General features: G+C 39.7%; 60 protein-coding genes and 2 tRNA genes (2 of these 62 cut by a window edge). 28 read left to right on the top strand and 34 right to left on the bottom strand.

What is annotated here, in order from left to right; genetic code table 11:
• The 7 genes in view from atpD to EFT72_RS12630 are tightly spaced (at most 60 nt apart) and all read right to left on the bottom strand, a layout consistent with a single transcriptional unit that may run on beyond the window.
• Window positions 1–35: the start of a F0F1 ATP synthase subunit beta gene (atpD, locus tag EFT72_RS12660; protein WP_124067288.1), read on the bottom strand. 1,360 nt of this gene lie to the left of the window's left edge; the window shows 35 of its 1,395 coding nt (coding positions 1–35); its start codon is at window positions 33–35; its stop codon lies beyond the left edge, outside the window.
• Window positions 36–95: 60 nt separating this feature from the next.
• Window positions 96–995 (bottom strand): ATP synthase F1 subunit gamma, encoded by a 900-nt coding sequence (gene atpG / locus EFT72_RS12655; protein ID WP_124067287.1) that lies wholly within the window; start codon window positions 993–995, stop codon window positions 96–98.
• 3 nt (window positions 996–998) lie between these two features.
• Entirely contained in the window at window positions 999–2,516 is a 1,518-nt protein-coding gene (atpA, locus tag EFT72_RS12650) for a F0F1 ATP synthase subunit alpha (protein ID WP_124067286.1), read from the bottom strand.
• Window positions 2,513–3,016 (bottom strand): ATP synthase F1 subunit delta, encoded by a 504-nt coding sequence (gene atpH, locus EFT72_RS12645; RefSeq protein WP_124067285.1) that lies wholly within the window; start codon window positions 3,014–3,016, stop codon window positions 2,513–2,515. The genes atpA and atpH overlap by 4 nt, the downstream gene beginning before the upstream one ends.
• Window positions 2,997–3,497 (bottom strand): F0F1 ATP synthase subunit B, encoded by a 501-nt coding sequence (gene atpF, locus EFT72_RS12640; protein WP_124067284.1) that lies wholly within the window; start codon window positions 3,495–3,497, stop codon window positions 2,997–2,999. The genes atpH and atpF overlap by 20 nt, the downstream gene beginning before the upstream one ends.
• A gap of 50 nt (window positions 3,498–3,547) precedes the next feature.
• Window positions 3,548–3,766 (bottom strand): ATP synthase F0 subunit C, encoded by a 219-nt coding sequence (atpE, locus tag EFT72_RS12635; RefSeq protein WP_124067283.1) that lies wholly within the window; start codon window positions 3,764–3,766, stop codon window positions 3,548–3,550.
• A gap of 25 nt (window positions 3,767–3,791) precedes the next feature.
• A complete protein-coding gene (locus EFT72_RS12630) occupies window positions 3,792–4,487 on the bottom strand; it encodes a F0F1 ATP synthase subunit A (RefSeq protein WP_124067282.1) in 696 nt (231 codons plus the stop codon).
• Between the two features lie 648 nt (window positions 4,488–5,135).
• Between EFT72_RS12630 and EFT72_RS12625 the strand changes: the two genes are divergently transcribed.
• The 3 genes from EFT72_RS12625 (at window position 5,136) to EFT72_RS12615 (ending at window position 7,289) form a co-directional block, all read left to right on the top strand.
• On the top strand, window positions 5,136–5,609 hold the full coding sequence (locus tag EFT72_RS12625; protein ID WP_124067281.1) for a hypothetical protein: 474 nt from the start codon (window positions 5,136–5,138) through the stop codon (window positions 5,607–5,609).
• 16 nt (window positions 5,610–5,625) lie between these two features.
• Entirely contained in the window at window positions 5,626–6,420 is a 795-nt protein-coding gene (locus tag EFT72_RS12620; RefSeq protein WP_124067280.1) for a DUF1189 domain-containing protein, read from the top strand.
• A 254-nt stretch (window positions 6,421–6,674) separates the two neighbouring features.
• Complete coding sequence (locus EFT72_RS12615; protein ID WP_124067279.1) at window positions 6,675–7,289, top strand: hypothetical protein; 615 nt, start codon at window positions 6,675–6,677, stop codon at window positions 7,287–7,289.
• A gap of 239 nt (window positions 7,290–7,528) precedes the next feature.
• Here the strand turns inward: EFT72_RS12615 and EFT72_RS12610 are convergent, their stop codons facing one another.
• Both EFT72_RS12610 and EFT72_RS12605 read right to left on the bottom strand, forming a co-directional pair.
• Complete coding sequence (locus tag EFT72_RS12610; protein WP_243110009.1) at window positions 7,529–8,806, bottom strand: cytidylate kinase family protein; 1,278 nt, start codon at window positions 8,804–8,806, stop codon at window positions 7,529–7,531.
• Between the two features lie 2 nt (window positions 8,807–8,808).
• A complete protein-coding gene (locus EFT72_RS12605; protein WP_124067278.1) occupies window positions 8,809–9,219 on the bottom strand; it encodes a MarR family transcriptional regulator in 411 nt (136 codons plus the stop codon).
• Between the two features lie 190 nt (window positions 9,220–9,409).
• On the opposite strand from EFT72_RS12605, the gene EFT72_RS12600 reads away from it, so the two are divergent.
• Complete coding sequence (locus tag EFT72_RS12600) at window positions 9,410–9,835, top strand: site-specific integrase (protein ID WP_124067277.1); 426 nt, start codon at window positions 9,410–9,412, stop codon at window positions 9,833–9,835.
• 649 nt (window positions 9,836–10,484) lie between these two features.
• On the opposite strand, the gene EFT72_RS19280 is transcribed toward EFT72_RS12600, so the two are convergent.
• Window positions 10,485–10,778: a helix-turn-helix domain-containing protein gene (locus EFT72_RS19280; RefSeq protein WP_164473151.1), complete on the bottom strand. Its 294-nt coding sequence runs from the start codon at window positions 10,776–10,778 to the stop codon at window positions 10,485–10,487.
• Here EFT72_RS19280 and EFT72_RS12595 point away from each other — a divergent pair.
• From EFT72_RS12595 to EFT72_RS12585, 3 genes are all read left to right on the top strand, one after another.
• Complete coding sequence (locus EFT72_RS12595) at window positions 10,744–11,301, top strand: site-specific integrase (protein WP_347561881.1); 558 nt, start codon at window positions 10,744–10,746, stop codon at window positions 11,299–11,301. The two genes, EFT72_RS19280 and EFT72_RS12595, sit on opposite strands and share 35 nt — an antisense overlap.
• Before the next feature lie 396 nt (window positions 11,302–11,697).
• Window positions 11,698–12,453, top strand: coding sequence for an alpha/beta hydrolase (locus EFT72_RS12590; protein ID WP_124067275.1), 756 nt, complete (start codon window positions 11,698–11,700; stop codon window positions 12,451–12,453).
• 477 nt (window positions 12,454–12,930) lie between these two features.
• Complete coding sequence (locus EFT72_RS12585) at window positions 12,931–14,316, top strand: hypothetical protein (RefSeq protein ID WP_124067274.1); 1,386 nt, start codon at window positions 12,931–12,933, stop codon at window positions 14,314–14,316.
• 252 nt (window positions 14,317–14,568) lie between these two features.
• On the opposite strand, the gene EFT72_RS12580 is transcribed toward EFT72_RS12585, so the two are convergent.
• The 3 genes from EFT72_RS12580 to trmB all read right to left on the bottom strand — a co-directional run bounded on the left by EFT72_RS12580 (window position 14,569) and on the right by trmB (window position 15,618).
• Window positions 14,569–14,641 (bottom strand) — tRNA-Lys (locus EFT72_RS12580).
• A gap of 106 nt (window positions 14,642–14,747) precedes the next feature.
• Window positions 14,748–14,900, bottom strand: a complete 153-nt coding sequence (locus tag EFT72_RS19275; protein ID WP_164473149.1) for a hypothetical protein — start codon at window positions 14,898–14,900, stop codon at window positions 14,748–14,750.
• Window positions 14,901–14,982: 82 nt separating this feature from the next.
• Window positions 14,983–15,618 (bottom strand): tRNA (guanosine(46)-N7)-methyltransferase TrmB, encoded by a 636-nt coding sequence (gene trmB, locus EFT72_RS12575; RefSeq protein WP_124067273.1) that lies wholly within the window; start codon window positions 15,616–15,618, stop codon window positions 14,983–14,985.
• A gap of 230 nt (window positions 15,619–15,848) precedes the next feature.
• Here trmB and EFT72_RS12570 point away from each other — a divergent pair, with 230 nt between their 5' ends.
• From EFT72_RS12570 to EFT72_RS12525, 10 genes are all read left to right on the top strand, one after another.
• On the top strand, window positions 15,849–16,814 hold the full coding sequence (locus tag EFT72_RS12570; RefSeq protein WP_124067272.1) for an SH3 domain-containing protein: 966 nt from the start codon (window positions 15,849–15,851) through the stop codon (window positions 16,812–16,814).
• A gap of 225 nt (window positions 16,815–17,039) precedes the next feature.
• Window positions 17,040–17,351: an ATPase gene (locus tag EFT72_RS12565; RefSeq protein ID WP_124067271.1), complete on the top strand. Its 312-nt coding sequence runs from the start codon at window positions 17,040–17,042 to the stop codon at window positions 17,349–17,351.
• Window positions 17,352–17,355: 4 nt separating this feature from the next.
• The gene (locus EFT72_RS12560) at window positions 17,356–18,402 is read left to right on the top strand and encodes a V-type ATPase subunit (protein ID WP_124067270.1); all 1,047 of its coding nucleotides are present in this window, start codon (window positions 17,356–17,358) and stop codon (window positions 18,400–18,402) included.
• A 16-nt stretch (window positions 18,403–18,418) separates the two neighbouring features.
• Entirely contained in the window at window positions 18,419–20,350 is a 1,932-nt protein-coding gene (locus EFT72_RS12555) for a V-type ATPase 116kDa subunit family protein (protein WP_124067269.1), read from the top strand.
• Between the two features lie 18 nt (window positions 20,351–20,368).
• Complete coding sequence (locus EFT72_RS12550; protein ID WP_124067268.1) at window positions 20,369–20,800, top strand: ATP synthase subunit C; 432 nt, start codon at window positions 20,369–20,371, stop codon at window positions 20,798–20,800.
• A 3-nt stretch (window positions 20,801–20,803) separates the two neighbouring features.
• A complete protein-coding gene (locus EFT72_RS12545; protein ID WP_124067267.1) occupies window positions 20,804–21,112 on the top strand; it encodes a V-type ATP synthase subunit F in 309 nt (102 codons plus the stop codon).
• Window positions 21,113–21,128: 16 nt separating this feature from the next.
• Complete coding sequence (locus tag EFT72_RS12540) at window positions 21,129–21,731, top strand: V-type ATP synthase subunit E (protein ID WP_124067266.1); 603 nt, start codon at window positions 21,129–21,131, stop codon at window positions 21,729–21,731.
• Window positions 21,724–23,490, top strand: coding sequence for a V-type ATP synthase subunit A (locus EFT72_RS12535; protein ID WP_124067265.1), 1,767 nt, complete (start codon window positions 21,724–21,726; stop codon window positions 23,488–23,490). Before EFT72_RS12540 ends, EFT72_RS12535 begins: the two co-directional genes overlap by 8 nt.
• A gap of 14 nt (window positions 23,491–23,504) precedes the next feature.
• Window positions 23,505–24,908, top strand: a complete 1,404-nt coding sequence (locus tag EFT72_RS12530) for a V-type ATP synthase subunit B (RefSeq protein WP_124067264.1) — start codon at window positions 23,505–23,507, stop codon at window positions 24,906–24,908.
• A 10-nt stretch (window positions 24,909–24,918) separates the two neighbouring features.
• Window positions 24,919–25,539, top strand: a complete 621-nt coding sequence (locus EFT72_RS12525; RefSeq protein WP_124067263.1) for a V-type ATP synthase subunit D — start codon at window positions 24,919–24,921, stop codon at window positions 25,537–25,539.
• Between the two features lie 77 nt (window positions 25,540–25,616).
• On the opposite strand, the gene EFT72_RS12520 is transcribed toward EFT72_RS12525, so the two are convergent.
• On the bottom strand, window positions 25,617–27,158 hold the full coding sequence (locus EFT72_RS12520) for a sodium/proline symporter (protein ID WP_124067262.1): 1,542 nt from the start codon (window positions 27,156–27,158) through the stop codon (window positions 25,617–25,619).
• A gap of 208 nt (window positions 27,159–27,366) precedes the next feature.
• The gene (locus tag EFT72_RS12515; RefSeq protein ID WP_124067261.1) at window positions 27,367–27,966 is read right to left on the bottom strand and encodes a TetR/AcrR family transcriptional regulator; all 600 of its coding nucleotides are present in this window, start codon (window positions 27,964–27,966) and stop codon (window positions 27,367–27,369) included.
• Window positions 27,967–28,136: 170 nt separating this feature from the next.
• Between EFT72_RS12515 and EFT72_RS12510 the strand changes: the two genes are divergently transcribed.
• Window positions 28,137–29,105: a phosphotransferase gene (locus EFT72_RS12510; protein WP_124067260.1), complete on the top strand. Its 969-nt coding sequence runs from the start codon at window positions 28,137–28,139 to the stop codon at window positions 29,103–29,105.
• Here the strand turns inward: EFT72_RS12510 and EFT72_RS12505 are convergent.
• The 4 genes from EFT72_RS12505 to EFT72_RS12490 all read right to left on the bottom strand — a co-directional run bounded on the left by EFT72_RS12505 (window position 29,102) and on the right by EFT72_RS12490 (window position 34,401).
• Window positions 29,102–30,277: a YibE/F family protein gene (locus EFT72_RS12505; RefSeq protein ID WP_124067259.1), complete on the bottom strand. Its 1,176-nt coding sequence runs from the start codon at window positions 30,275–30,277 to the stop codon at window positions 29,102–29,104. The two genes, EFT72_RS12510 and EFT72_RS12505, sit on opposite strands and share 4 nt — an antisense overlap.
• A gap of 20 nt (window positions 30,278–30,297) precedes the next feature.
• On the bottom strand, window positions 30,298–31,809 hold the full coding sequence (locus tag EFT72_RS12500) for a metallophosphoesterase family protein (RefSeq protein ID WP_206426647.1): 1,512 nt from the start codon (window positions 31,807–31,809) through the stop codon (window positions 30,298–30,300).
• 143 nt (window positions 31,810–31,952) lie between these two features.
• The gene (locus EFT72_RS12495; protein ID WP_124067257.1) at window positions 31,953–33,311 is read right to left on the bottom strand and encodes a citrate/2-methylcitrate synthase; all 1,359 of its coding nucleotides are present in this window, start codon (window positions 33,309–33,311) and stop codon (window positions 31,953–31,955) included.
• A 181-nt stretch (window positions 33,312–33,492) separates the two neighbouring features.
• Window positions 33,493–34,401, bottom strand: a complete 909-nt coding sequence (locus tag EFT72_RS12490) for a LysR family transcriptional regulator (RefSeq protein WP_124067256.1) — start codon at window positions 34,399–34,401, stop codon at window positions 33,493–33,495.
• A gap of 202 nt (window positions 34,402–34,603) precedes the next feature.
• Here EFT72_RS12490 and EFT72_RS12485 point away from each other — a divergent pair, with 202 nt between their 5' ends.
• The 9 genes from EFT72_RS12485 to EFT72_RS12445 all read left to right on the top strand — a co-directional run bounded on the left by EFT72_RS12485 (window position 34,604) and on the right by EFT72_RS12445 (window position 44,082).
• Entirely contained in the window at window positions 34,604–35,557 is a 954-nt protein-coding gene (locus EFT72_RS12485) for a flavodoxin family protein (protein ID WP_124067255.1), read from the top strand.
• A gap of 17 nt (window positions 35,558–35,574) precedes the next feature.
• Entirely contained in the window at window positions 35,575–37,590 is a 2,016-nt protein-coding gene (locus EFT72_RS12480) for an FAD-dependent oxidoreductase (protein ID WP_124067254.1), read from the top strand.
• Window positions 37,591–37,603: 13 nt separating this feature from the next.
• A complete protein-coding gene (locus EFT72_RS12475; RefSeq protein WP_124067253.1) occupies window positions 37,604–38,125 on the top strand; it encodes a DUF1097 domain-containing protein in 522 nt (173 codons plus the stop codon).
• A gap of 3 nt (window positions 38,126–38,128) precedes the next feature.
• Window positions 38,129–38,914, top strand: coding sequence for a phloretin hydrolase (locus EFT72_RS12470; protein WP_124067252.1), 786 nt, complete (start codon window positions 38,129–38,131; stop codon window positions 38,912–38,914).
• A gap of 353 nt (window positions 38,915–39,267) precedes the next feature.
• Entirely contained in the window at window positions 39,268–39,945 is a 678-nt protein-coding gene (locus tag EFT72_RS12465) for a trimeric intracellular cation channel family protein (protein WP_124067251.1), read from the top strand.
• Entirely contained in the window at window positions 39,938–40,633 is a 696-nt protein-coding gene (locus EFT72_RS12460) for a TIGR01906 family membrane protein (protein ID WP_124067250.1), read from the top strand. The genes EFT72_RS12465 and EFT72_RS12460 overlap by 8 nt, the downstream gene beginning before the upstream one ends.
• Before the next feature lie 87 nt (window positions 40,634–40,720).
• Window positions 40,721–42,274: a D-alanyl-D-alanine carboxypeptidase family protein gene (locus EFT72_RS12455; protein ID WP_124067249.1), complete on the top strand. Its 1,554-nt coding sequence runs from the start codon at window positions 40,721–40,723 to the stop codon at window positions 42,272–42,274.
• Entirely contained in the window at window positions 42,189–43,379 is a 1,191-nt protein-coding gene (locus tag EFT72_RS12450) for a DUF4118 domain-containing protein (RefSeq protein WP_243110008.1), read from the top strand. Before EFT72_RS12455 ends, EFT72_RS12450 begins: the two co-directional genes overlap by 86 nt.
• Window positions 43,372–44,082, top strand: coding sequence for a response regulator transcription factor (locus EFT72_RS12445; RefSeq protein WP_124067248.1), 711 nt, complete (start codon window positions 43,372–43,374; stop codon window positions 44,080–44,082). The genes EFT72_RS12450 and EFT72_RS12445 overlap by 8 nt, the downstream gene beginning before the upstream one ends.
• On the opposite strand, the gene EFT72_RS12440 is transcribed toward EFT72_RS12445, so the two are convergent.
• The 4 genes from EFT72_RS12440 to EFT72_RS19795 all read right to left on the bottom strand — a co-directional run bounded on the left by EFT72_RS12440 (window position 44,079) and on the right by EFT72_RS19795 (window position 47,510).
• Window positions 44,079–45,071 (bottom strand): 3'-5' exonuclease, encoded by a 993-nt coding sequence (locus EFT72_RS12440; RefSeq protein ID WP_124067247.1) that lies wholly within the window; start codon window positions 45,069–45,071, stop codon window positions 44,079–44,081. The two genes, EFT72_RS12445 and EFT72_RS12440, sit on opposite strands and share 4 nt — an antisense overlap.
• A 13-nt stretch (window positions 45,072–45,084) precedes the next feature.
• Complete coding sequence (locus EFT72_RS12435; protein WP_124067246.1) at window positions 45,085–45,297, bottom strand: DUF3006 domain-containing protein; 213 nt, start codon at window positions 45,295–45,297, stop codon at window positions 45,085–45,087.
• Between the two features lie 26 nt (window positions 45,298–45,323).
• Complete coding sequence (locus EFT72_RS12430; protein WP_124067245.1) at window positions 45,324–46,439, bottom strand: MBL fold metallo-hydrolase; 1,116 nt, start codon at window positions 46,437–46,439, stop codon at window positions 45,324–45,326.
• A 120-nt stretch (window positions 46,440–46,559) separates the two neighbouring features.
• Entirely contained in the window at window positions 46,560–47,510 is a 951-nt protein-coding gene (locus EFT72_RS19795; RefSeq protein WP_124067244.1) for a cell wall-binding protein, read from the bottom strand.
• A 205-nt stretch (window positions 47,511–47,715) separates the two neighbouring features.
• Between EFT72_RS19795 and EFT72_RS12420 the strand changes: the two genes are divergently transcribed.
• Window positions 47,716–49,110 (top strand): HAD hydrolase family protein, encoded by a 1,395-nt coding sequence (locus tag EFT72_RS12420; RefSeq protein WP_124067243.1) that lies wholly within the window; start codon window positions 47,716–47,718, stop codon window positions 49,108–49,110.
• 65 nt (window positions 49,111–49,175) lie between these two features.
• On the opposite strand, the gene EFT72_RS12415 is transcribed toward EFT72_RS12420, so the two are convergent.
• The 11 genes from EFT72_RS12415 to EFT72_RS12365 all read right to left on the bottom strand — a co-directional run.
• Window positions 49,176–49,994 carry an alpha/beta hydrolase gene (locus EFT72_RS12415; RefSeq protein WP_124067242.1) on the bottom strand — a complete coding sequence of 273 codons (819 nt, stop codon included), beginning with the start codon at window positions 49,992–49,994 and terminating at the stop codon, window positions 49,176–49,178.
• Between the two features lie 60 nt (window positions 49,995–50,054).
• Window positions 50,055–50,528: a hypothetical protein gene (locus tag EFT72_RS12410; RefSeq protein WP_243110007.1), complete on the bottom strand. Its 474-nt coding sequence runs from the start codon at window positions 50,526–50,528 to the stop codon at window positions 50,055–50,057.
• Complete coding sequence (locus EFT72_RS12405; protein ID WP_164473148.1) at window positions 50,473–50,700, bottom strand: winged helix-turn-helix transcriptional regulator; 228 nt, start codon at window positions 50,698–50,700, stop codon at window positions 50,473–50,475. Before EFT72_RS12405 ends, EFT72_RS12410 begins: the two co-directional genes overlap by 56 nt.
• Window positions 50,701–50,769: 69 nt before the next feature.
• A complete protein-coding gene (locus EFT72_RS12400) occupies window positions 50,770–51,258 on the bottom strand; it encodes a hypothetical protein (protein WP_124067240.1) in 489 nt (162 codons plus the stop codon).
• Window positions 51,259–51,323: 65 nt separating this feature from the next.
• Window positions 51,324–52,091 carry a sigma-70 family RNA polymerase sigma factor gene (locus EFT72_RS12395; RefSeq protein WP_124067239.1) on the bottom strand — a complete coding sequence of 256 codons (768 nt, stop codon included), beginning with the start codon at window positions 52,089–52,091 and terminating at the stop codon, window positions 51,324–51,326.
• A 268-nt stretch (window positions 52,092–52,359) separates the two neighbouring features.
• Window positions 52,360–53,796, bottom strand: coding sequence for an N-acetylglucosamine-specific PTS transporter subunit IIBC (gene nagE, locus EFT72_RS12390; RefSeq protein ID WP_124067238.1), 1,437 nt, complete (start codon window positions 53,794–53,796; stop codon window positions 52,360–52,362).
• A gap of 73 nt (window positions 53,797–53,869) precedes the next feature.
• Complete coding sequence (locus EFT72_RS12385; RefSeq protein WP_124067237.1) at window positions 53,870–54,697, bottom strand: PRD domain-containing protein; 828 nt, start codon at window positions 54,695–54,697, stop codon at window positions 53,870–53,872.
• Between the two features lie 262 nt (window positions 54,698–54,959).
• A tRNA-Arg gene (locus EFT72_RS12380) sits at window positions 54,960–55,033 on the bottom strand.
• Between the two features lie 77 nt (window positions 55,034–55,110).
• Window positions 55,111–56,001, bottom strand: a complete 891-nt coding sequence (locus EFT72_RS12375) for a DUF3881 family protein (protein ID WP_124067236.1) — start codon at window positions 55,999–56,001, stop codon at window positions 55,111–55,113.
• Between the two features lie 131 nt (window positions 56,002–56,132).
• Window positions 56,133–57,467 carry an NADP-specific glutamate dehydrogenase gene (gdhA, locus tag EFT72_RS12370; RefSeq protein WP_124067235.1) on the bottom strand — a complete coding sequence of 445 codons (1,335 nt, stop codon included), beginning with the start codon at window positions 57,465–57,467 and terminating at the stop codon, window positions 56,133–56,135.
• Between the two features lie 168 nt (window positions 57,468–57,635).
• Window positions 57,636–57,671, bottom strand: the final stretch of a protein-coding gene (locus tag EFT72_RS12365) for a doubled motif LPXTG anchor domain-containing protein (RefSeq protein ID WP_124067234.1). The gene runs 14,364 nt beyond the window's last position; only the last 36 of its 14,400 coding nucleotides appear in the window; its start codon lies off the right edge, out of view; the stop codon is at window positions 57,636–57,638.

Raw genomic sequence — 57,671 nt, 5'->3', positions numbered from 1 at the left:
GGCCCTAAGACCTGTACAATTTTGCCTATATTCATAATCTGTTACTCACAGTTGTGAGGACTCCTCCTCTCTCAATTTATTAAACGTACGATATCCTACGCTTTTTTCCTCTTCTTCTTTTTCTGAGCTTTGGCCCCGCTGATTACCTCAGTAATTTCCTGCGTAATCGCCGCCTGACGAACCCGGTTATAAGTGATCTCAAGTTCATTCAGCATATCCTGCGCGCTGTTTGTCGCTGCCTGCATCGCCATCATTCTGGAATTCTGTTCACTGGAATACGATTCTACCAGACCACCATAAACAAATCCTGCAATATAATTTGGGACAATGGCATCAATCACCGCTTTGGGTGATGGCTTCATCGTAATTTCTTCCAAATGTACATTTAAAGGGACACTCCGATCCAGTTTACACTTTGGAATCGGAAGAAGTTGAACCTGCTCTGCATCCATCTTCATTGCATTTGCCATTCTGGTGTAAATCATATGCACTTCGTCAAGCTTTCCAGACAGAAAATATTCAACGATTTGCTCCTCTATAATCCTGGCACGGCTCATATTCGGATTCTGCACCGTATATCTAAAATCCTGTTCTACCTGGATTCCTTTTTTCGTAAAATACTGCTGTCCCAGATTTCCTACTACAAAAAGTAAGGGATTTCCTCCCTTGTCGATCTGATCCTGGGCTAGTTTAAACACGTTGTGATTATACGCACCTGCAAGTCCTTTGTCTGCAGTTACCACAATGTATCCAATCTTTCTATCCTCTTTTTTTATCTCCGGTCTGGTGTCCAGATAAGGATCTTCAATGTCAGGAGTATGCCGTATAATTCTGGCTATGGTTCGCTGCAGTCCATAAAAATAAGGTTCCGTATCAGTCAAGGCTTTTCTGGCCCGCTTCAGCTTAGACGAGGAAATGGTATACATCGCATTGGTTATCTTCATGGTACTTTTGATGCTGTTCATCCTGCTTTGTATCTCTCTCGCATTTGCCATATCTTACACCCGTTTCTGTTTGAATTCAGCTGCTGCATCAACGATCTTAGCCTTCAGCTCGTCAGAAAGTGTCTTTTTCTCTTCAATTTCCTTTACAATCTCTGGATGAACGCTGTCAAAATACTCCAAAAGCTCATTCTGATACTCTTTGATCTTTGATACTTCCACATCAAGTAACAGCCGATTGTTTGCAACCACAAGACTGATGACCTGGGCATGAAGACTCATCGGGTGGGCAAGTGGCTGTTTTAACAATTCCGTTAAGCCTCTACCATACTGAATCTGCTCCTTTGTTGCCGCATCAAGATCCGAACTAAACTGAGTAAATACTTCCATCTCCCGGCACTGCGCCAAATCAATACGAATACTTCCTGCCGCCTTTTTCATGGCTTTTGTCTGGGCAGCACCACCAACTCTAGATACAGACAAACCTACATTGACAGCTGGTCGCATACCCGAGAAAAACAGATCACTCTCTAAGAAAATCTGTCCATCTGTAATGGATATAACATTCGTAGGAATATAAGCAGATACATCACCTGCCTGAGTCTCAATAATAGGAAGAGCTGTGATCGAACCTCCACCCTTTTCATCGTTTAAACGGCTGGAACGCTCCAATAGTCTGGAATGAAGATAGAATACATCCCCTGGATAAGCCTCACGTCCTGGTGAACGCTCTAAAAGCAGTGACAGAGCACGATAGGCTACTGCGTGCTTGGATAGATCATCATATACGATCAATACATCTTTTCCTTCATTCATAAAATACTCCGCAATAGAAGTACCAGAATAAGGTGCGATATACTGCAAAGGTGCTGGTTCACTTGCAGAAGAGGCTACCACTACGGTATACTCCATAGCACCGTACTGGCTTAAGTTATTTACAATTTTAGCCACGGTTGATGCTTTTTGTCCAATCGCTACATAAACGCAGACTACATCTTTCCCCTTCTGGTTTAAGATTGCATCTATGGCGATGGAAGTCTTACCCGTCTGACGATCTCCAATAATTAATTCTCTCTGTCCCCGACCGATGGGAAACATGGAATCAATTGCAAGAATACCTGTCTCCATGGGAACCGATACGCTCTTTCTATCAATAATTCCCGGAGCTTCGTTCTCAATTGGACGATATGCGTCTGATGGTATATCTCCTTTCCCATCTATGGGACCACCAAGGGCATTGACCACTCTTCCAATAAAATGATCGCCTACCGGAATCCCGGCACGTTTCTTTGTTCTCGTTACTTTACTGCCTTCTTTAACCTCACGGTCTGAACCAAAGAGAATGCATCCGATATCTTCTCTTCTAATATCCTGAACCATACCTTTAATTCCACTATCGAAAATTACAATTTCGCCGTACATCGCATGATCAATTCCATAAACGGTGGCAATGCCGTCGCCGACACTTAATACCGTTCCAACTTCCTGATCTCTGGCATGTGCGTCATAATCTTCAATTTCACTTCTCAATATAGAAATAATCTCATCTGAATTGATGGAAGCCACGTTTTTCACCTCCGCATTATTTTTTCTTCTAATTGTTTCAGACGTCCCTTTAAACTCCAGTCAGTCTCTATATCACCTACACGAAGGATAAATCCGCCGATTAATGTTTTATCTTCAATCAAACGGAATCTCACATCCTTTTTATCATATTTCTTGCAAAGCATTGCTTTAATTTCCCGAAGCTGTTCCTCTTCCGGTTCTGTTACATAAGAAAGGGATGCCATTAAGATCCCTTCCTTTTCGCAGACGAAACTATGCCATGCTTCAAATATGTGATCGACCAGATCCATATCCCGTCGATCAACCAAAACCTTTAAAAAGACTCTGATCTTTTCATCAAATATCCGGTCAATGATCCGGTGTTTGGCACTTTTTTTTATCACAGGGCTGTTAAGTGCCTGTTTTAGTTCCGGTACGGTTTTAAGTGTCAAAGCCGTTTCCTCCACTACCGTCTGGGGAATCGAACATTCATACAGCACCTGCCCATAATTAATTGCTGCCTGCGTCATGTAAATCACCTGCTTCTGCTAAAAACGAGTCATATAGGGAACGGTTTTCCATGGCATTTACTTCCTTGCCCACTACCTTCGCTGCAGCTGCCATAACTAAGCTTGCGACTTTTGCCTCTGCTTCTCGCATGGCTTTTTGTTGATCAGCTTCTGCTTTTTTTGAAGCCTGATCCATCACCCGTGCTGCCTGATCTTCTGCCTCTTTCACGATCCGGTCATACTGGTTTTTTGCCTGAACCTTTGCTTCTTCCACCAACTTAGAACCCTCTTCTTGGGAACCCGCCAGTTTCTCTTCATACTGCTTTTTCAAAACAGTCGCCTGACCTTCCATTGATTTCGCTTGATTCATGCTCTGATCAATCATTGCCTGCCGTTTGTTTATAACATTCATAACTGGCTGTATCAGGAAATGTCTCAGCAGAAGGTACAGGACGATGAGATTCACGATATTGTACACAAAGTTCATATCCAGTCTAAGCATCTGTATCGCCTGCCTTTCTAATATTTTTTTCCATGTTCTAGAAATTCTTTTTATTTAAGGAATAAAATGATAAGAATGGCTACTACGAAACCATAGATGGCAGTTGCCTCTGCAAGTGCACAACCAAGTAACAGCATCTTGCTGATCTTACCCTCTGCCTCTGGCTGTCTGGCAATTGCGTCTGTTGCCTTTGATGTTGCAATTCCGATTCCGATTCCTGCTCCTAAACCTGTAAGTACTGCGATTCCTGCTCCTATTGCTGCAAACATAATGTAATCTCCTTTTCTTTTCCTGTTATTCCAGTGCTTCTCTCATAAAAAGACTGGTTAAAAATACAAACACATACGCTTGGATTAAACCATCAAAAATATCAAAATACATAGAAAATGGAATAGGTATAATCGGAGCTACTACTAACTTAATCAGCTCCATAACTACAAATGCCCCTAATACATTTCCGAACAACCGCATACACAAAGATAGCGGCCGGATAAAAAGTTCCAGAATATTCATTGGGAGTAACATAGGCATAGGCTCTGCTAAGCTTTTTAGAAATTCCTTGCCACCTTTTTTGTGAACCCCCGAATATTCGATCAGCACAATGCTCATTATAGCAAGCGCTGCGGTGGCGTTTAAATCCTTGGTTGGCGGTTTAAAACCAATCAAGCCGATCAAATTGGCCACACCAATATAGATTGCCACAGAAATGAGATAAGGGATATAACGTCTTCCTTCCTCTCCAATCAGACCTTCAAAAAAATTGTAAAGTCCGCCAATGGCCATTTCCAACACCTGTTGCTTCCTGCCTGGATTCTCAACCTTTAGATTCCTTACCAAAATAATGGAAAGAAGAACCAGCGCTACCATGATGATCCATGTTACCACTACGGATTCCGCGACTGGAATTCCGCCAAATATGGGAATGGTAAAAACCGTTTCGCAGTTCAGTTCCTCTAATAACTTCTCTGCCAACTCCTCCGTAATGCTCACTTCCTTTCTTAGAGACTTATCATTGTATTAAAACGCATACAATGTGTTTCCTATATGGTGTATCATACTTTTATCTAAAAAATTTGTCAACTTTTTGCCCATTCTATGACATCCACTCTTTCCCCTTAATTGTTTGAACATTTGGAACAATTTTACCCTCTTAAATTCTGAAATTATTATTAAATTTTTAACCTAAAATGTAAACAAACCGTAAACTTACGCCAGAACCGCATATTTTTCTAGGTTATATGTAGAAAATTTTTGCAATAATTTGTGAATATTGCCAGTGTTTTTTTTATGTTTTTATTTTTCATCGTCATTAGTACCTAACGCTTATCTAATAATATACAATTCCCTATAAAAAAAGGCAATCAATTATAAACCTTATCAAGTTACGACTAACAAAACTCACAAATGCTGTGGTCAATTTCATTTTAATTTTAATCGCTTTTCTTCCTATTATAATAAGCTCAAACGACCAACTGGTGGGAAAATTTAAAAGATCATTTACTGGAATTAGCAAGGCATGATTCCTTATAAGGTAAGTATTACATATTCTTAGCCATATTATGCTTGTACTGTTCTCCTTTTCTTCTTTCTATGGTAAAATATCCCTGTATAAAAACATAAGAGAAGGGACACATGAGTATGAGTAAAGTATGGAAAGTAAAGGTTGATGAAAAAGAATATGAGGTTAAGCTAAAGGGGAGTAGAGTTCTTGTGAATAATGAAAAGTTTAAGCTGAGGAACCTCCTTGTTAAGCATAAGTGGTTTCAAACGACATATGGCGTAGATATTGGAACAAAAAAGGCTATGTTGATTATAAGTTCCCTAATTGGGGGCACCAAGCTGGTCATCGACGAAAAGGACTGTGCTACTGGCGAAATATACGTTCCTGTTCATATTCCTAAATGGGCCTATGTTTTTATGGCATTGCACATGATAAATCTAATAAATGGTTTACTGGGCGCGATAATTGGATTAATTGGATGTTCTGCAACCGTTTCAATTTCTTCCAACAAAAAAATCCATATAGTTGCAAGGGTGGCTCTGGATATTGTGGTGCTGGTTTTGACTTATATTATTGTTATTGGAATTGTACTTGCACTGGCACAATACTAAGGGAGGAAAGATAAAAATGAATCTATTTAAGGAACTTCTATTATCTCTTTACGATTTTAAAAGCTTCAAGGAATTTATAAAAAATAAACGCCGCAAAGTTTTTTTAGCCGGAGTTGTTCTTATGGTCCTATATTTTTTTCTGACCATGATTGTTCCATTTGCAAGATTTCAGTTCAAAACAGGTGGATTTGGGAAAATTATAGAAGATTATGTTCCTGATTTTGAGTTGAACAACGGAACGCTTTGGGTTGAGCATCCCATCGAATACGAAGACGGCGGTACGTATATTTATATCGACACCTCGCTAGATAACTATTTTTATGATGTAGATGAGATCGGGAACTATATTTCTGATTATTACCAGGTAATCTTGGTGGATTCGGAAAAAATCATTGTAAAAAGTAAAGGTGAAATTATGGGAAAACACTTTTCCGAATTTGACATAAATTACAGCAGGGAGATGCTTCAGCGATGGACTCCAAGTGTTTATCTGATTGTAGTTGCATATATGATTCTGGCATTTTTATTCATGACGGCATTGTTTTTCTTTGGAGTACTTATTGTTGCCCTGATTGGGATGATAGTTGCCTCTTGTATGAAGTACCGCCTGACCTTTGGACAGTTGTATCAGATGGGGGTTTATGCCAGAACACTGCCTTTACTGATTAAGGCAATTGTATCTTTTCTGCCGTTTTCCATACCAATGTTCGGAATCATTAATTTTGGAATTTCAGTACTCTATATTGTACTTGCTATTCAAAAGATGAAGGAGTCTGATTTACAAAAACCCATTGAATTTGTTTCAGAATAAGCAAATAATTATAAACATCTAAAACTATCAGTGATAAGCTGGTAGTTTTTTTACATTAAAAATATTTCATACTTGTAATTTTTTTCATCTATAATATAATTATAATACAGAGTTTTTACATAACGTGTCACGTGCGTTTTATAAAGTACCGAAAGAAATTTAAAAAGAAAATACTAATGTAATGGAGGTCTTTAAATGGATATTTGGACAATGTCATTAAACTATGAAATCAATTAAATTTCAGGAGGTTTTATATGACAAAAATATACTGGATTGGTGGTTCACCATGTAGCGGTAAAAGCACAATAGCAGAGATTTTATCAAACAAATATGGACTGTATTATTTTAAAGTGGATGATTATTTAGAGAAGTATACAAATAACGGAGCCTTGTTGAATTTGGAACTATGCGTAAAGCAGAATAAAATGACTCCTGAAGAAACTTGGATGAGGGAACCTATATTACAATGTAAAGAAGAATTACAGTTTTATGAGGAGATATTTGATTTTATTCTACATGATTTGGAGGCAATCTGTGGGGGGAAGGACATTCTTACAGAAGGAGCTGCGTATTTACCAAATCTAATGATTAAAAAGTACATCCCATGGAATCGATATGTAGCAATCACACCGACAAAAGACTTTCAGATTAGACATTATATGCAAAGAGAATGGGTTCGTTTTGTGTTAAATGGATGTAGTGATGTTCAAAGGGCTTTCAAAAATTGGATGGATCGAGATTTTTTGTTTGCAGAAGAAGTAATACGTCAATGTGGGGAAAACAGATATCTCTCGTTTGTTAACGATGGTCAAATAGAGATAAAAGATTTTGTTAATTTAGTTTCTGATCATTTTGGCTTGGAGGTATAGGACCGAAGAGTTCTAGGTGACACAGAAGAACGTACACATCAAGCTAAGAATTTTTATATAGCTTTAGAGTTGGCCCTAACAATTTAATTCCTGGTGAAATTATTTATATCATTTCACAATCAATCACGCTCTATACCTTTGAAAGGTTTTGTCGTTTTATGATATTAACGACAAAACCTTTACCGTCCTTTGTATTCAACACTTCTTAGACTTTCGGAGTTTTGTCGGAATTTGCTGTTTTAATATTTTACCAATTCCATAATAATTTTTGCTGTTTTTTCAACTCCGTATAAATCCGACTTCAATGATAAGTCATAAGCATTTGCCATACCCCATTCTTTTCCCATAAAATGTTTACAGTAATTTTTCCGCTCTGTCTCTGCCTTTTTTATTTTCTTCTCAGCTTCATTTTTATTTAGGCTTTCGCGTTCCATCACATGTTTAGTTTTTGAATCTATATCTGAATAGACAAATACATTAAATGTATTTTTTTGCTCTGCTAAGATAAAGTTCGCAATTCTTCCTATAATGACACAAGATTCTTTTGCTGCAATTTCTTTAATTGTTCTTACTTCTGCATGAAATAATGCATCAAACTTTCCTTCTTCCCCATTTATATAAGCATAATTTTGCGTATATAAATCATAGAGAAAACTATGTGTCAATTTTTGCTCGTTGTTTCGCACAAATTCATCTGAATAACCATTTTCTTTTGCAACTTGATATATTAGTTCATCGTCATAATAAGCAATCCCAAGTTTACTTGCTACCAGCTTACCAATTTCTCTCCCACCACTTCCGTACTCACGACCAATGGTAATAACCAAGGGATCCTGCTCTGACTTTTCCGTATTAATATTTATATCCGTTTTTACGGGGAATAAAATGTTTGTTAATAAACTTAGTTCTCTTCCAAAAAATCTTGCAATCAATCCAACTATTGCTGCTGCAATAATGGTACCTTCACGGACTCCATTAATTCTATGAAATAGAACCACGGAAACAATTCCTGCTATTGCTGTCATAGATGCATCAAAACATACTTTCGTCGTTCCAAATTCTGCCTTTATTCTCTGTGTTGCTGCTTTTACAAAGGCTTCACCCGGAAGCATTACTACATCTGCAATCACTTCTAGATATACACCAAATCCTAATATCACACATCCAATTAGAAGGGAGACAATCTTTAAGTAATATTTATCTGGTTCCAACCAAGATAGTAGATTCATGGATTCATCAATAAAATATCCAAATGCAATTGACACAGGTATTTGCAATAGCTGTACCTTTTGAAATTTTTTACCAAGTATTGCAATTTGCAATGCAATTAATGCTAGGCTAAATACGATTGTAAACTGTCCTAATGTTGGAATAAACCAAAGACTTAATACGTAAGGAATACTTGATATCGGTGATGTGCCAAGATCTGCCTTTGTAATAAAACTCACTCCGAATGAATTGATATACAATCCAATCAAAAAAACTAAATAGCGTTTTGTCAATTCTCTTTTGTTCAAAATCACACTTCCTTTAAATTCTTATTTGCGCGTTTCAAATATTCTATAAACTGCTTTTTTTCTTTGTCTGTAAAATCATTTAATACAATGCCTTCTAAGGTATCGAACGCTTTTTTCACATAATCAGCTTCGTATTTTCCTTTATCTGTTAAAAATACATATAAATATCTGCGATTATCGTTTCGTGTTTTTCGCTCAATCATGCCGTTTTTCTCCATACGGAATAACAGACTCGTTACGGTTGCCGGTTCAATTCTGCATGCCATTGCAATTTCTTTTTGCACCGATCCATCATGTTCAAATAAGTATTCTAATATCTTAGGTTGTCCCACTGAGAGATGTCGATCTCGCAATTGTTCAAATACTTTTTTGATAAACATTGATTGATTTTCCATCATTAATTTATGATACATAAGTCTCCTCTCCTTTTTAATAACACATTGAATTCTAACAATTAGAATTCAATGTGTCAAGTTTTGTTTTTTATTCAGCTTACTGTAAATATAAGTATCTTTCCATATTGGTTTATTCTGCATCTATAAGCCCTGGCAATTTGCTGTCTCCTATCTGGTCGCCGGTGGAAACCTGGAATTTCTTCGTGATATGCTTGGTCATAGTGATTACACGACTACCAGAGATTATTTAAATCACAAGTCCCGTATCGTTCCCCTGGCTCGGAATTTACGAATATACTTACGCAGTTATCTGGATTATCGTGATGTTAAACCTATGGATGCACTGATTCTTAAAACAAACGGATCAGAAGCGATCAACTATAATGTATTGAAACAGCTCTTTTTCAGGATAAGGAAATGGACGGGTGTCGAAAGGTTGCATCCGCATTTATTAAGACATACGTTTGCTGTCTCCTATCTGGTCGGTGGTGGAAACCTAGAATTTCTTCGTGATATACTTGGTCATAGTGATTACACGACTACCAGGGATTATGTGAAAATGGCAAATCAGTACCGCATGATGGATGCAGATGTGTATAAACTGGATGATATTTTCTTCCGGCAGATAAAATAAAAGTATCTCAATCAATCTTCCCGATCTCCGTAGCTTCTCTGGCCGGGAACTTGGTTGAGATACTTTTTTATACTTGTAAATTCTTCCATTTGTAATATCCTGACTTTTGCAGTTGAATTAAGTAAAAAATGCCCTCAACCACAGTATTTATAAGGAGTTGGGGGCTTGTTATTTTGTCAGAAAATCATAGTGTTTTTTTGCCTTTTTTGGTGCTTGCTAAAATTTTTTTTAATTTCTCCTAAAGACTGGATTTTTGACGAGTATAGAATGCTATAAACTTGCTCGAGCTTTTCAAGAACCTCGTCATAGTAATCACATAGATAGTAGTTCTGCTGAAGATATGTGCACTCAGCTTTACTCATACTTTCTAAAAGCTTTCCAATACTGAATTCATGATTTGTTTGCATTTGAAGTATTCGTGTAATCAGTAATGCATGTTACACCCCCTTTCCGTTGTACGGTATAGGGTGGACAACAATTACATTATATTTTCTTTTTCGTATTTCGTCTACAATTTTCGAAAAGAGGGGGCTCTGTTTTTGGGAGAACCACTATTTTGTATCTCAATTTTCCTCCCTGGTTGCCCGGAGCTGCTCCGATCAGGAATTGAGTTGAGATACATTTTACCTGTTTTTTAACCAATCTTTGATTATTTCCCCTGACTTTTACTCGCATCTAATGATTTTTCCGATTGTTTTACTTTCAATGTTCTTTTAATTGATTCTTGATCAATAAAGTCTACTTTACGGTATGCTTGAATTATATTATGCTCTTCTACTGTGAATCCATCTGATACTTCTTTCCCTAAAATTAGCCAATCTAACGATACATGTAGATATTCGGCTACTCTTACAATTTTATCACACTGTGGAGATCTTTCATCCCATCTCCTAATTGTTCCATTTTCTATGCCTAATTCTCTTTCTAAAGTCTTAATGTTCAAACCATCTTGTTTAAGTTTAATGCGTCAAACCCTTAATAAGAATAACAAATATGTAAGAATCTACATGAAAAGCAAAGAAGTTGTTGAAATGGGACTTAGAAATTTATGTATCGTTCATCTTATGCTTGATGGTGGTTTAAGAAGTGAGGAAGTCATTGGTCTAAAGTTGAAGGATATTTGCTTTGACAAAGATTACATATTAATAGAAGATTCAAAAAATCACAAGTCCCGTATTGTTCCCCTGACTTGGAACTTACGAATATACTTACGCAGTTATCTGGATTATCGTAAAGTTAAACCTATGGATTCTTTGATTCTTAAAACAAACGGATCAGAAGCGATCAACTATAATGTATTGAAACAGCTCTTTTTCAGAATAAGGAAATGGACAGGTGTCGAAGGGTTGCATCCGCATTTATTAAGACATACGTTTGCTGTCTCCTATCTGGTCGGCGGTGGAACCTGGAATTTCCTCGTGATATGCTTGGTCATAGTGATTACACGACTACCAGGGATTATGTAAAAATGGCAAATCAGTACCGCATGATGGATGCAGATGTGTATAAACTGGATGATATTTTCTTCCGGCAGATAAAATAAAAGTATCTCAATCAATCTTCCCGATCGGCTGGAGCTTCTCCGGCCGGGAACTTGGTTGAGATACACTTTCTAAAGAGCTTTAAGTTTGTAATAAATCAAATTAGTATTTACAGTATTAAAGTACATTGGAAACTTAATATTGATAGTTGGTAACTTTAGTGATATTCTATTTAAGGAGTTTTTAAATAATAAGCGTAAAGCTGGAATTTGGAAGGAGCCTTGTAAGATGGGGATTTGGATGTAACGGCAAGGCCGTTTCAAAAAATATTCGGCCTTGCTGTACTATAATAATAGAATTATAGAAAAACAGGAGGCTTATATGGCTTATTTTATTTATCAAAAACAGAAGATTTACTATCAAGAGATTGGTACAGGTACTCCTTTACTGATGCTGCATGGAAATACAGCATCATCAGTCATGTTTTCCGATATTGCATCTAAGTATGCAAAGGACTATAGAGTCATCTTAATTGATTTTCTTGGTTATGGGAAATCTGATCGTGTAACAGAATTAAAAGAAGACTTATGGTATGATGAAGGAATGCAAGTAATTTGTTTTTTGGAAGAAAAGAAATACCGGAATGTAAAACTTATTGGTACAAGTGGTGGTGCACTCGCAGCTCTAAATGTTTCGCTGGAACGCCCAGATCTTGTTAGTCACCTCATTGCTGATAGTTTTGAAGGCGAACAGGCAAATCCGGATATAACTGAGGCTCTGCGACAGGGGCGTAAGGCATCTAAAAATGATTATGGTGCAAGAATGTTTTATAAAATGATGAATGGCATAGATTGGGAACGTGTCGTAGATGCAGACACACGTGCCGTGATTGCGCATGCAAATCATATAAGGAACTTTTTCCATAAGTCGCTTTATGTATTAAAACCGAAGGTGCTGTTTACTGGAAGTCAAAAGGATCCATTATTTCCATGTGGTTTTTATGAAGCCTTATTTAAGAATATGCTTCATAAGATAGAACACGGACAACAGTATTTGTTTGAAAGCGGCGGACATCCTGCAATGCTGTCAAATCAAGAGGAGTTTATTGAAATTAGTAAAAACTTTTTAAACAAGTAACGGATAAATAAATAAATCTATAATTGCATAATGCAAAGCTAATAAATTAATCAGCAAAGAAAACTACTAACTATCATTAATTAAGTTAGTAGTTTTTTTATGCAGCAATTTAATCAAGTAAACTGAGATTTTAACAATTTATTGTGCATTGATAAAGATGAAGATGTGTATTAACTGATGATATTTTCTTCCGGCAAATAAAATAAAAGTATCTCAATCAATCTTCCCAATCGGCTGGAGCTACTCCGACCGGGAACTTGAATGAGATACATATTTATACTTGTAAAATTTTCCATTTGCAATATAATTAATACAGTAATATTTATTTTTAATAGGGTGGCATTAGTTTAATATAATAGCAATAATGTGACGTTGAAATTTAAGTTTGTAAGAGAAAACAGTCTTGATCAATAATATTTAAAAATGGTCAGAACAAGCTGATAATCCACGAGTATAGCAAGGAATAGGAGATTTTCTATGAGAGATACTGGGCATATTACTCTTTGGAATGTTGAATGTATTTTTGTTGAAGAAAACAATGATATTTCAATCATCTCAAAGGATAAAGATAAGATTAAAGACTTCCGAGCACATTTTAACGATCAGAATTTTATTCTCAACTATTGTGGAAATATAGGTTATAAGTGTACCGCATTCATCGAGCGAGTGCAGTTTGAACTGAATTATGCCGTTAAGTTGTTTCCGAAATACATAATTAAGGGCTGCCATGATGATTCCTTTGATGGATTTGAGATGATGGGGGAAGCTATTGATGATTTCTTCAGCCCTTCTCGTTACTTCTACGATCGTTCAAAAGTAGGAGTCGAAACGAGTGTGGACTTTATCTATCATAATGAAGTTGCTGAAAAGTGGGTTATTACTTTTGAGGACAAGCCTGTTACAATCACATTATCTTATGGTGATATTTGGGGTCGGGGTGTAGCAAGTGATTTAATTCTGCATCCGAAACTTAAAATCAGTTTTTCCAAGACAACAGACGTACAGTACATATATCGTATGTATTTGTTGATTATAAGGTTCTTGCAGATAATTCGTTATGACACAAAATGCGGGAATCTTCGAATCGATCTATTTAGTGAAGAAAATGGAAAAATGTCCTATAATGGTCGCTTGTATGATTTTTGTGCTAATCGATCTCAGTTTCTCAAGGGATATTATGATGTCGAATATGGAAGCTTCAAGCCCTACATACAACGATTTCTGCAGTTTACTGCAGATAATCCAAATTACTCTTTCCATCATTACCCTTCGGATGGCATCAGATTTTTTGGCAGAGACTACTCCTCAATTGACTACATGAACATCTTTGCAGCGTTCGAATCAGAGTGTCATGCTAAAAAAGATATCTATGAAAATGCAGACGCAACAAGAGTCCAATCCGTTAAAGATGCCTTGATTATCCAAGTTCATGAGTATCTAAGAGAAGGATTGGAACAAGAAGAAACGGACTTTTTGAATAATGCGAAAGACCGCATATCGCAATTAGGAACACAGTTTGGACAAAAGAGAAAGATTGTAAATGCATATAAGATTCTGCATAACGCCCTGGATAGTTCAATAGAACACATTTTTTACCAGCCGGAATTTAGATTAAAAGGTCCGTTGCAGAAGGGTGATCTTAATAAAATTGCAGGGTTCTTAGCAGCTCAAAGAGGTGCAGTTGCCCATGGCAGTTTTTTAAACACTTTTTCTGATGTAGATGCGCAAAAGATTCGTTTTCTGGAAATCCTTACATACTCTCAATTACTTAAGCGTGTTGGACTGGAAGATGCAGATATCGAGCGTGTAATTGGGGCATTATTTGGATGCAATTTTATACTGTTTCAGGAAGAGTATCACTGATAGAGACGACCAATTGGAGAATCAGTACTTCCGTCTCAAACATAGATTGAATTGCTCATTATGTTTATAATGAAGTGAATATGTAAAACAATATAAAAGAAGTACTGTCCCCGACGTTCCCACCCGTCAAAGACAGTACTTCTTTTACCCTTAAGTCCTTCCCAAAGGACAAATAGATTCACCCATTATTTCCACACAAAGGAAAAGCACCGTCCCCAACGCTCTCAGTCGTCAAAAACAGTACTTTTTTAGTGCGCCTTCAGGGATTCGAACCCTGGACAAATAGATTAAGAGTCTACTGCTCTACCAGCTGAGCTAAAGGCGCTTGTCTTTCGTTTGTTTTGTGCGGTCACAAGCACGTGTGTAATTATATAACTCAATTCAACAAAAGTCAACACCTTTTTTACAAAAAGTTTACATCTTTTTCGAATTTATTTATTATTATTATTTTTCTTTAAATTTCCTCCTAATGTTTTGTTTACTTCTACAAAAGATTTGTTTAAAACCAAAAGTTTCTTATTTAATTCCGTTTTATCACTGGTTGCCTGAAGAAGCTTATTTGTTACCTTATCTTTCATATTCATACGATCACGCCAACTGTCTTTTCTCTTATTATATGCAAAACCGGCTTCCCCGTTCAAGGAGGGAGCCGGTTCCTTTAAGGTATTATCTTCCTGCAATCAATTTATAGATTGGATTCCCTTTTAAAGAAAACTTCTCTTCATATTCGGTCATTACATTGCCCTCTCCCATCTCACTGTGGTGTAGATCATACGTATAGGATGAAATCTTCCAACCAGCTTCTGGGATTGATTCCATTGAATAATCGAATAATCCTTTATTATCTGTTTTAAATTCCACCACTCCATCTGGCATTAAGATCTGATCATAGACCTTCATGAACTCCTTTGAAGTCAGCCTGCGCTTCGAATGACGGTCTTTGGGCCATGGGTCGGAAAAATTTAGATATATTTTGCGAACCTCCCCCAGTGAAAAAATATCTGCAAGATTTTTTGCATCCACACACATAAGAAAGCTATTATTTTGTTCCATCTCTTCCCGTTTTTGCAATCCCCGAAGCAGCACACTAGGGTAGCGTTCAATTCCAACATAATTAATATCCGGATGAAGTGAGGCCAGTTCCATAATAAAGCGCCCCTTTCCCATACCAATCTCAATTTCTATGGGATTGTCATTGCCAAATACTTTATTCCAGCTTCCTTTATTACTCTCCGGATTCTGGATCACATATGGGCTTTTTGCAATTTCTTCTTCTGAGCCAGGTATGTGACGTAGCCTCATCGTATTATTCCTCCATATATCTGTTCATTTTACAAATTTTGTTCTCTCTCGCAGGTAGATTGTATCATAACCTGTCCTTCCAGTGCAAGTTGTTCCCTTGGTTCCAGAATCAGTTGTTTAATTTTCTCTTACAAATTATGTTTTAGAAAAATAACAGGTGCGCAATTTTGCTATATCTAGTATAATGTCTGTATATTGAAAGAATACCGTTTTTGCAAAGGAGGAAATATATGGGAACTACAGATAACAGTTTCTGGAGTAAAATCCAGCAGGGTTTAAGAGAGACGGAATCACTTTTAAACCAAAAACAATACAATTTGGCCACCATCAAAGCCCGACAAACACTAGAATATTTGGTTCATAATCTATGTGAAAAAGCTCTGATTATAGAAGGGGATCTTGCTGGTTGCATCGACCAGTTATATGAAGGACGCTTTATTTCCAAGACCGTCAAAGACCACTACCACAGAATCCGAGTATTAGGGAATAAAGCCGTTCACGAAGGTAATGACAGTCCTTACGATGCCAGGGAAGCCTGCTCTCTACTGGCACAGGAAGTTAATAATTATATTAAAACAATTCAAAAAAACAAACAGGGTTCTCCCTCAAGGCGTCCCCCAGTTTCCGAATTAAAAACCACCTCCCAGACCTCCAGAGGAGCCTCTAAAAGTCGAGGCCAGAGAACCGCTCCAAGTAGACAAAGAGCTCCACAGAAACCACTCCCTCACAATAGAAGCAGAAGACGATCCTCTAAAAAATCAGGAGAGCTAAAAGGCTTAGTAAAGCCCATTCTAATTTTCCTTGTCCTGTTTCTAATCGTTCTTCTCGTAGTAAAATTAATTCCTGGAAAAGACAAGAAAAATGAAACGGCACCCACAACGGCATCCACTCAGGTACCCACGGAATCTGCTTCTGTTACAGCCCCTCCCACAGAGCCCCCTGTATCAGAAACAGAAGCGCCAAAGATTTATACCACAAAGAGCAAACTTAACGTTCGGTCGGAACCGTCTACAGACAGCACCCGATTCGGAAGTCTTGCATCCGGGACAGTCGTTGATTATGTTAAAACCTATGACGACACATGGACCGTTATCGAATTTGAAGGAAAACAGGCATACGTTGCCACTGAGTTTCTAACCGTATCTCAAAAAGAACTCAGTTCCGGCGATGCGCAAGCAACCAATGAAAATCAATAATCCAATAAAAAGCGAAGGTACAAAGTTCTTCTATTTGTGTCTTTCGCTTTTTTATTTTACCGCATGCATAACCATCGTCCAAGCGGTATAACTTATATTTATGATAAAATAACATTGATATTAAGGAAATTTACGAAGATTCTATGGAAATTTTTCAAATTTGTAGTATCATTGATAATAGGAAACTTATTTTCAAGGTAAATATTACGAAAAGGAGGACTCAATATGGACGCTGTTATAGAAAAAATATCTGAAATTGAATCAACCGCCACATCTATTATGGATAACGCAAATGAACGCAAAAAAACGTTTGCCAAGGAGATGACAGAAAAAACGGCTGCATTTGATGATCAGTTAGAAAAAGAAACTCAAACAGAAATTGAAAAACTGCGGGCTGATATGGAAGTCAATATGAACAAACGTTTAAAGCAACAGCAAATTGATGCTCAAAAAGTCCTTGAACGAATGACAAAGCGTTTTGAAGATCACCATACCCAGTATGTGGAAGATTTATTTAAAACAATGATAAAGGAGTGATCTCATGGGAAGTCTGCTATCATACAGTGGCATTACAACCAAAGTCAGAGCCATGGAGAGCAATCTGATCACGGACAGTCAGTTTCGAGAAATGTCAGGAATGGAGACCGTTTTAGAAGCAGTTGAATATTTAAGACACTTACCTACCTACCATGGACTGTTTCAGGATTTGGAAGACGCAGAGCTTCACCGAGGCGCCATCGAGCAGCGGCTGATCCTGTCATTGTATCAGGATTTTGCAAAATTATATCGGTTTTCAAATTTAAGCCAGCGCAAATTTCTGGATCTATATTTTATGCACTTTGAAATTGGTATTTTAAAAAAATGTTTCCGTAACTCAATGGGGCGAAATAAGTTGTCCATTGATCTATCTGTATTTCGGGATTTTTTTGCAAAGCATTCCAAACTGGATCTTATCAAGCTTTCTTCTTCATCCGATCTACATGAATTCATTGCCAATCTGGAAGGCTCCCCTTATTACGATATTCTCTCTCATCTAGATGATCAGGAGACCCCGTCTTTGTTTGATTACGAAGTGCATCTGGATCTACTCTATTTTCGAACGATCTGGAAGGTTATGGGGAAATATCTAAGCAATACAGAAAAGGAGCTGCTAACCCGTTGCTTTGGCAGTAAACTGGATCTTTTAAATATTCAGTGGATCTACCGATCCAAAAAATACTACAATCTGCCGCCCGCGGATATCTATGCCCTGCTTATTCCTGTGAATTATCATTTAAAGAAAGAGCAGATAACAAAGATGGCAGAGACTGGAACCATGGACGAATTTTATTCTGTCTTAAAAACAACGTTTTATGGCAGAAAATCCGGATTGGAACTTTCAGAAAAGCCAAATTTAGAACGCTTGGCAGAAGATGTCCTGGATAAAATCTACCACTCCACCAGCAAGCAGAATCCATATTCCATTGCCACATTAAATTCCTATCTCTATCAAAAAGAGGAAGAAATACAAAAGATCATTACACTCATAGAGAGTATCCGTTACCGGGTAAGCGCCGAAGATATCCTCTCCTATGTGGTAAAAAAGTAAAGGAGGTTGCTTTTCTGTGATAGAAAAATTGAAGTTTTTAAGTATCACCGGACCAAAGGACGACATCGACCGGGTCATTGATACGTATCTTTCCAAGTATGAAATTCATTTGGAAAATGCTCTGTCTGAGTTAAAGACGGTTAAAGATCTAAGACCCTATGTTGAAACTAATCCTTACCGGGATACGTACCAGCGTGCTCTGGAACTATCCAAACTGCTTCCAAACCAAAGCACATCTGACTCCCCAAAAACGGTCTCCATTCACGAAGCCGTTAAGATCATTGAAGGGATCGGGACAGATGTTATGGAACTTACCAATGAAATGGATTCCATACAAAAGAACATCGATGTACTAAATCATTCCTTGGAACAAGTGGATCCTTTTATGGGACTTAATTATGATTTAAGATCCATCCTACAGTTTAAGTACATCAAATACCGATTTGGACGGATTTCCCATGAGTACTATAATAAATTCATCAACTATGTATACGATACCATTGATACGGTTGTGTATAAGTGTCGTGAGGATGAAGAGTACGTCTGGCTGGTTTATTTTACCCCTGAGACTATCTCGGATAAAATAGATGCCATATACTCTTCCATGCGATTTGAACGTTTTTTTATTCCAGATGAATACAATGGAACTCCAACTGATGCCATTCATACGTTGGAAAATAAGATTAAGATTCACACGAATCAGATGCAGCAAATTAAAGACAAGATGTCTGACATGCTGACGGTAAAAAAGGATGAACTTCTTTCCGCAGTCAATCGGTTGGAAACTTTTTCTACCAACTTTAACGTTCGGAAACTAGCCGCTTGTACCAAACAGAACATAAACACCTTTTACATTCTTTGTGGATGGATGACAAACCGGGATGCCAAAGCATTTCAGAATGAAATATCCGATGATGAAAAGACATTTTGTATCATAGAGGATGACCATAACAACATTTCAAGCAAGCCACCTACCAAGCTGTTAAATCCAAGGCTTTTTAAACCATTTGAATTGTTTATACAGATGTACGGATTGCCCTCTTATAATGAAATCGACCCCACCATGCTAATCGGAATCACATACTCTATCCTGTTTGGTTTCATGTTTGGGGATGTCGGCCAGGGATTATGTCTTTTACTCGGCGGATTTCTTCTTTTCCGATTCAAAAAGATAAACTTGGCAGCCATTATCTCCTGCTGCGGTTTCTTTTCAACCATATTCGGGTTCCTGTTTGGGAGTGTCTTTGGATTTGAAGATGTGATTCATGCCGTGTGGCTGCGGCCCATGGAGCATATGACTCATCTTCCATTTATTGGGAACCTTAATACAGTATTTGTGGCATCCATTTCCATCGGAATGGGAATTATACTGCTTACGATGATATTAAACATCATAAACAGCATCCGCGCCCATGATCCGGAACGGACGTATTTTGATAACAACGGAGTTGCCGGACTGGTCTTTTATACCGGGCTGGTTCTTACTATAGTCCTTTACATGAAATCCTATCCCATTCCAGCGGTCTTTCTACTGGTTCTCATGTTTGTGGTTCCTCTGCTTATTATATTCTTTAAGGAACCTCTTACTAATCTGGTAGAGAAAAAAGCAAAGATCATGCCCGAAGGGAAAGGCATGTTTATCACACAAGGATTTTTCGAACTATTTGAAGTATTATTAAGCTACTTTTCAAACACCCTCTCCTTTGTCCGGGTCGGAGCCTTTGCCATCAGCCATGCGGCTATGATGGAGGTCGTACTTATGCTCTCCGGTGTAGAAGCTGGATCCCCCAACTGGCTAGTTGTGGTATTAGGCAACTTATTTGTCTGTGGCATGGAGGGACTTATCGTAGGAATCCAGGTTCTTCGTTTGGAATACTACGAATTATTCAGCCGTTTTTACCGGGGAACCGGTCGTGCTTTTAAACCATACGGAAAGAAAAACCAATAACAATCAGGAGGTAGATTTATGTCAACATTAGTTAAAATTACACTTGCAGCGGCTTTATTCTTAAGCATTGCAGTCCCATTTTTTGCATATTCCATGGGGGAAAAATCAAAAGGACGTTACAAAAAAGCATTAGGAGCCAATGTCATGTTATTTTTCGGCACACTCCTTGTATCTGGTATTTTTCTATTCAACGGGCAGGCAGATGCTGCAGAAACTGCTGCCGCTAGCGCAAGCAGTGTGGCAGGTATGGGATATTTAGCTGCCGCCCTTTCCACTGGACTTGCTTGTGTCGGTGGAGGAATTGCAGTTTCGGCTTCTGCCAGTGCTGCGTTAGGTGCCATCAGTGAAGACGGTTCCATCCTTGGTAAATCACTTATCTTCGTAGGTCTTGCCGAAGGTGTATGTCTTTATGGTCTGATCATTTCCTTTATGATCCTAGGTAAATTATAATCCATGAAAATGTATTTAATCAGCGACAACGTTGACACCTGGACCGGGATGAGACTGGCAGGTGTAGAAGGTGCTGTCGTTCACGAGAAGGCAGAGTTGAAAAACCAACTAGATAAGGTTCTGGCCGATAAAGAAATCGGAATTATACTCTTGACGGAAAAGTTTGGGAAAGAATTTCCCGATATCATAAACGATGTGAAACTAAACCGAAAACTTCCTCTGATCATCGAGATTCCTGACCGACACGGTACCGGCCGCAAGCCGAACTTTATTACGGATTATGTCAACGAAGCAATTGGATTAAAACTATAAGAAAGAGGTGATCATCTTGACAACTGAGGAAAAATTGCAGCATTTCATGGAATTTTGCATGGAAGATGCCAGATCCCGCAGTGCAAAGATGCTTGATGAATATACCGCGGCCTTAGAGCAGACCTTTTTAGAACACCAGGAAGACGCCAAAAGACGTTCAAAACAACAGGTAGCTTTAGAAAGCGAACGGATCGAACGAGAGATCAATAAAAGTCTCTCTCTGGAACAGATCAGCATGAAGCGGGAATTTGGAAAAAAGCAGGATGAACTGAAAGAAAAACTATTTCTGGAATTAAAAGAAACAGTGGAACAATTTATGGAAACACCAGAATATATCAAGCTGTTGGAGAAACAGATTCTGGAAGCCAAGGAGCTGGCGGGGAAAGAATTCATCACAATCTATATTGATCCAGCTGATGAAGAAAAGATAAGTAACCTCTCCCTTCCGGGCAGTGCAGATATTCGTGTCAGTGAATACCCATTTATGGGCGGAACCCGGGCTGTAATTCCTTCCAGACATATTTTAATCGACAATTCCTTCCAGTCGAAGCTGGAGGAAGCAAAGCATGATTTCCGCTTTGATAGTAAGGATTTGACGGGAGGTACGGCAAATGAGTAATACAGGCACCATTTCGGGAATCAATGGACCCATTATTTATATAAAGGGCGATCCCGGATTCAGAATGAATGAAATGGTCTATGTGGGAAAAGACAATCTGGTGGGGGAAGTCATCGGTTTGACTGACCGCCATACCATCGTACAGGTTTACGAAGAAACAAGTGGGTTAAAACCCGGAGAAACTGTGACTGCCACCGATCGGCCTGTATCCGTTACCTTGGCTCCAGGTATCTTAAATAATATCTTTGACGGGATTGAACGGCCACTGAAAGAGATCGCCAAAACTGGAGGTCCGTATATTGACCGGGGGATTCATGTTAACTCTCTGGATACCGAAAAGCTTTGGGAAACTCACATGACGGTAAAAGAAGGGGATCATCTGTTTCCCGGTGCAATCATAGCTGAAGTACAGGAAACACCAGCGATCGTCCATAAAGTTATGCTGCCTCCTGATTTGGAGGGCTTTGTGACCCATGTAGTCAAAGATGGTTCCTATACCATCTCTGATCCCATTGTCACCTTGAATCTCCCAGATGGAACAGAGAAACAACTGACCATGACACAGCAATGGCCCATTCGTATCCCAAGACCGATTCTAAAACGGTATCCGGCTTCCCAGCCTTTGATTACCGGTCAACGAATCATTGATACGCTCTTCCCTCTTGCTAAGGGCGGTACCGCCTGCATTCCAGGTGGTTTTGGAACCGGAAAGACTATGACACAGCACCAAATCGCCAAGTGGTCCGATGCCGATATTATCATTTATATTGGATGCGGGGAACGAGGCAATGAAATGACCCAGGTCTTAGAGGAGTTTTCTGAGCTGATCGACCCCCGATCCGGCAATCCTTTGATGGACCGGACCACTCTGATCGCCAACACCTCTAATATGCCCGTAGCGGCCCGTGAGGCAAGCCTTTATTCTGGTCTTACTTTGGCTGAATATTACCGGGATATGGGGTACCATGTAGCGATCATGGCGGATTCAACCTCTCGGTGGGCGGAAGCATTAAGGGAATTATCCGGCCGTTTGGAGGAGATGCCTGCAGAAGAAGGCTTTCCCGCTTATTTGGCATCCCGCTTATCTGCGTTCTACGAACGAGCCGGCATGATGCAGAATATGAACGGAACGGAAGGTTCCGTAACGATCATTGGGGCCGTTTCTCCGCAAGGAGGCGATTTCTCCGAACCCGTTACCCAGAATACCAAACGTTTTGTCCGCTGCTTCTGGGGATTAGACCGGAATCTGGCAAACGAGCGCCATTTTCCAGCCATTCACTGGCTCAGTAGTTACTCGGAGTACTTAACCGATCTGGCCCCTTGGTATGTGGAACATGTGGATAAGAAATTTATCGATTACCGGAACCGTCTGGTGTTTTTGCTGACACAGGAGAGCAGCCTGATGGAAATCGTAAAGCTGATCGGTGGAGATATGCTTCCAGACGATCAGAAGCTAATCCTGGAGATTTCAAAAGTAATTCGAATTGGATTTTTACAACAAAACGCGTTTCACAAAGAAGACACCTGCGTTCCCATGGAAAAGCAGTTTAAGATGATGGATCTAATCCTGTATCTATATAAAAAATCAAGATCCTTAGTTTCTATGGGGATGCCCATGTCCGTCTTAAAAGAAGATCCCGTGTTTGATAAAATCATTTCAATTAAATACGATGTTCCAAACGATAAACTGGATCTGTTCGATGAATATAAAAAACAAGTGGATGAATTCTATGACTCTGTCATCGAGCGCAACGCATAGAAAGGAGGCAGGCTATGGCTATTGAATATTTAGGGTTAAGTGCAATCAACGGCCCCATGGTCGTCCTGGAAGGAGTTAAGAATGCTTCTTTCGATGAAATCGTGGAGATGACCGTTGACCGAAAAACCAAAAAGCTGGGGCGCATCATTGAAGTTTATGAAGAAAAAGCGATCATACAGGTATTTGAGGGAACAGACGGATTGGCACTAAGAAATGTCCATACTCGTCTCACCGGTCATCCCATGGAACTTGCAGTCTCAGAAGACATGTTAGGACGTACCTTTAACGGCATTGGAGTTCCCATTGACGGTCTTGGAGATATTAACTCTGAGATTTGTCTGGACATTAACGGAAAGCCCTTAAATCCAGTGACCAGAGAATACCCTAGAGATTACATCCGAACCGGCATCTCAGCCATCGATGGATTGATGACTCTGATCCGTGGGCAGAAGCTTCCCATCTTCTCTGGAAATGGACTTCCTCACGATGAACTGGCTGCTCAAATCGTGCAGCAAGCATCCCTTGGGGATGACGCAAAGACCAGTGAGAAATTTGCTGTTGTTTTTGCTGCTATGGGGGTCAAGTACGATGTGGCAGATTTCTTCCGGCGTACGTTTGAAGAAAGCGGTGTTTCCGATCATGTTGCCATGTTTATTAATCTGGCAAACGATCCTGTCGTGGAACGTCTGATCACGCCAAAAGTTGCATTGACATTAGCCGAATATCTGGCTTTTGAAAAGGGTATGCACATTCTTGTTATATTAACAGATATGACCGCCTACGCAGAAGCCCTGCGAGAAGTTTCATCCTCTAAGGGAGAAATTCCTTCCCGTAAAGGTTATCCTGGTTATCTCTACAGTGAACTGGCTTCTATCTATGAACGTGCCGGCATTGTAAAAGGCAGACATGGTTCCGTTACTCAGATTCCGATTCTTACCATGCCAAACGACGACATCACTCACCCCATCCCCGATTTAACGGGATACATTACAGAAGGACAGATCGTTCTGGACCGGAACCTTTATGGACAGTCCATTTATCCACCCATTAATGTTCTCCCTTCCTTAAGCCGTTTGATGAAGGATGGCATTGGAGAAGGATTTACACGAGCAGACCATCAGGGTGTGGCGAACCAGCTCTTCTCCTGTTATGCCAAGGTAGGGGATGCAAGAGCTCTGGCATCGGTTATCGGTGAAGATGAACTCTCTCCCATTGACAAAAAGTTTCTGGTGTTTGGGAATGAATTTGAATCCCGTTTCGTGGGACAGGGAAGTCATGCCAACCGGAATATAATAGAAACCCTTCAGATTGGATGGGAGCTTTTGGGACTTTTACCAAGAGCCGAACTAGACCGAATTGACACCAAGGTCTTAGATCAGTACTACAAGGAAACCACCCCTGGCAAATCGGAAGAATAGGAGGCCTTAGATGAATCCTAATACATTTCCAACCAAAGGTAATTTAATTCTGGCCAAAGGCTCACTGGCACTTGCCAGCCAAGGTTATGAGCTGATGGATAAAAAAAGGAATATTCTGATCAAGGAACTTATGAGTTTGATTGATGAAGCCAAGGGAATCCAGTCAGAAATCGATGTTACCTTTACATCTGCCTATAAAGCACTCCAAAAGGCGAATATTGAACTGGGAATCGATTATGTACAAGACATTGCCATGGCGGTTCCCGTTGATAATACGGTGCGGATAAAAACCCGGAGCATTATGGGAACTGAGATTCCCCTGGTCGAACATGATGATACACCGTTAAATCTGACCTATGCCTACTATAGCACCAGAGAATCCCTTGACGAGGCAAGATATCAATTTGAAAAAGTCAAAAAACTTACGGTCAAACTGTCCATGGTAGAAAATTCCGCATATCGCTTGGCAAACAGCATCAAGCGAACCCAAAAACGTGCCAATGCGCTAAAGAACATTACCATTCCAAGGTACAAGACACTCACAAAGGATATTTCCAATTCTTTGGAAGAAAAAGACCGGGAAGAATTTACAAGACTTAAAGTGATCAAACGGAATAAGAAAAGTTTCTAAAAAAAAAGGTGCAAAAACCGCTCTTCTTTGGCTGGTTTATGCATCTTTTTTATTGTTTTATTATAGGGCTCTGATTATTAAAGTTTCCCTCTGACAGAATTAAATTCTCTATATATTTTTTTATCTGGTTTGGGTGTAATCAGGGATACCAATAGGATCGCAACGCAAGCCACAACAAATGCCGGCAAAAGTTCATAAAGATCCCAGGCTCCTCCCAAAGGACGAATCTGATATTTCCAAAAGAACACCATGATTCCTCCCGATAACATCCCAGCAAATGCACCATATCGATTGCTCCGCTTCCAAAACAGGGCAGCTAACATAACAGGTCCAAAAGAGGCTCCAAATCCCGCCCAGGCAAATGAGACGATACCAAACACAGAACTATCTGGATTCCAGGCAAGGATCACTCCAATCAAAGCAATCCCCATTACGGTCAGTCTTGCAACTCGCATGGAAGCTTTGTTACTTAATTGAATCTTCAAAAAATCTCTTAATAGATTTTGAGATACACTAGATGCCGCTGTTAAAAGCTGAGAATCCGCCGTAGACATCGTGCAGGCAAGGATACCCGCCAATACAATACCTGCAATCACAGAATAAAACACACCATTGCTGCCAAGTAGACCTGCCAGTCGGATGACAACCGTCTCTGACTGGGAACTGGTGAGAAATTGTGGGACATAACCAGCTGCAGAAGCACTGCACCCGATGATTCCAATTAAAATAGCAACGATCATGGAAATCACCACCCAAACCGATGCAATTCTGCGGGAAATTGCCAGCTTATCTTCCTCTCCTATGGCCATGAATCGAAGAAGAATATGAGGCATACCAAAGTATCCAAGCCCCCATGCCATTGTAGATATTCTAGAGAGAATCCCATAGGGGGAAGACGTCTGTGTGGTGATGTCATAAATCTTTGTCATGTTTAAATAGCCATCCAAAGATCTGGCATGTAGAAGTACCTGATTCCAGCCTCCGGAAATTGATATCCCAAAAAACACAATGATAATCAATGCTATACTCATAACAATACTCTGTATCAAATCCGTCGTGGACACCGCCATAAACCCACCCATAACTGTGTAACCTACAATGATCACGGCACCAATCACCATAGCCAGATGATAATCCACCTGAAACATACTATGAAATAAAGTTCCCACCGCTTTAAAACCAGATGCCGTATATGGAATAAAAAAGATTAGAATCATAATTGCAGACATACACATTAAAAAATGCTTCTCATCCCCATAACGGCGAGAGAAAAAATCAGGAATGGTGATGGCATTGCATGCCTTAGAATACCGTCTTAGACGTTTCGCAACCAGAAGCCAGTTAAGATAAGTACCCGCTGCCAAACCAATTGCCGTCCAGCCAGCATCCGCAATTCCAGATAAATAAGCGACTCCCGGCAGTCCCATTAACAGCCAGCTGCTCATATCCGATGCTTCCGCACTCATCGCAGTTACAAAAGGCCCCAGCTTTCTTCCTCCCAAATAAAAATCATCGGCGGAATCCCCTCCACCTTTTTTGCTGTAATAAAAACCAATATAAACCATAACCGAAAGATATGCCACAATCGCGGTTATAATTCCCACCTGTTCCACACTCATATGGATCCTCCTATGCATTGATGTAATTCGATTCCTGCACTTATTCCATGAGCAACCGTGGGTGTATTATACCATCATCAAAAACAGAACACAACGCAGAACGAAGTATAGACTATATACTAGACGAAATTATACAATTAATCATTTTCCCCTTTATATATAAGCATTATATACCGTACGAAACCATATAACAATCCTGTTACAATCATTATAATTGACTTACTTCTGGTAAAAACCCACCCAGAAACACAGGCATGGTCTGAATACTATACTGTAACAATGAATATTCTCCTCCACACAGACACCAGTCGTAGAGAAGTGCTCGTTCACAAAGAGCGTAAAGTTTAACCATCTCTCTAACGGTGAACCGGTCACTGATCTCGCCTTTTTCCTGCCCCCTGCATATGATTTTTTTCAGAAGTTTATAATACGTCCGATTCTGATCCAGCAAATGCTTTTCTCCACTAATCGTTAGTTGTGTGGAGAGCAGCCGACTTAGTAAATCAATTGGAATGCTGTTCTCAACCATCAAAAACAGCTCTTTATTGAGAAATAAAAGCGTTTCCATGGCTGGCAAATCCGGAGACAGCGACTCAATCAATGCTTCATATTTGTCATCAAAAAGAACACTGAGCGTGGAAAGAAGTGCATCCTTACCATCAAAATAGTGATAGAATGAACCTTTTGAAGTTCGGCTTAGTTCAATGATCTCTTCTACCGTAGTCTCTTCATATCCCTGTTCATAAAAAAGCTTCCACGCTGCATTTACGATCTTTCCTCTTGTGTTTCTTAAGTTCTTTTTTGCCACCAAAAAGTCCCCCCTCTTCTATGCCAATTTGGCTGAATTTCTCTCGCCAGTATACCATAAGAAAGAAGGTACCGTCCAGAAAATACTCTGTCTTATCCAGTTGTTTCATGCTATAATTGGGATAACTATTATTCTTCCCGGGCTACTTATATAAGAAAGGATACGTTAATATGAAAAGTCGTACAAAGAACAATCAAACCCAGGAGACGCTTAACCAGATGATTTTAAATGCGTTTCCTCAGCGGATCTCAACCAGCATCACAGAACTAACCGAAGGTTATTTTAATGTTGCTTACCGCATCGCATTTGAAGACGGAGAAAGCGTGATCTTAAAGATCGCACCTCCTGCCGGAATCCCCGTTATGTCCTATGAAAAAGACATGATGAAAGGGGAAGTTATGGCCATGCGTATCGCCGCCAAGTCAGCCCATGTGCCTGTGGCAAAGATTCTCTATTATAACGAACAGTTCCCGGTATTAAATTCTCCTTACTTTTTCATGGAATTTTTAGAAGGACAAAGCTTTCACTTATTAAAAGACCAGTTAAGTGATGAGATAAAAAAGAAGATCAAAGTCAATTCCGGAAAGCTGAACCGAACAATCAACGAAATAACTGGAGAAGCCTTTGGTTACATCAGCCAACCAGATACCTGGGGGCCAAATTGGTACTCCGTCTTTAGTCAGATGATTAATCTGGCGCTATCCGATGCCAGACAGTTATCCATTGATCTTAAAATATCGACAGAAAAACTTCTCCATCAGTTAAAATTAAGCCAGTACGCCTTTTTAGAAGTAACCACCCCAAAACTTGTTCACTGGGATTTATGGGATGGCAACCTGCTGATTAAAGATGATAGAATCAGCGGTCTCATAGATTGGGAGCGTGCCTTATGGGGAGATCCGCTTATGGAAGCAGGATTCCGTAGCTATGGGAATTCAGAAGATTTCAAAGAAGGATACCAAGTAAAGAATATATCCAAAACAGAGCAGGTACGGATTCTCTGGTATGATCTTTACACCCTGCTTCTTATGGCACAGGAATGTGATTATCGCAGATATGATACCAGAGATATGTATGACTGGGCTACAAACCAGTTAAAGGAAACGCTTAATACCCTTACATTATTACAGGAATTTTAACCTTCCTTCTCTACTTGTTTTTTTAAATATCCAGCTTCAGCCGCATAGGAGGAAAAAAAAGACACCATTGGAACGGTAAGGACCACACCCATACTACCTGATATTCCCTGCATAATTTCAATCAAGATGTTGTTGGAATTGATGATTTGTAAAAAGGGCAGTTCATAGGCATAATTCAACAAAAGAGTACTGACGCCACTTCCTACGTAAGCCAGTATCAGAGTATTGACCATGGTACCCATGGCATCTTTTCCTACATTCATACCGGAACGGAATAATTCCCACCGAGTAAGCTCAGGTTTCTGCCCGTGAATCTCGAATACAGTAGAAGCGATAGACATTCCCACATCCATAACCGCTCCCAAAGAAGAGATCAAAAGACCAGAAAACAGCAGTTCCCCCACCCGGATTCCCCGAATGTTTTCCAACACAACCAGAGCTTCTATGTTGGATACGTTGTAACCAGAGATATGAGCCGCTTTTCCAAACAAAAAGGCAGAGATACCGGCGATGATTACACCACTTATCGTTCCAGCTGCTGCACAAACCGTCTTACGACACCAGCCCCCTAGCAAATACATGGTCATAAATGTAGTAATTCCTGCCACCAATACCGCTGCCAAAAACGGAGAATATCCTTTGTAGATCATCGGAATATAAAGCCACATTATACACAAAAATGTAAAGAGAAGGCCCAGACAGGACAATACTCCCTTTTTCCCTCCAACCAGACAAACAACCAGTAAGAAAATAAGGATAAATCCCACCACTGCGCCCACCCGGTCCGGACTGTAAACCGTATGGATGGCGATATCCCCAGATATACTTTGTATTACGATAACTTTAAGGCCGGACCGGCAGGCAGCTCCAAATAAGTAACCATTGTTACTAATTGCTTCCGTAAGACTTCCCTTTTGGCTTCCTGACAACATTTTTAGCAACACTTTTTGCTGTCCCACTCTGGTCCCATCCTCCTGTATATTATCCTCCAGGATTTTAACCACCTTTGCCCGCTCAAATGTTCTTCCCTCTGTTTGTACCAGATGCGCAATATCCACCTGGTTAAACTTGATTAAAAACAGGGAAAACCCTAGCAGGATGAGGAAAAAAAGAAAATGTCTCTTACTACTCCTTTTTAATAGTCCAGATATCCCTCGTATATTTTCTTCCATTCTTTGACCCTCACTGTTCCTTACTGCCTTCTTGCATATCCAGTCTTTTTCAGTTCATAGGTCTCGTCAATCTTTTGTGAATGTCCGTTTACGATTTCATAGGTATCAATGGAAAAAGTACTGTCATTCATTCGGAGAACCGAATAAGATGGATTCCAGTTCTGATTTCTTACTGCAATATAGTCCTGTTTATTGGGAATTAATTCATAATATTTACTTCCCGTTGCAGAATTGGCTTCCATATACAAGGTACCAATGGGGTTTGTCACGCTGGTTGGCATGGTGTTGGAAATGCTATAACAGGTATTCTCCGCCTGGAACGCTGGATCCGTATAAGGAGATACGTTACCCGCTTCGTCTATCACATTGTCCCAGTCATAAAAACCAAAATCAGAATGAGATTTAGAATCTGATTTTAAAAGATAACTTCTGGAATAAGTATGATCATGTCCTTGAAGTACCACATCCACATGATATCGATCCATCATAGGAGTCAGCTGAGTCCGTAATACGATACCATCGCTGTCAGAATGGTCCAGACCACTTCCATAAATATCCTGATGTATCATAACGATTCTCCAGCTGGTATCCGGATGAGCCATGACGGCTTGTTTCATTGCCTGTTCATGCTCAGCACAGTTATAGTTGTTGGTATTTAAAATAATATAGAGTGCTGGTCCATATTTAAAAAAGTAATCTCCTCCTGCTGCTGTTTTTCCAAGATGAGTATCATTTGGATTATTAAAGTGATACTGGTAGCTTTCATTGGTGGAATCGTGATTCCCAATGGCTGTGGCGACCGGAAGCGATTTCATAAAATCCGCATTTAGAAAACCCGCATACTCAATCTCATTGCCAGAATCTTTTCCTTCTACATTTTTGTTAATCTGATCTCCTGCAGAAAGAATAAAGCTGATATTTGGGTTTTTATCCATGGCGATATTCAAAGTCTGATTCCAGCTAAACGCATCGTTTCTTGCTGCCGTATCCAGCGCTGATTTGTTTTCTAGTTTATCGCCCCGACTGGTGGTCTGCCCTTTGGAAGCGCCAATTTGTGGATCTCCAACGTATAACATGGAATAGTTGCGAAAGCTGTGAGTTTGAAAGGATTCTACCGGTCCTGGAACCCCGTTCTTAAAGAATTGGTAGTAATACTTTGTGTTTTCTTTCAGCGAATTGGCAGACACCTTATTGCTTCTGTAGCCGTCCACCGCTGGAGAAGTTGTCCCTTCATACGAAATGGCATCGCCCATGTCCGAATGGGTAGAAAGCAATACAATTGGAGTTTCCTCCCCCTCTAAAGGAGAATACCAGGCAAAATTCATCTTCGTTTCATCCGCCCCTGGAGTTAACGCTATCTTTTCGTAATCCGTACTGACTTTATTCTCCCACTGTAAAACCCAGCTATCCCAGTCTTTTTCCTTGGTCGAGTCTGTAAAATGCTTGGTCGCTGCATATACGTATCCCCCAAAAAACGTCATGGTAAGGACACCCGTTATAACAGCAGTCAAATATTTCTTTCTGCTCTTCATACATATTCCTCCTGATTTCATGTCTCAATCGTTGTGAAACAAATTGTTAAAATATGGAAGCACTTCTCATATTCTAAAGAATATATCAGTCCGAACTAAGATTCAAGTGACTTTTCTCAAGCTTTACAAACTATACTCTAATTTTACCTCTCTTTTAAATCCCTATATTCCTCCTCCTGCATTACGCTGACATAAGCGGGACGAATGATTTTATCCATGTTGATTAATTCTTCAATCCGATGGGCACTCCAGCCTACAATTCTTGCAATGGCAAAGATCGGGGTAAATAATTCTTTTGGAATATCAAGCATGCTATATACAAAGCCACTGTAAAAATCCACATTTGCACTCACCCCTTTATAAATCTTTCTCTCATCGGCAATCACCTCTGGTGCCAAACGTTCCATCAAGGCATAAAGGTTAAAATCGTTTAACCGCCCCTTCTCCTTCGAAAGCTGTTTAACAAATCCCTTAAAGATTTCAGCACGAGGGTCCGATTTTGAGTATACCGCATGTCCCATTCCATAGATCAGACCTTTCCGGTCAAATGCCTCTTTGTGAAGAAGTTTTCTTAGATAAGCTTCCACCTCTTTTTCATTCGTTAAATCCTTTACTTCTTTTTTTAAGTCATCCATCATATCTACCACTTTAATATTAGCTCCGCCATGCTTGGGACCTTTTAAGGATGCAAGTGCCGCTGCCACCACACTGTAAGTATCGGTTCCAGAAGATGTCACAACATGAGTGGTGAACGTAGAATTATTCCCTCCACCGTGTTCCATATGAAGAATCAGAGCTAGATCCAAAACCTGTGCTTCAACACTGGTATATTTCATATCCGGCCTTAGGAGTCTTAATAAATTTTCTGCAGTAGAAAGTTTCTCATCCGGTCTATGGATGTACATACTCCCATCCCGCTCATAATGATTGTAAGCATGGTAACCATAGACAGCCAGCATAGGCATGACACTAATCAGCATAAGACTCTGACGAAGAACATTTGATACTGAGATGTCACTGGCTTTTTCATCATAGGATGATAACGTAAGAATGCTTCTTGCTAGGCTTGTCATCATGTCATGGCTTGGTGCCTTCATTACCACATCTCTCACGAAATTAGTTGGAAGTGTACGGCTGTATCCTAACGTATCCTTGAAACGTTTTAACTGCTCTATATCCGGAAGTTCTCCAAATAATAGAAGATAAGACATTTCTTCATATCCAAACCGATTATCTTTTACCACTCCATTGACCAGATCATAGATGTTATAGCCACGATAAAACAACTGTCCCTCACATGGTATTTTTTCTCCATCTACCGTTTTACTTGATTGGATTTTTGATACCTTGGTCAAACCGGCAACCACACCGCTTCCATTTTTGTCTCTAAGTCCGCGTTTGACATCTAATTTATCATAGGTTTCCAAGTCAATTCTTTCATCACTCATACAAATATCCGACCATTCTTTTACATTATTCATAAATTCATTATGATCCATCATGCAAACACCTCTTTCTGAGATCAGATTGTCAAGTTCCACCGTTTACCAAATTTTTCTGTATTCTTCTCTTTTGTAGATGAATAAATTAAAATTTTGTTCATTTTTGAACTTTTTTTCATATCATATATAATTTCACAAGAAATTGCAAGTAAAAGTTGGTCATACTGCAGTCAATCATAGGTTATATAAAAATATTGGGGTGCTTTTGCATATATTCTTTGAATGTATCCAAAAACAAAGCAACGGCAGGATTGTCTGTATTCTTGTGCCATGCCAGAGCAAGGGCAATGGAAATATTGGTAAAATCTAATAGGGTGTAAGTAAGATTTTCATTGTTCATATACTCCTTAGAGTGGTATGGAAGAATGGAGATACCGATACCAGATTCAATTGCAAATAGAATATCTTCATAGAGAGGATAGGTACTCACAATCCGTGGGGTAAAGTTCATATGTTTGCATAGTTCAAGTACTTGTTGGTGCATGGTGACAGCACGGGCTGGATCCATAAAGACAAAGGGTTCCTTGGCGAGTTCCTCATAATTCAAGGCAAGATGTTTGGTGGCAGGATGATTCTTTGGTGTTACCAAGCAGTAATGGTCGGTCTGAATGATCTTTGAGGAGAGACCATTTAGAGGCATGAGATCATGAAACATAGTAAAGTAGATATCATATGCATGGTTTGCTGCACTTTGATATAGTTGCGCGGCATCCTGTCGATAGAGATTAATTTTTATATTGGGATGGAGTTTTTTAAATTCTTGTACGACACTGGGAAGAAAATTTCTAGTAGGAGCGGCCAGGTGTCCAATCTTTAATTTCATCACACTCTCATTGCGTTGCTGAAGCTTATAGCAGGAGTGTTTGAGAAGATCGACTGCCCGTATGGCATCTTGTAGAAAAATCTCTCCTTCATCAGTTAATTCTACAGTTCTAGTACTACGTGTGAATAGGTTCACTCCAAGTTCACGTTCCAGAGATTTGATCTGGTGGCTGATACAAGGCTGTGATATGTAATATTCTTTTGCGGCAGCTGTAAAGTTTTTGTGCTTTGCAACTGAAATAAAGTAATCTAATTGAAGTAAATTCATAAACTCTCCTTATTAATAAAAAAACGTGATTAATATTTCATATAGAATCGAATTTCACAAGTGAAAGCATTTATGCTAAACTATTAGTACATTAGGTTGTTAAAAATATAACAAAACAAACAACGTATTTATTTTAGCAGAATAATTGGCTAGTTTCAACGTTTCCAAAGAAAAAAACGAAAAAGAAAGTCTGGAGAAAAAAATGAGTTTTAAAGTAATGGGTGTAACCGCTGGAAGAAAGAATAGTAATTCGGAAATTTTATTAAAAGAGGCACTTTTAGTCTGTCAAGAGAAGGGGGCCGAGATCACAATGATTAATTTAAAAGATTACAATATTGTTGATTGTAATGGCTGTACTTCCTGTACCATGGGAATGTCTATGGGAAAACATACAGGATGTTCCCTCGATAAGGTGGATGATAAGAAAGAGATTATGGAAGTTATGTTAGATCAGGATGCCGTTATTTTCGCCGCACCAACGTTTGATCTAATGCCATCTTCTTTATTTTTGAAATTTATGCATAGAAATCTTGCGTATGAATCAGCGTTCCTAACTAAGATTGGTGCAATTGCACCAAGAGACCGTATCGGAGCATTGATCGCAGTAGGCGGTTCTACTCATTCCTGGCAGTCTATGGCACTGGAATGTATGCAGGCAACCACATTTACCAATAGTTTCAAGGTAGTAGATATGTATATGGCAACCCAAGTACCAGCACCGGCCCAGGTTCTTCTCTATGAAGAAAAACTTGCAAGAGCAAGAGAGATAGGTGCGAATGTAATGACTGCATTAGAGACAAAACCAGAAGAGCGGAAATGGTTAGGGGATCCTGATTACGGCTGGTGTCCAAACTGTCATAGTAATTCACTTTGTCTTGGAGAACCACAATGGAAAGGCCTCCAATATCCAATCGAATGTACCGTTTGTGGAGCAGGTGGAGATTTAGAAAAAACAGCAGACGGTAAATGGAAATTTGTGATTGCTTCTAACGGATTAGAAAGAGATCGAACGACAGAAGAAGGCCGTGGGGTACATTGTGATGAAATCGCAGAAACACAAGGAGGATTCTTTATGGATCCAGAGAAGCGTAAGATCGTTGCAGACAAGCTTCCTAAGTACAAAGAAATTCAATTTAAGACAATTATAATCGAGTAGAAAGAAGGATTATTATTATGAAATTTGAACATTTACTTAGCCCAATGAAAGTAGGAAATAGAGTTTATAAAAACCGTATTGTCAGTGCTCCAATGGCATTTAGTCTGGTAGCACAAAATCCAATGGCAGCAGAAATCTCTTATCGTAAATTAGAAGGACCAGCTAGAGGTGGAAATGCCTGTGTTATCTTAGGAGAGACAGACATTAACTTTACCGATGCCATCCGTATTCCAGGCTTTCGCCCATTTGATTTTGCAAAGCCAGAAGAAGATATGGAAACATTCAAAGCAGTTAGTACATATGCAACACGAATTAAGAAACATGATTGTATTGCGTTAGCAGAACTTGTTCACTGCGGACTAGAAAAAGTTCCATTTTCACCAGAGGAAGAAGCAATTGGACCATGTGATGCAGTCAATCTAGCTGGAGTCAAATCACGTGCGATGACAAAAGAAGATATGGACCGTGTTGCCAGTGAATTTGCTGTGGCAGCTACCTATATGCAAAAAGCTGGATTTGATGGAATCTTAGTACATGGCGGACATGGATTTATCTTTACACAGTTCTTATCCCCATTGATCAATAAACGTACGGATGAGTATGGCGGAAGTCTTGAAAATCGTGCAAAGTTCCCATTACAAGTCTGCAAAGCAATTAGAGATGCAGTGGGTCCTGATTTCTTATTTGAACTTAGAATTGATGGAACCGATCATCAGCCAGGTGGTATTACACCAGAAGAAACAGGTAGATTTATTCAAATGGCTGAGCCATACATAACTTCAGTACATGTTACTTGCGGTATCTATGCAGAATCCGTAGAATCTGGAACAGAGAGCAGTATGTTCCATGATCATGGATTAAATATTCAACCAGCTTCCATCATTAAAAAATATACTTCTCTTCCCGTTGGAGCAGTTGGTGGAATTAACTCCCCAGAACAGTGTGAAGAAGCAATTGCAGCAGGAATGATCGACTTTGCTATCTTAGGAAGACAGATGCTTGCTGATCCTGACTTTACAAAGAAATGTATGAGTGGGGATGAAGCACAGATTCGTCGTTGTCTGCGTTGTTATAAATGCTTCCCAGGTTCTCCAGAAGAAGGTTATGATGATCTTCCATTTACAAGTGAACAATTAGCTCTTTTCGTAGGACATTGTACGATTAATCCAAAAGCACATTTACCTTTTGATATCGATACCCTGCCAGCACCTGTAAAAAGTGAGAAAGTGTTGATTATCGGCGGTGGTATTGCTGGTATGCAGTCTGCAATCACAGCTGCAGAGCGAGGACATAAAGTAACATTAGTAGAAAAGAGCGATAAGCTTGGTGGGTTATTGTACTTTACGGATGTTGATGTAGATAAGCCAGATTTACGTAATTTCAAAGATATGATGATCCGTGAAGTGAAACGTGCAAATGTAGAAATCTTAATGAATACAGAAGCAACACCAGAATTCATTCGTGAATCTGCAGCAGATTCTGTGATTATAGCAACTGGTTCAAAACCAACTTGTCCTCCAATCAATGGAATTGAGAATGCTCATCAGGCAATGGAAGCATACAATGGAACTTGCACGCCAGGAAAGAAGATTGTAATGATCGGTGGTGGTTTGGTTGGATGTGAAGCTGGACTTCATTTACAAAAGACTGGACATGAGGTTACCGTTGTGGAGAAGCTAGATCGTGTCGCAAATGAAGCATATGGTATGTATCGTGAAGCTCTTGTAGGTGAGATGGAAAAGAATCATATGGTTATATTGCCAAACACAAAGTGTCTTGAGATTACAGATCATAGTGTTAAGATTGAAAATACAGATGGAGTACAGGTATTAGAAGCAGATACCATTCTTTATGCATTAGGAATGAGAAGCCTTGATTTTACAGCATTGAAGGAAGCTGTAGGCAATGCAAACCTTCAGATTATCGGAGATGCTATCAAACCAGGAAAAGTGGATCAATGTACAAGAACGGCTTATATCGCAGCTTTAAAAATTGGAGCGGATGAAAAGTCCATCGAAATGATTCAGGAATAGGAACATCTAAGATATGAAAAAAGAGAAATGGCTAAATACCTTGACCTTGGCTATAGGCATTGCTTTATTGCCGCCCGCTTGGGCAGTCCTGAGTCCTTATCTAGGCGTTACGACAGGAGCAGTTGCCTTGATTTGTGCAGGACTTTATGTGGCGAATGGAAGTAAACTCTCCATGGCAGTTCCTATCTCAGTTGGATTTTTGCTCGGAGATGCTTGGGCAGTCCTTGCACTTAAGCTGATGGACATAATGCAGCTAAATGAAAATATAGAATTGTATCTTACCTTGTTTGTATTAGGAGGAATTGCTGTAATTGCAGGAACTCTTTTAGAGAAGATTGTCTTTGTACCATCCTGGCTTTGCGGATGGGCCATTGGTCTTACCATTCTTGCACCATTAGGAATTGGTAAGATTGGTTCTCTACCATTACAGATTGGTGTAGCCATGCTGGCAGGAGTCTGGTATGTTGGGGTTTTAGTAGATTTATTTCAGAAACGATTGTTACAAATTTTTAGAAATAATAGAAAAGGAAAATAAGAGATGGTTACTTTAACGGAAGAAGAAAAAAAGTTATCTTATGTGAAATATTTTAATCAAGAACTTGCTGCGATTCCAGCCGAGAAACTTGCCATCGCAGCAGGTCCGGCATTGGACAAGTTGGACATCTTAAAAATCGAGGATCGAAATCTATTCTTAGCAGGAAAAGATACCGGAGCACAAGTTGGCTATGGCGTTGCTGAAAACGGAACTGGATATGTTGCCAACAAAACTTTTATGCCTAGGGTTACGGTAGAAATGATGGACTGGTGGTTTGCATGGCATCCAATCGGAAGTGACTTAAGATATAAGCTATGGGATCATGATGATCACTATTATGCAAGAGCGAATAAACCAGAGTATATTTTAAATCCAGAAGTTCCAATGAATGAGAAGACTTGGGGAGTGGATCATGACATTCTTGAGGATATTGGAATGGGGCCATCTCCATTACGAATGCATTTTATGCGTCCAAGAGATTGTGGATATGACGAGACATTAATCGGTGGTGATAACTGTAACTCCCTAGTATGCGCAGTAGGTGAAGGAGATACACCAGCATTTATGACACATAAGTTCTGTAAAGTTGAGGGAGGAATTCAGCTGATCAGCAGGTTCTGGATGGGATATGCTCTCATTGATGGATCACTTACCAAAGTAGTACCAGATGGAGTTTGTATGCCAGAGATGGCACCGAAAGCACTATTTACACATAATATAAAGGAATTTACCAATCTTGCAGCCATCCTTCCAGCACTTTACGCTGAGGAGAAAGATAACTGGAAATAGGAAAAATGGAATCGAAGATTCATAAAGCTATACATGTTTAAGAGAGGTATGGAATATTTCTTACAAATAAGATCAGCATGAAAATGTTGATCTTATTTTATGTTAAAATAATCTGGCTGGCGGCAAGGATAGAACTACTGTTGCAAAAGAAATTAAGACTGGGATATGAATACTCGATTCAAGAACCAAAAACTGCAGCGGGGCTTTGAAGATGCAAAATTAAGCAGTTTTATGCTGAAAAATGGATATATAAGTAGTTGGTGAAACGTGTACTGATCCAATCATATTGACAAACGCCCGTACAACTCTTATACTTTCCTTAATTTCCCTACGTTTATAATTGGAGGTTTTCCATGAAAATAGAATTTACTTTACTTTTCTTTGTCGAAGCAATCGGTACCATCGCATTTGCCTCTTCCGGGGCTATGGTGGCAATTAAAAAACAATTGGATCTGTTAGGAATCATCGTTTTAGGGGTAACCACTGCAGTGGGAGGGGGAATGCTAAGAGACATCATTCTTGGAAATTTCCCCCCAGCCCTATTTAAGGATCCCATTTATGTATTTCTTGCGTTTATAACGGTTATGCTTTTATTTATATTAGTAAGAAAAAACCAGAAGTTTATATCTGGGCCATGGATGGTAACATATGAAAAAATAATGAATCTATTCGATGCCATAGGACTTGGTGCGTTTACAGTCGTTGGTATGGATATGGCACTTTTATCTGGCTACAAAGATTATCAATTTCTTACCATATTCCTAGGGGTCATCACTGGAGTGGGCGGGGGGATTTTAAGAGATATTCTAGCCGGACAAACACCTCATGTCTTGAAAAAACATGTTTATGCCTGTGCCGCCATTACTGGTGCACTTATATATGCTTTCCTTATGAATTGCATGAACGAAGATGCAGCAATGTTAACCGGTGCCTTTTCCATCGTGCTCATCCGTTTATTAGCTGCCCGTTTTTGTTGGAATCTCCCTACCGCAGTAAAAATTGATGAAAGAAAGGAAACACGTCATGACTAAAGTACTACAATATACCATTGGAATTATATTCTCTATCTGTCTTATGATTGTTCTGCTTTTTACATCTGTAGAAGCCGCCGTTTACTGGACTCCTGGTTATTTTGAAAAAGAATATGCAAAGTATCATGTACCCGAAGCGGTGTCCATGACCATGGAAGATTTACTCGATGTCACTGGGGAAATGATGTCCTATTTAAGGGGAAACCGGGAAGATCTTCATGTAGAAACCACTATGGGTGGTGTAAACCGAGAGTTTTTTAATGCCCGTGAAATCGCTCATATGGAAGATGTTAAGGGACTATTTCTTGGTGCCTTATCCCTACGAAGAGCCTGTCTTCTCATTATGGCAATCTGCCTGCTTCTACTAATATTGTTAAAAACCACGTTTCAAACCACCTTTATAAAATCACTTTGCATTGGAACGGGACTTTTTTTCTGTCTGATTGCTGGAATTGCAGGAATTATATCCACGGACTTTACCAAATATTTTATATTATTCCATCGTATTTTTTTTCATAATGATTTCTGGATGCTTGACCCTTCTACGGATATGCTCATTAACATTGTACCAGAAGGATTTTTCCGGGACACAGTGTTTTATATTGGATTCCTTACTATTTCCAGCGTCCTATTCATCCTTATTATCAGCTTTATAATCCTGCGAAAATACAGGGAAAATATCAAATAATCTTTACTTACCGTCTCAAATCACATATACTGTAGCTTGAAGTACTTTATAAAAACGGATTAAAAACCAACGGAGAGATTATAAAATATGACTCATAAAAAAAGAAAAATCACAGTTTTTTTCCTGTGTCTGTTTGTGCTTATATCTGCGCACCCCACCCTCATATATGCCTCTGCTGACTGGCCAAGCGGGGTTTCAGTTAAGGCAGAGGGTGCAATCCTTATTGATGGCGACACCGGTACCGTCTTATGGGGGCAAAACATTCACAAAACTTATTTTCCTGCCAGTATTACCAAAGTTATGACTGCACTTTTGGTAATCGAAAACTGTAATCTAGATGAAACCGTAACCTTCTCCCACGACGCTGTGTTTAATGTGGAATCAGGAAGCAGCAACGCAGGAATCAATGAAGGGGATAAGCTGTCAGTCAAAGACTGCCTTTACGCCCTTCTTCTTAAATCCGCCAACGAATCCGCCAACGCCCTTGCAGAACATGTGGCAGGAAGCAGAGAAGCTTTTGCAGATCAGATGAATGCCCGTGCCAAAGAATTGGGATGCCAGAATACACATTTTGCCAACCCAAGTGGACTAAACAACCCCGAACATTATACTTCCCCTTATGATATGGCACTAATTGCCAAAGCTGCTTTTGAAAATCCTGTGTTTGAAGAGATTGACTCGACCACTCATTACAAGCTCCCTCCAAATTCCATTAATAAAGAAGGGCTTTCGATTCATCCAGGTCATAAGATGATTCGAAAGACTCCTTTCTATTATCCCGGAGTTATCGGCGGAAAAACAGGTTATACCACGTTAGCGGGAAATACACTGATCACCTGTGCGCAGAAAAACGGAATGAAACTGATCACAATTATTTTAAAAGGAACCACCCCTCAGTACTGGACAGACACGAAAAATCTATTGGATTTTGGCTTTGAAAACTTCGTCTCTTTAAAAGCAGCAGACTATGAAAAAACTTACAATTCTGTGACTAGTGATTTAAATTTTAGTGGTTTGTCTATTACCAAACCAGAAGCACTTATTCTCGACCCAGACAGCCACATCATACTTCCGAAAACCGCTGATTTCTATGATGCACATGCAGAATTAAGTTACGATATTTCTTCTGATGATCCAGAGAATGCCATTGCAAAAATTAACTACCGATACAATGACCGTGTGGTTGGAAATACATTTTTGATGATCAATCATGCCCTCTTTCCTAAGGAAACCACGAAAAAAGAAACCCCAATTTCAAAAGATGGTGGGGCGAAAGAGGCTGCAGAGGATGTGTCCTCTGAAAAAGTTTTAGACAAAGATACAAAAAAGTCCAAAGAAGAAGCAGAGGCAGAAGCAAAGGCATACCGAGAAAAAGCACTGCGACCGTTTGAAATTCCACTCGCTGCGTGGCTCGTTCTTGGTGGTGTAGGGGCGATCGCTTTCATTGGTGGTGCATCGGCATTTTTTATTTATCGCAAGCACAGAGAACAGCAGGATTACTTAATTCGGAGAGAACAAAGGATGAGACGCCTAAAAGATTCCGGTGTTTCAGCAGATGAGTTTAATTCTATACTGGAACAAAGAAAAAGCAGTTATACTTCTAAGAAAAAAGGACGACGGAACCATTTTACCTTCCGTTGATGGTGGGTTGACCATGGAACACTCCAATAAAATGACAAAAAAAGAACTAGTGTGGAACATCTGTATTACGTTTTCATATCTTTCAGGAGCCACAGCTATCTCATGTCTCCTGTTTTTTGTAGCAGGAGATACCGCTAATGTGGGGATTGTATACATGATGGCAGTGGTTTTCATCTCACGCTTTTCAAATGGTTATGTTCCGGGCGTAATCGCATCTTTTATTAGTGTGATTTGCGTTAACTTAATTTTTACTTATCCTTTTATGCTTCTTAACTTTACCCTGGAAGGATATCCCATCACTTTTATTGCACTTTTGCTTATCTCAAGCCTAACCAGTGCTACGACCTCTCACCTAAAGGAGCAGAACCGGATCATCAACGAACGGGAAAAGATGTTAATGGAGGCTGAAAAAGAGACCATGCGTGCCAATCTGCTTCGTGCAGTCTCTCACGACCTGAGAACCCCTCTTACGGGAATCATCGGTGCCAGCAGTTCTTATCTAGAGGATGATAAATCTCTTTCATACGAAGAGAAATCTAGACTCGTGAACGAAATCCGAGAAGATGCCAATTGGCTTTTAAATATGGTAGAAAACCTACTAAGTGTCACCAGAATCCGCAATACAAAAGCCCAAGTGAGCAAATCTTACGAACCTTTCGAAGAAGTTGCCTCAGAAGCGGTACAACGGTTTCACAAGCGAATTCCAGATGTAATGGTGCGTGTTACCGTACCCGACGCTCTTGTAATGGTACCTATGGATGCGACATTAATTGAACAAGTAATTATAAACCTTCTGGAAAATGCTGCTTGTCATTCCAATACAACCGCCCCCATACAGATCACTATATCCACGCAGGGAGACTGTGCCCGGTTTGATATCCGGGATTATGGCGATGGGATTTCACCAGAAAGACTTCATTCCTTATTCGATGGACATGCTTCTTCCTCTGACCACTGTTGTGATACAAAAAAAGGAATGGGAATCGGTCTATCCATCTGTAAAACCATCATAACAGCACACAACGGCTCCATCACAGCCTTTAATATGAATCAGGGCGCACTTTTTACTTTTACACTACCACTAGGAGAAAATTCTTGTGAATAAATTTACGATTATCATAATTGAAGATGAGAAAAATATTTTAAGTTTTATGGAACGTGTATTAGAAAGACATGATTATAAAGTAATTACCGCAAATACTGGTAATGAGGGGATTTCTCTTATTAATTCCTCTTGTCCGGATGTCATTCTTTTGGACCTTGGACTTCCCGATATGGATGGGACCGATCTGATTAAAAGTGTAAGAAGCTGGACTTCTATCCCAATCATTGTTATATCAGCCAGAACCCAAGAATTTGAAAAAGTATCCGCTCTTGATTTGGGGGCGGATGATTATATCACCAAGCCTTTTGGTACCAATGAACTATTGGCCCGAATCCGTACTGCACTTCGTCACGGGAAACAGACGGTCCGGTCGTCTGACGGCACGGTGGTTCAGATCCCATACCGTTGTCAAGGACTGACCATTGATTTTACCAAACGACTGATCACTTTAAACGAGATTCCCATTCATCTAACACAGATTGAATATAAGCTGGTATCATTGCTTGCAGAAAATTCCGGTAAAGTTCTAACCTATGATTTTATCATTAACCGAATCTGGGGGCCTTATGCGGACAGCAACAACCAGATTCTAAGGGTCAATATGGCTCACATCCGAAGAAAGATGGAAGTTAATCCAGGAGAGCCTTATTATATCTTTACTGAAATCGGAGTGGGATACCGGATGAGAGAAAGCGAAAATTAAGAAAGGGGATGGGTCCCCTTTTTTTTATTCTGTTTTCTGATTTTCGTTTTTTCTACCCGTTTTTTTTTAGCTTCCTCTTTTTTTTCATAGATCCCTAAGATCTCCTCTGAATCCACAAGTTTCATTGTCTTGACTACATAGATCTGCCCGTCTTCATTTCTTCGCAAACGGATCTTCCCCTTGACACTGCCATGAACCGGACAAAGACCTAAAGCCGTATAAAATTTTTGGTTTGAAGTAAACCATCGGATTTTTTTTCTTAGCATCCGGTTGCATTTGCAACAGATTAAATCAGTTACTGTTTTATCCGCTATGGCATCTTGTTTGGTTTCAAACGGTCTTGATATATATTTGGAGTAATCTGGAAACACCAGATATACTTCTTCTTCTTTTCGTTGAGGCAATCTATAATAATCAATAGACCAATAGGCCTCCACTCGGCTAAAATCCATCTGCCCCATGATACGCCCCGTATAATGGGCATCGTCAAGCGCACGGTGAAATGGTCTTTCTTCTAATATTCCCATCTCCCCTACGGCAATATCAAGAGACAATCTGCTTTTCCCATCCCCATTATGAAGGCTGTAAAGTTTCTGGATATCATAATAGAGCAAAGGTTCTAAAAATGGACTTGGAAGTTCATAATACGTAATATTACGCTGCAGTTCCGTCAAATCCATAGAGCCCCAGGTGCAAAATATGGGATCATCCCCACACCATGAGATGAAATCTCTGATTGCATCTTTAAACTCCAAGCCTTCTCTCATCAGTATTTCTTTTTCTATATGAGTTACTTCTAATATTTTTTCATGAAGTTCGGGATATACCCTGGGTTTAATCAGCCGTCTAAACTCCCCTTTCTCTTCCATAGAATCATCCAATCGAACTGCTCCGATCTCTATGATTTCAAAAGGAAATTTTTCAACTGACTCTTCCTTTCCTCCGGCACTTTGGTTCCATTCAAGATCCAGTACAATATAATTTTTCATAGATTCAAATCCTTTATTCTATCAGTCTTTTCAACTTTTGCCGCATGGCATCTTTCCGTTTTTTGGTTTCTGCCACGTCTATGATCCAAACTCCATCTACCATTTCTAAGATATCGCCTTCCACAGCTTTACCTGGCAATTGTTCCACCCGAAGCTTTGCCTGATTGCCAGTCTCATCTTCACAAAAAATAATTTCTTCTTCTATTCGATCTATGATGTATTTCATACGTATTCCCCCTTCCGATCCACATGTTATGGATTACAGGTTTTACAAGGCTCATAGCCCATATGAACCAACTCGTCTCTTGTTCCTGTCTCGGTTTTCTGATTCTCTTTTTTCATGGAGTTTGCATATTTACAATCCGGTAAGTGAAACTTTTTGGTATTGGTATTAACAATATACTCCCTGCGTAACGTCTGACTGGTTTCACTTGATTCCCCATTCGGTATCGTCATAGACGCACCGTTTTTAGGTACACTAAGATTGGTTCCGTCACTTTTAATAACAATGGTTCCAAGTTCATCTGTTCGAAAATATGTGATGTTTCGTTCTTTTAACATGGTTTTTATCTCTTTGTGTGGATGCCCGTAATCATTGTCCTTGCCACAAGAGATGATCGCATACCGAGGCTGAACCGCATCCATAAATTCAGGAGAGGATGAGCTTCTGCTTCCATGATGAGAAAGTTTCAACACATCTGCTTTTTCTAATACTCCCTGTTTTACCATGTCTGCTTCTGCTTCTTTTTCCGCATCCCCACAAAGCACAAATCTGTTTTTCCCATAGGTCAGTTCCATTCCAACGGACCAATTATTCAGATCATTGCCATAATCCTTAACCGGACTGATGATCTGAAAAACTGCATCTCCCAGTTCATACCGGTCTCCGACTCTAGGTAACGTTATTTTTAAATTTTTATCTTCAATTGCCGAAAGGAGATTTTCATATACCCTTGTGGTGTGTTCTTTTTCTGGTAGAATCACTTTTTTCACGTCAAATTCGCGTATGACTGCCTCTAAGCCTCCAATATGATCGGAGTGGGGATGGGTGCCTATTACATAGTCCAAAGTCTCTACTCCTTGTTTTTTCAAATAGGAAACCACCACTGGACCCTGTACTTTTTCCCCTGCATCAATCAACATAAAATGCCCATCGGCTTCTATTAAGGTACTATCTCCCTGTCCCACATCAATGGCATGATAGGTCAGTCCTTTGCTCGTTGGTAACGTAGATTCTTTCTTCTGTCCAGACTCCTGTGGGAGCGCATGATTTGCAATGGAATCTCCACATCCGGTTAAACACAGAATCCATAAAACTGCCACCCATAGGATCCATCCATAATAGTTTCGATTCTTTTTTTCTGCCATTCTCATCTAGCTCCTTCGTGTTATTATATGATAGATTGTAAAATCCCACAAGTATTTGATTTTATTCGTTCAGAAAAAATCTGCGGACTGCATCAATCGCAGCCCGCAGATTTTAAATATTTAAGGATTTTTGGCTCCGTCTTCCCCCACCGTTGCTCCGTCCGGAGTGATACAACTAAAAAGCATCTGACCGCTTTCCTCATCGCAATAATACTGCTTTTGATTCCAGCTGATCCAACCGGTTTTCATATAGCCCCGAGCATCAAAATAATACCATTTCTTATTCACTTTTTTCCAACTATTTACAGGAAAGGTGCCGTCGCTGTTTTCATACCACCAGCCAGTCTCATTCCTTTGAAAGATCCCTTCCTCTTTGTTGGTCAGCCGGTTTGCCTGTGCCATGGACTCATTAACACTTCTTGACGAAGATTCTACCCACTCCCCACTATTTTGTGGGTTTATTTTGTTCATGGGACGAACTCGAAAGAAATAAGTTCCCGGTTTTGTCAGAGCGTCCCTAAGATCAAGACTCGTTTCCTCCGTGGTATCCACATTACCCATACGTTTTCCATTACGGTAGAGTTTTACTTCATACCTTCCAGCACCTGAAGATTTTCTCCAACTTGCAGTATGATCGTCACTCCAATAGGCTTCCTGGATTTTCTGGGTAAATTCATTCACAGGCGGCAAATCAATGGTAACCGTCAGCGTCTTGCTAAAGTCTTCCCTTTTTTGCTTAACATAAGTCCCACCAACGATGGTATAGCTGGTATCATAGGTGGAAAAATAATAACCATCCTCTGCATAAAGCTTTACTTCCATTCTTGGAATGTCAGTATCTGTCCATCGAAATTCATCGTTAAAAAATACACAGTCTCCTACATTAATCTTACTGGTTTTTGCGGTTACTTCTGCTTGCTGATCCGCAACCAAATCGCCGGAGACAATATCGGCCGTTATCGTTAAATTCACATCCGTAATTTTTTTCGTCGCAGCTTGTGCTGTACCGAGATTGATCCCCAAGGCAAATACGGCGGTCAATGCAAATGCTAGAACTTTTTTATTCTTCATTATTATCCCTCCTCTTTCCATCTGATTATGGCTCAGATTCTGGTCTTCCAAATCCTATTATAGCCTATTTGTTGTAAAATGTGAATGGTTAACCCTCTTTTAAAGATTTACACCACCGACTCAATATGCTATCATAAAAAGTATTATACATCTATTTACTATCATACTATTACTTTTTACTGTAAGACAAGGAGTTTAGGAAGTTATGCACAGTTATGCCCAAACTACAATCCGTTATCCACAGCAAGTACTTGATTCAACCACCGGTATGGGGACAGACTTAGAAGCAAATACCCTTTTATACCCAGGATTTTTAAAAAACTGCAATTACAACTGTACCTACTGTCCCATTCCTAGTACGGAACCTTCGACGCAAGAGGCTTCCAATGATAAGGATCAGTTTGATCGGTTCCTAGAAACTTTTAAGGACCAAGCAGGGAGCCAGACGACTAAGGCTGTGTTAATCTCTCCAGCTGGAGAAGCTCTTATTTATCCATATTATTGGAAAGGCATGGCTATGTTGACGTGTCTTGACGGTATCGATGCGGTAGGAGCTCAGACAAACTTAAGCTTTTCCATAACAAAAAGTCTTAAGATATTTCAGGCGGCAGGCGGCCGTATGGAAAAACTAAAGATTTGTGCCGTCTATCATCCAGAGATGGAATCCATCTCCCGGTTTGTTCGTAAATGCAACAAACTGTTTAAGGAGGAGATTTCATTCAGTGTTGGTGTAATCGGCATCCCAGAACATATGGAGATAATAAAAGAGCTTAGAAACAAATTACCCAATAAGATTTATATATGGGTTGATCCCGTAGAGAATGCAAAATCAGATTATACTGAGGATGAATGTAAGGCATTCCAGAAGATGGATTCTTATTTCTTAAAGAGTCCATACGTCGATGGGGTGAATGTTTTTGGACCCTATCCTCAATTCCGAATCCCATGGAAACCAAAAGCACTCTTTTTTAACATTAATGGAACATTGATCTCAGAAAAGAGTATTACCCCAGATCCTGATATAGTTTCTTTTTTAAAGACCCAGAAAGAGAATGGACCACTATTTTTTGCCACCTCTCAAACCTATCAGGAGGCCAGCCGGCGATGCCGGGATATATTCCCTCTTTTTCGTGGTGGAATCTTTTCCGGAGGTGCTCATGTGGTCTTAAATGCAAAGGCATCACAAGTTGAAAAAGAATTATATTTGCCTTTGGACCCTTTGATTCTCCCTATACTAGAGAAAAAACAGGGAGAATTTGGTTGTCGACTTCGAATTTTTCAGGAGAAGGATCTTGTTTACATGCTTACTCTTGAAAAACCAGCCAGCCGTACCTGGAGGGATTTAGAACGTACACAAATTGAAGAAACGTTAAAATTAAAATCAAAAAAATTTAGGTGTTTTATCAAAAAAAACTGCCTCTATATTGTTGCTTCAAAAGCGAACAAAAAAAACGGGGTAATGACGTTATGCAATTGGCTCTCTATCCAGCCAACCGACTGCTGTGCAGCCGGACATGATATGGAAGACATCCCTATGACATCGATCTGTGGATATACTTTGGCTTCCAAGGACGTAAAAAAAGTCCTCCCCTGGGATTAATCAAGTAAGCATTCTATTTTTCAACGAAAAAGAAATCGGAACAAAAACCATGTTCCGATTTCTTTTTAGCAAGTTTGATCTATAAAATTTGCCAGCACTTGGTTAAATTCATCCTTTTGGTCGTAAAACATACCGTGCCCGCTAAATTCAAATGGCACAAAAACTGAATTCTGAATGAGCTGATGTTGAATCTCACCTAACGGAGGCAATACAATTTTATCATGGATTCCATGAATAATCAGTGTCGGAACACAAATCTTTCTCATATCCTCAAACAATACTTCCTGGATCCACGTATTTGCTACTTTTGCAGTTGCCCATCCAGCGGCTTGAAAACCCAACTGAAGAAACCATTGGGAAAACGGCTCTGAAATATGCTGAAAGAAGAATAGTTCCCCAAAATTCCGCAACATATTGGGACGATCTGTGTAAGTACCTGAAATAATTTGATCCACTGCCTCCTGATCCAGTCCATATGGAAAATCAGGACGTTTGATCAGACTGGGGGCTGCTGCCGCAAACAAAGCAAGTCTGGAAACCCCATAGCCTTTCTGTCTTGCCATGTAACGAATTGCAATGGCTCCTCCTGTGGAATGCCCTGCTAATGTAATATCATGAAGGCCTAGGGCATCAATCACTTCTCTCACATCATCTGCCAATCGGTCATAATCATAACCACAGTTAGGCTTATCTGACATTCCAAATCCTCTGGTGTCAATTCCAATGCAACGGAACCCACACCCTGGAAGCACATCAAACTGATATTCAAAAAGATTGTGATTCCCTGGCCAACCATGCAAAAATAGAATGGTTTTTTTGCAGTCCGGATTTAAATCCTCCACATAAATGTTTACATCTCCATCAACTGTAACATAGTATCCCATACGATCAATTCTCAAACTATTTTTCTTTATTCTATTCCCCTATTACGTAAAGATTGCCTTTTATTCCAAATTTTTAGAGTTTTTATAAATTTCTTCCACTTCTTTTTTGGGAATTACTTTTGTCAGAAGGTATGCCATAAAAATAATTCCCGGAATATCCACAAGAAGTCTCGTTATTGCAAATTTAATCCCCAAAGATTCCAGTTCAAATAAAAACATGGGGATTTTAGTACTAGACCAAGCTCCAAGGAAGATCAGAACATTTAAAAATTTCACCCCTTTCTTCATAAAAACAGCTGCCACAGGAAACGCTCCATAGAGGGGACCAGCAGCCGCCGAACCAATAAAGAAAGCGAGCAGCACTCCTTTGATTCCAGATCCTTCTCCCATGTATTTCACCATGGTGGATCTTGGAACTTGTTCCGCTGCCTGTTCTCCTTTTGTAGTCAACGTAATATTCATCGCCCTGCGGTCTGAGTCAGAAATCGACCGAATAATACATCCATTGCGTTCCAACCGTACAAGTGATTTCAAGAAGCTCAGACAACTCCTTTTGAGTCATATGGGGGTTTTCCTTTAGAAGAGACAAAACTCTTCCCTGTCCCTTGCAGGAGCCACCACACTCCTTGCCTCCTTTTTGGTTTCCATGATGCATCATCCGGTTGACTTTATAAAACTGTTCCAATAAATCTTGATTGTAGTTCATTCTCATCCTCCTTACGCAAAATAGAAAGGTACCTTTCTATTTTGTCAATCTTTATTTCAAGATCACTTGCTAATCCAATGCTTCTGGATTCGCAAACGAAACCGCTTCATCGGAATCGGTACGATTGCTGGTTTCTTCAATCTGAAACATTTCATTATTGATGCCAAGTACGTTAATCTGCAACGGATAGCTATCCATGATTACGCCGTCATAATAGATCGTCACGGCATCACCTGCTTTCAGTGGTTTGCTGTAATCGGCGATATTGACGCGAACGGCATCGCCGGAGCGGCGGATATCTTCGCCTTCGTCGGGCGTCACGATGGCTTCGTCCCCATCAATGCTGTCAATTTTGCCTTTGAACTGTACTACATCCAGTGCATCCGTCCCTTTGGTAACGTCGCCCTCCGGTGTTCCCGTTGTTGTGGGTGCTTTCGTCTTAACCTGGTCGTCTTGAATGGTCTGTTCTGTGCCGGTGGCTTTGTAGCCATAGATGCCCAAGCTGAGACACATAACGACTGCCGGCATCATAAATATAATTGTTTTAAATTTTTTCATTCTTACTCTCCTTGTTGTTTCGTTTTTGAGCTTTTCGTTTTTGAGCTTTTCGTTTTCTCTGTTTTTTAGATGCGTCCGGTTTTGCATTTTGTTGGCAATTTATCCGAATTTTTAAAAAATACGATCCATACTGCTACTGACAACAAAAAGCATACGCCCAGCGTAATTACCCACGCATCAATGCTCGGTGGTGGTGGAATATTGACGGGCGGTTCCATATCCATTTCCGGAATTTCAATGTATTCTGTATCAAATGCACGAATCAGCTTATAGACAAAGCCTGTGCCTAACGTGATGGCAAACGCTGCCATCGAAGAAAGTGCGACTCGCAATTTCTTAATGGACATATTGTATGTCCATTGAATGGTACCGATCGGCTTCTGCAGCATATGGGATATTTCTTTATGGCTCATTCCACCCAACACCTTCAGAGTGACGATCTGCTGTTGTTTTTCGTTCAGCGATGAAATCAAAGTGTAGTAGTTTTCCATATCGGCAAATTCCTCGATACCTTTGTCAATCACGGGAAGTTTTTCGGCAACGGTACTGATATCAATAGACGGCTTTTCCTTACGGAGCAACATAAGCGCTTCGTTTTTGACCACGACATAGAGCCAAGTCAACGAATGGTCTTTTGGAAATTTATGTGGTTCGAGACCAAATAGCTTAATGAGCGTATTCTGGATCGCGTCCTTACTCAGCTCATTATTTCCGGTGACTGAATATGCAATGCCGTACATAATACGAAAATACTTTTCGTATAAAAGTTCGAACCCACGCGGTTCTTTGTTTTTCATCATATCAAATATGGTCTCAATTTTGACAGTATTCATTATTGCCTCCTAACCTTATGCTGTTTAGATGCGCTAGTTCTGTTATTTTGTTGGCTTTTTACAAAAAAATTCACAACTACTGCTACACGTTCGGTATGAAAAAAACAAGGGTTTTTGGAATACTCCCAGAAACCCTTGTTTTACCTTTAAATCTATGTATTTTCTTCTTCATTATCTTAAGCTTCTCAATTTACATATAACCTGAAATTCACATGGCTTCTTTTCTGATTGTTTTTAGTATAACATAAACAATCAGGCTAAAACAGATCTATTGGCACATCTTCTTAAATTCATCAGCCACAAACTGCACCTGAGTTCCCACAATTACCTGGATACTGGTTTTTCCTGGTCTGATAATGCCGGCTACACCCGCCGATTTTATCTTCTTTTCATTGACCTGTGCCTGATCTTTTATTTCAAGCCTTAATCGTGTAATGCAGTTATCAATGCCGGTAATGTTATCCTTTCCACCTAATCCTTCCAGAATGATAGCTGCAATCTGGGTATAATCATTATTGGAAAGGGTTACGTCTAATTCATTTTTTTCATCGTCCTCACGTCCAGGAGTTTTAAAGTTAAACTTTAAAATTGCAAAACGGAATACAAAGTAATAAACAGCCCCATAAGCAGCTCCCAATGGAATAATAAAAAGCGGATTCATAGCCATTGGAGCCTTAAAGCTTAAAACCCAGTCAACTAAGCCTGCACTGAAGTTAAATCCTGTACGCACTGGCAGTAAATCACAGATTGCGAGAGAAATACCGGTCAAAATTGCATGAACAAAATACAAAGCCGGAGCAAGGAACATAAATGCAAATTCCAGAGGTTCCGTTACTCCTGTAAAGAAAGAACATACAGAAGCTGCTAACAGCAATCCATAAACACTTTTCCTCTTACCAGGCTTTGCCGTATGATACATGGCAAGAGCCGCTCCTGGAAGACCGAACATCATAACCGGGAAGAAGCCTGTCATATATTGTCCTGTCTGTCCCAGTGTTCCAGTTCCTGACCAAAAGTTTCCAAGGTCATTTACACCTGCAACATCAAACCAGAATACCGAGTTTAAGGCATGATGAAGTCCTACTGGTATTAATATACGGTTTAAAAAACCATATATACCTGCTCCTACGGCGCCCATTCCTAAAATCCCTTCTCCAAACATAACCAGTCCTGTATATACAACAGGCCATACAAAGAACAACACCAAACTAGCAACCAAAGAAACCAAAGCAGTTACAATGGCGACGGAACGCTTTCCGCTGAAAAAAGCCAGCGCATCCGGCAGCTTCGAATTCTTGAACCTGTTGTAGCAGGATGAACCAATAATACCGGATACGATACCGATAAACTGATTGTTGATTTTTGCAAAAGCTGCATTAACCTCGCCCACATCAATTCCTTTTAGCATAGCCACAACCTCTGGAGACAGGATAGTCTGAATCATCAGCCAGGAAACAAGCGCTGCCAGAGCTGAAGTTCCCTCATGATCATCAGACATTCCCACACCGACACCAATTGCAAATAGAATTGCCATGTTATCAATGATAGCACCGCCCGCTTTGATCAGGAACGCCGCAATCGCGCTGTTGGCTCCCCAGCCAGTGGGATCAATCCAATAACCTATCCCCATTAAAATGCCTGCTGCTGGCAGGCATGCCACTGGAAGCATCAATGACTTGCCTAATTTTTGCAAATACTTCATCATAATAAAATTACTCCCTTCTTTTTGTCCTCTGGACATTAATTCTGCTACCGATATGGCATACTTTCTCTTCCTCTTAAACTCCTAATCTTTTTATATGTATTACCAGATACGCAATTTCTTCTTCTGATATCTGATAATGATATGTTACCAATATATAATCCCTGACTTTCAGACTGCATTCATATTCATCCGGATACATCTGGGATATTGATTGGCTAAATCTTTCATCTAACAAGCTTAGAAAATCTTTGGTAACAATCCTCTGTGCAAGAAACCTTAAATGGCTGATAAATTGCTGATAATTCAAAGAAGCCTCATTTAACTCCTGAGAAAAATGCCTTTTAATAAGTTCCACCACACCTTGAATCAGATTCGTGATTCCAATGGTATCTCGCATAGCACTGTTGAGTTCAGCATTCACAATGTGAAGTGCAATAGATCCGGCTTCATCAACCGGAAGTGTGACTCCCATCATCCGTTCAATTAAAGCGATCGCATACTCCCCAATCAGATACTCCTCTTTATAAAAAGTCTTTATTTCATTCAGGAGAGGATTTGAAAACACCATCTTTTTTTTAAAGCGGTGAATAGCAAAATTAATGTGATCCGTCAGTGTTATATATATATTTTGATTCAGACTTCTGTCTATGACACCCTTTGCATAGTTAATAATTTCCGTTGAAACTTGTAGATGCTCCAACGGAAGATTTATAAGAAGTTCCTTAAACTTATCCAAACTATTCTGACTCTCTAAGCAGAACACCTTTTCAATCGCATCCACCGCAATCTCTTTTCCTACCTTTGCGCCAAATCCAATTCCTCTGCCCATGGCTATTATTTCTTTTCCATCAGAGTCCAAAGTACTTACAATGTTATTGTTTATAATCTTAATAACCTTCATAAAACCTCACTTTGAAAATAAAAAAAACCAATCTTAATTCAAAAAACAGAAATCTGTTTTCTAAATTAAAACTGGTTTTGCCTGCTTATCAGTAACAACCCATATAATTATTAACTATGTTAGACTATATCAGCTTCTTTCGAAAAAGTCAACAATTTTTTAATGTTATTTTGCATTTAATTGTGCTTTTTAAACATAAACTAATTTTCAAAATTAAAAAGCCGAAAGCCAGTAAGATCCTGGTTTTCGGCTTTGCTTTTACTGTTCCCGAGGTGATTTGAACACCCGGCCTACCGCTTAGGAGGCGGTCGCTCTATCCAGCTGAGCTACGGAAACATACCTGTGCTGCAAACCTGCAACACAGTTCAAAAACTATTATATTCACAATTTCCCCATTCGTCAAGTTAAAACTTTTATTCATCCATAGGTTCTTTAAAATGAATTATCCCCTGCATCCAAACCTGGCCTTTAAATCTACGCCCTACTTCTGGGGTTCCAACTAAGTCTTTTTGGGCAATTCCTACATGAAACATCAAGTCACTGCATTCTACTATAAAGTCATAAACCTTTTCTTCCGTAAGCTGGTTCTTCTTCTCATCGATCTTTACGATCTCACCGATGATGGAATACTGATCACACTCCACACCGCAGGGCATAAAACAGGAATCAATGATGGAATAAAGATCTTCCTTCATCACTCTTCTAGAAGCCTGGGAATAAAGGTCAATGTCTTCGATGGTTAAGGTTTCCATGGCATCCTCATCCCCATTCTTAGCGGCTTCTAATAAATTATTTCTATCTTTTGCGGCAACCCTTGCTTTTTCCCTCTGTTTCTCTGTTTTTTCAATGGGAAGAAGAATCTTTCCACCTACAGCCAAACCAGTCAGACATACATCGCTGGTATCCACGGGATGATGGTCTATGACCCGTTCTCTACATTCAAAAGAATTGTCTATATAAAAAATAAGTGAAATTCCCACCTTGTATTCATCCAAAAGCCCAGCATAAGTTTCTCGTTCTGTATGGCGCTGTATGGAACAGGATACCTCTGATGTCACTTCAACGCTTTTCAAATATGGATAATAATATCTTCTTTGAAATCTGCCTTCCCGATCCATCTCACCAAAAATAGCAATTCCCATTCCAGGTGCCACTTCCCGGCGGAGCTCACAAAGATTGGAGTCCTCATCAATCTGTATTCGCTTCATGTCAGACAAATCTTCACAGAATTCATCCAGCATTTTCTCAATGTCCTTGTCTTTCTGGTAAAGACTAAAGCCTATGGTTCTCAAGAATTTGTGCATAGAATCATCACCTGCTTTCTGTTATAATAAATAGTTTCAGGAAAACAATGAGGCGAAGAACACTCCGCCTCAAGTCTTATCGCTTATTATATACTAAAACAAATGAGAATGCCAGTAAATTTTTTTGAAAATTATACAATTCCCTGTACCAGCATGGCTTCCACTACTTTTTCAAAACCAGCAATATTGGCACCCGACACGTAGTTACCTTTGACTCCGTAACGCTCTGCTGCACTGGCTGTTTTTTTGTAAATTTCCACCATGATCCCACGAAGCTTTTCATCCACCTCTTCAAAGGTCCAGGAAAGCCTTAGACTGTTCTGACTCATCTCCAAAGCAGAAGTTGCCACACCACCAGCATTGGCTGCCTTTCCTGGCATAAAGAGCATTCCGCTTGATTGGAAATAATCGGTTGCTTCTCTGGTGGAAGGCATATTTGCTCCCTCCGCCACTGCATAGCAGCCATTGGCTTTTAATGCCTTTGCATCCTCTATATCCAATTCATTCTGCGTTGCACATGGAAGAGCAATGTCACAAGGTATGGTAAAGATTCCCTTCCCCTGTGTATAAACCGCCGTCAAAACCGTATCCACATATTCTTTGATTCGCCCTCTGCGTACTTCCTTAATCTCTCTTACTACGTTAAGATCAATCCCCGCCGGATCATAGATATAACCATTCGAGTCACTTAATGCAATAACCTTTGCCCCCATCTGAATGGCTTTTTCCGAAGCGTAGATTGCCACATTTCCAGAACCAGAAATCACTACATTTTTACCGGCCAGTTCCTTTCCATTGTCCTTTAACATCTCATTCAAAATATAAATAAGACCATAGCCTGTTGCCTGAGTACGAACAAGAGAACCTCCATAGGTAAGACCTTTGCCAGTCAATACACCTTCATAAAGACCGGTAAGGCGTTTATACTGTCCATAAAGATAGCCAATTTCTCGTGCACCAACTCCAATATCTCCAGCCGGAACATCCTGATTAGGTCCAATGTATTTGTATAATTCTGTCATAAAACTCTGACTAAATGCCATAACTTCTCTATCTGATTTTCCTTTGGGATCAAAGTCAGAACCGCCTTTTCCACCACCAATGGGGAGACCGGTTAAAGAATTTTTAAAGGTTTGTTCAAAACCAAGAAATTTTAGAATACTCTGATTCACAGAAGGATGAAGGCGTAAACCACCTTTATATGGCCCAATTGCTCCATTAAACTGTACCCGATACCCTTTGTTTACTCTCACCTGTCCCTCATCATCCACCCAAGGGATTCTAAATGATATAATCCGTTCTGGTTCTACAAGTCGTTCTAATATCGCCAACTTCTTGTATTTTTCCTCATTTGCATCAATCACAAGGCGCAGAGAATCCAAAACCTCTTTGACTGCCTGGTGAAACTCCACTTCCCCTGGGTTTTGTTTCACCACTCTATCATAAACCTCATCCACATATGACATCTTTTCGTTCCTCCTTTTGTTTTTTAATCAAATGCTTCACATAATAAAGCTATCCACCATGTTAAAAAAAGGCTGGAACCCGTTAAAGTTCCAGCCTTTTTTACTGCCATAACTTTTTAAAATTATAGCAAGTTAATTTAATAAAGTCAATTGTTGAAATTCTAAATTTTATCTCCTTTTCCGTTTTTTAATATTAAGTGCCCC

Source organism: Clostridium sp. E02, assembly GCF_003833015.1.
Classification (GTDB): Bacteria; Bacillota; Clostridia; order Lachnospirales; family Lachnospiraceae; genus Lacrimispora.
This window is presented reverse-complemented; position numbering and strand designations above follow the sequence as displayed.

Coding starts and splice junctions, on each gene's coding strand:
- atpG (WP_124067287.1), bottom strand. CDS start 995: ATGGCAAATGCGAGAGAGATACAAAGCAGGATGAACAGCATCAAAAGT.
- atpH (WP_124067285.1), bottom strand. CDS start 3,016: ATGACGCAGGCAGCAATTAATTATGGGCAGGTGCTGTATGAATGTTCG.
- atpF (WP_124067284.1), bottom strand. CDS start 3,497: ATGCTTAGACTGGATATGAACTTTGTGTACAATATCGTGAATCTCATC.
- atpE (WP_124067283.1), bottom strand. CDS start 3,766: ATGTTTGCAGCAATAGGAGCAGGAATCGCAGTACTTACAGGTTTAGGA.
- EFT72_RS12625 (WP_124067281.1), top strand. CDS start 5,136: ATGAGTAAAGTATGGAAAGTAAAGGTTGATGAAAAAGAATATGAGGTT.
- EFT72_RS12620 (WP_124067280.1), top strand. CDS start 5,626: ATGAATCTATTTAAGGAACTTCTATTATCTCTTTACGATTTTAAAAGC.
- EFT72_RS12615 (WP_124067279.1), top strand. CDS start 6,675: ATGACAAAAATATACTGGATTGGTGGTTCACCATGTAGCGGTAAAAGC.
- EFT72_RS12605 (WP_124067278.1), bottom strand. CDS start 9,219: ATGTATCATAAATTAATGATGGAAAATCAATCAATGTTTATCAAAAAA.
- EFT72_RS12600 (WP_124067277.1), top strand. CDS start 9,410: ATGCTTGGTCATAGTGATTACACGACTACCAGAGATTATTTAAATCAC.
- EFT72_RS12595 (WP_347561881.1), top strand. CDS start 10,744: ATGCCTAATTCTCTTTCTAAAGTCTTAATGTTCAAACCATCTTGTTTA.
- EFT72_RS12590 (WP_124067275.1), top strand. CDS start 11,698: ATGGCTTATTTTATTTATCAAAAACAGAAGATTTACTATCAAGAGATT.
- EFT72_RS12585 (WP_124067274.1), top strand. CDS start 12,931: ATGAGAGATACTGGGCATATTACTCTTTGGAATGTTGAATGTATTTTT.
- EFT72_RS19275 (WP_164473149.1), bottom strand. CDS start 14,900: ATGAATATGAAAGATAAGGTAACAAATAAGCTTCTTCAGGCAACCAGT.
- trmB (WP_124067273.1), bottom strand. CDS start 15,618: ATGAGGCTACGTCACATACCTGGCTCAGAAGAAGAAATTGCAAAAAGC.
- EFT72_RS12570 (WP_124067272.1), top strand. CDS start 15,849: ATGGGAACTACAGATAACAGTTTCTGGAGTAAAATCCAGCAGGGTTTA.
- EFT72_RS12565 (WP_124067271.1), top strand. CDS start 17,040: ATGGACGCTGTTATAGAAAAAATATCTGAAATTGAATCAACCGCCACA.
- EFT72_RS12560 (WP_124067270.1), top strand. CDS start 17,356: ATGGGAAGTCTGCTATCATACAGTGGCATTACAACCAAAGTCAGAGCC.
- EFT72_RS12550 (WP_124067268.1), top strand. CDS start 20,369: ATGTCAACATTAGTTAAAATTACACTTGCAGCGGCTTTATTCTTAAGC.
- EFT72_RS12545 (WP_124067267.1), top strand. CDS start 20,804: ATGAAAATGTATTTAATCAGCGACAACGTTGACACCTGGACCGGGATG.
- EFT72_RS12535 (WP_124067265.1), top strand. CDS start 21,724: ATGAGTAATACAGGCACCATTTCGGGAATCAATGGACCCATTATTTAT.
- EFT72_RS12530 (WP_124067264.1), top strand. CDS start 23,505: ATGGCTATTGAATATTTAGGGTTAAGTGCAATCAACGGCCCCATGGTC.
- EFT72_RS12525 (WP_124067263.1), top strand. CDS start 24,919: ATGAATCCTAATACATTTCCAACCAAAGGTAATTTAATTCTGGCCAAA.
- EFT72_RS12520 (WP_124067262.1), bottom strand. CDS start 27,158: ATGAGTGTGGAACAGGTGGGAATTATAACCGCGATTGTGGCATATCTT.
- EFT72_RS12510 (WP_124067260.1), top strand. CDS start 28,137: ATGAAAAGTCGTACAAAGAACAATCAAACCCAGGAGACGCTTAACCAG.
- EFT72_RS12505 (WP_124067259.1), bottom strand. CDS start 30,277: ATGGAAGAAAATATACGAGGGATATCTGGACTATTAAAAAGGAGTAGT.
- EFT72_RS12500 (WP_206426647.1), bottom strand. CDS start 31,809: ATGAAGAGCAGAAAGAAATATTTGACTGCTGTTATAACGGGTGTCCTT.
- EFT72_RS12495 (WP_124067257.1), bottom strand. CDS start 33,311: ATGATGGATCATAATGAATTTATGAATAATGTAAAAGAATGGTCGGAT.
- EFT72_RS12490 (WP_124067256.1), bottom strand. CDS start 34,401: ATGAATTTACTTCAATTAGATTACTTTATTTCAGTTGCAAAGCACAAA.
- EFT72_RS12485 (WP_124067255.1), top strand. CDS start 34,604: ATGAGTTTTAAAGTAATGGGTGTAACCGCTGGAAGAAAGAATAGTAAT.
- EFT72_RS12480 (WP_124067254.1), top strand. CDS start 35,575: ATGAAATTTGAACATTTACTTAGCCCAATGAAAGTAGGAAATAGAGTT.
- EFT72_RS12475 (WP_124067253.1), top strand. CDS start 37,604: ATGAAAAAAGAGAAATGGCTAAATACCTTGACCTTGGCTATAGGCATT.
- EFT72_RS12470 (WP_124067252.1), top strand. CDS start 38,129: ATGGTTACTTTAACGGAAGAAGAAAAAAAGTTATCTTATGTGAAATAT.
- EFT72_RS12465 (WP_124067251.1), top strand. CDS start 39,268: ATGAAAATAGAATTTACTTTACTTTTCTTTGTCGAAGCAATCGGTACC.
- EFT72_RS12460 (WP_124067250.1), top strand. CDS start 39,938: ATGACTAAAGTACTACAATATACCATTGGAATTATATTCTCTATCTGT.
- EFT72_RS12455 (WP_124067249.1), top strand. CDS start 40,721: ATGACTCATAAAAAAAGAAAAATCACAGTTTTTTTCCTGTGTCTGTTT.
- EFT72_RS12450 (WP_243110008.1), top strand. CDS start 42,189: ATGAGTTTAATTCTATACTGGAACAAAGAAAAAGCAGTTATACTTCTA.
- EFT72_RS12440 (WP_124067247.1), bottom strand. CDS start 45,071: ATGAAAAATTATATTGTACTGGATCTTGAATGGAACCAAAGTGCCGGA.
- EFT72_RS12435 (WP_124067246.1), bottom strand. CDS start 45,297: ATGAAATACATCATAGATCGAATAGAAGAAGAAATTATTTTTTGTGAA.
- EFT72_RS12430 (WP_124067245.1), bottom strand. CDS start 46,439: ATGGCAGAAAAAAAGAATCGAAACTATTATGGATGGATCCTATGGGTG.
- EFT72_RS19795 (WP_124067244.1), bottom strand. CDS start 47,510: ATGAAGAATAAAAAAGTTCTAGCATTTGCATTGACCGCCGTATTTGCC.
- EFT72_RS12420 (WP_124067243.1), top strand. CDS start 47,716: ATGCACAGTTATGCCCAAACTACAATCCGTTATCCACAGCAAGTACTT.
- EFT72_RS12415 (WP_124067242.1), bottom strand. CDS start 49,994: ATGGGATACTATGTTACAGTTGATGGAGATGTAAACATTTATGTGGAG.
- EFT72_RS12405 (WP_164473148.1), bottom strand. CDS start 50,700: ATGAACTACAATCAAGATTTATTGGAACAGTTTTATAAAGTCAACCGG.
- EFT72_RS12400 (WP_124067240.1), bottom strand. CDS start 51,258: ATGAAAAAATTTAAAACAATTATATTTATGATGCCGGCAGTCGTTATG.
- EFT72_RS12395 (WP_124067239.1), bottom strand. CDS start 52,091: ATGAATACTGTCAAAATTGAGACCATATTTGATATGATGAAAAACAAA.
- nagE (WP_124067238.1), bottom strand. CDS start 53,796: ATGATGAAGTATTTGCAAAAATTAGGCAAGTCATTGATGCTTCCAGTG.
- EFT72_RS12385 (WP_124067237.1), bottom strand. CDS start 54,697: ATGAAGGTTATTAAGATTATAAACAATAACATTGTAAGTACTTTGGAC.
- EFT72_RS12375 (WP_124067236.1), bottom strand. CDS start 56,001: ATGCACAAATTCTTGAGAACCATAGGCTTTAGTCTTTACCAGAAAGAC.
- gdhA (WP_124067235.1), bottom strand. CDS start 57,467: ATGTCATATGTGGATGAGGTTTATGATAGAGTGGTGAAACAAAACCCA.